Raw genomic sequence first — 44256 nt, forward strand, 5'->3', positions numbered from 1 at the left:
GTCGACACCGCGATCGACAAGGCCGGTGACCTCGTCGACAAGAAGACGCAGGGCAAGTACGCCTCGCAGGTGAACAAGGTGCAGGACGCCGCGAAGAAGGCCGTCCAGGACAACACCACCCCGTCCGGACAGGTGCCTCCCGGCCAGGAGTCCGGTCAGCCGCCCACGTCCGAGACACCGCCGGGGACGCCCCCGCAGCAACAACCCCCGACGGCGCCGCCGACCTCGTAGGACGGTTCGCCGCATGGCCAAGTTATCGGTTTCCGTCGACGTACCGCTGCCGCCGGAGAAGGCGTGGGAGAGCGCCTCGGATCTGTCCCGCTACCGCGAGTGGTTGTCCATCCACCGGGTGTGGCGGTCCAAGTTGCCGGACACCATCGAAAAGGGCACGATCCTGGACTCGATCGTCGAGGTCAAGGGGATGCCAAATCGGATGCGTTGGACGGTCGTGCATTACCGGCCGCCGGAGGCGATGACGCTCAACGGCGACGGCAAGGGCGGCGTGAAGGTCAAGCTGATCGGCAAGGTCAAGCCCAGCGGTGACGACCTGTCCACGGTGACGTTCGACGTGCACCTGGGCGGGCCGGCATTGTTCGGCCCGATCGGGATGGTTGTCGCCAGCTCGCTGAAGGGTGACATCCGCGAGTCGCTGGAGCGCTTCAAGTCGGTGTTCGCGCCCTCCTGAGGGTCAACGGCGAAGCCGCCGCCCGACGAGCTTCGCGAATTCCACGGTGGAGCGGCGCACGGATTCGACCTCCAGTGACAAAAGCAGGGTGTCCACCATGGCGAACGGCAGCGTGGTGACGACGGCGCCGCGGCCGTACTCGATGTGCCACGAGCCGGGATGGATGGTCAGACCCCTCGCGTGCCCCCTCTGCAGGCAGGTGTGGTCACCCGGTAGCAGCGGTGGGAGCGGTGCGGTGTCGTCGGACTCCAGGTCGTATGAGTCGATCCGGCCGGCGATCAGGAACTTGTGGACGTCGACGTGCTTGTACCGACCGGAGAAACCCTGGGTGCCGGTCGGAGACCCGAAGATGACGATGTACTCGCGTGGGCTGAAGTGCAGGAATCGGACCTTGCCGAGGATGCCGCCGGCCTTGCTGCCCACCCAGCGTCCCGGTGCAGTGTCGCTGAGGTCGGGGTACTGCTCGTTGAGCAGCGCGACAGCCCTGGTGGTGAGCTCGTTGCCGTCCAGCTGGAGGCCGGCGACCTGCTCGGCGACCTCGTGCAGCACCTTCGGGTCGATCTTGTAGCTCATCGAACGCACTCTAGGGGGCTTTGCCGTGCTGAGATCCATGTTCCGCGCTAGCGCAGTATCCGCAGCGGCAGCTCCGGCAACGTGCAGGTGGCCGACGGCCAAATGATCTCCGGGATGAATCCGGGGGCCAGGTCGAACTCCGGTATTCGGGAGAGCCATTCGCTGACAACGAGTTTCAGTTCCATCCGGGCCAGGTGTGAACCCAGGCATCGGTGCGGGCCACCGCCGAAGCCCCAGTGCTTGTGGAGCTTGCCGTCCAGGACGAAGTCGTCACCGGACTGCGCGTCGCTGCCGTCGCGGTTGATCGCACCCAGACACAGCCGAACCTCCGCACCGGCGGGTAGATCGACCCCGGCCACCGTCACCGGCCGCGTCGTGACCCGTCCGACGACCGGCGCCGACGGTTCGAGTCTGATCATCTCCTCGACGAAGGCGGCTATACCGGCCGGATTCTCCCGCAGTGAGACGCGAAGTTCCGGCCGTCGTGCCAGCTCCAGCATCGTCGCGCCGATGGTCGAGGTGACGGTGTCCAGACCGGCGAGGACGAACACCATCGACAGACCGACGGCCTCGGCGTCCGACAGCGGGTCGTCCCCGCGCAGCAGATCGGACAGCATGCCGTCGCGGGGCTGCTCCCTGAGCGCTGAAACGGCCTCGGTCAGGTAGACGTACAGCTCGGCGGCGGGGGTCAGGTCGACGCTGTCGGGATCGGTGGTGAGGCTGAACGCGATGATCGCGTCCTTCCATGCGATCAACCGGTCCCGGTCCTCGAGCGGCAGCCCGAACAGCGTCAGGAACACCTGCGACGGGTACGGCGTCGCGAGGTCCGCCATCACCTCGCAATGATCACGTTCGGAGATCGACGCGATGATGTCGGCGGCTTGAGCCTGGAGCGACGGCAGCGCCGCGTTCAGGGTCTGGGGACTGAAGTAGGAGTGCAGGATTCGGCGGTACCGGGTGTGTTCGGGCGGGTCGAACCCCAACGGAACCAACGGCACCGGGCTGATCATGTCGTCGTAGCCGATTCTGGACGAGAAGGCCTCGGGATCGCGAAGTGCGGCAAGCACATCCGCGCGGCGGGTGAGGTAATACCACCCCTCCCCGTACAACACCGGACCCAACCGGCGCAGTGCTGCCCAGCCCTCGCCGCGGTCGCGCTCCATCGGCAGGTCGGCATAGAGGACATGCGGAAGGTCGGCGGTCATCCCCGCACCAAACCGCGGGGCCGGACCATGCCGAGGTCGTGGTGGGTGACCCAGCCGGGTGCGGCGTCGCAGACATCGGGGATCGCGTTGATGGCGGCCATCGCCGTCCAGCTGTATCCGGGGTGTGACATCGTGCCGTCGGGTTGCCGGACGCCCTGCAGCGTCAGCTCCGTCGGTGGATCGCCGTCGATGACGATCTCGTACCGCGTCGTGCCCCAGTCCCATGCCGGCTCCAGCTGTTCTGGTCCCGCGGTCAGATAGATGGCGTGAAAGACGATCAGCGGATGACCACCGACCCACGCCGTCCACTCATGCCGCTGCGCGGCGACGGAGCCTCTCGGGATCACGCCCTCGTCGTGCGGGATGTCCTCGGTCGCCGCGGCCGCCTCCACCTCGTACGTCACGTCGTCGATGGTGACACCGAGGCCGTCGGCGATCATGTACATCGATTGAGCGAAGAACGGCTTCCCGAGACCGAGGACGGTCGGTTCGGTGAGGAACTTGTCCTTGTCCTTTCCGAAGCCCATCCAATCGATGTGATCCAGCGGCGCGTCCTTCAAGACGTCGACGACCTCGTACACATTGATGGCGTCGACCCGGCTCATCACCCGGGCGAGCGTGAGCGGCAGGACGTCGCCTGCATATCCCGGGTGAATGCCACCGCCGTGAAAGGACGAGCCACCTTCTTCGCATGCCGCGCGTATCGCCTGTCCGTGCACCTCGAAGTCCGGTGAGGGATAGAAGAATCCGCTCGTAGTGACGACGTTCTTGCCGGACCTCAGCAGCCGGCACAGGGTGTCGACGTCCATGATGATCGGCGTGTAGAACACGCAGTCGGCCTCGAGTGCGATGATCGACTCGATGTCGTCGGTTGCGGTGACGCCTATCGGCGCGATGCCGGCGATCTCGCCGGCGTCCTTGCCCACCTTGTCCTTGCTGTGCACCAGAACGCCGACGAGGTCGTACACGGGATTCTCCGCGAAGTGGCGGACTCCGACCTGGCCTACGTCGCCGGTCATCCATTGGATCACGCGATAGCTCTTCATGGGCACGCCGTTGTTCCCTTTCACTGTGACCATCCGGGAGGTCATCGTCGTGCCTGTTCGCCAGGGCTGAATATCACGGGGACCGAGCGGAACCCGCGTGTCACCGAGTTGCCGTGGAACGCCGCCTGCTGTCCTGGCGCGAGGGTGAGATCGGGCAATCGGGACAGCACCCGCTCGAGGCCGACCTGGAATTCGAGCCGCGCCAGATTGGATCCGAGGCAACGGTGCACGCCCGCGCCGAAACCGAGGTGCCGGTTCTCCCGGCGGTCCAGGATGCATCGGTCCGCGTCGGGGAACTCCCGCTCGTCGCGGTTGGCGGCGGCGTAGTTGACGATCACCGACTCGCCGCGCGCGAAGCTGCATCCGCTCAGTTCGACGTCTTGGGTGACGGTGCGGGGAATGCCATGGATCGACCCGGCGAATCTGATGAATTCTTCCACCGCCCTGGTGACAAGCTCGGGTTCTTCGATCAGCCGGTCCCGCTCGGCTGGGTTGGTCGCGAGGTAGTGGTAGGCGAAAGACATTGCGCTGGCAGTTGTCTCGAGTCCGGCCTGCACCAGGAGCATCGCGTTAGACACGACGTCGGGAAACGACAGTTTCTCGCCGTCGATCTCGGCGGACAGCAGCACGTGGATCATGTCGTCTTGCGGCGGTTGCTCGGTGCGGGCGGTCACCGCGTCGTGCAGATGCTGGTACAACCCACCCCATGCGGTCATCCGGGTGTCCTCGGTGGACCCGTTGAGCGCGGTGTCGGTGAGCTCGACGCACAGCGGGACATCCTCGATCGGCATCCCGAGCAGGTACTTGAAGAACACGATGCCGGGTTGCCGCCACGCGACCTGGGCAAGATCGCCGTTCCCGGACTCGATGAATTCGTCGATGAGACGGTCGGTTTCGGTCGTGATCTGGGGCCGCAGTGCCTTCATCCGGGCGGGGGAGAAGTACGGGTTGAGCACCTTGCGGAACTTCTGCTGCCGCGGCGGGTCGAGGGTGATCACCAGGTCACCGGCGAGTCGCTCGGCCCCCTCGGGGGTCGGGTTGCTGGAAAAGTGCTCCCAGTCCTGCAGGATCTTGACGCACTCCGCATAGCGCGTCGCCACCCACGCACCTCCCGGTGTCGCGCTCAGGAACGGCGCGTCGGTATGGGCGAAAGGCCCGGTCTGCCGCATCACAGAGTAGACGTCATACAGGAAGTCGTTGTCGTTGAAGTCCGCGTGGCGCAGGTCCCAGTTGCGAGCGTGGGTGTCGAGTGATTCGGTCATGGACTCACCGCACCCTGCTGTTCGGCGGCCTGTCGGGCCTCGCGTTCCTCGTGCAGTCGCACCAACTCCCGGAAGCCGATCCGGTTGTATTTCGGGACCGGCTGGATGCCCCATTCGTCCTGTGCGGTGTCCTTGCCCTCGGCGCCTTCCGGCGGGCCGAACGCCGGGTAGGGCACCTTGCACTCCAATTCGTCGTCGGAGTATCGGACCTTGAGCAGTTCACTGCAGATCTCGGTGAGGCTGAGCGTCGGGTAGCCGTAGTACACCGCCATGAACGGTAGCGTGAAGGCGCCCTCGATGACCAGCGCGACAAGACAGACCAGCACGGCGCGTTTGATCCATCTGTGCATCCGCGCGTAGTACGGCGTGGTGCCCGGAGGCAGGCTTTCGGACTTCTCTTCGGTGCCTTCAGATGCGGTGTTCACAATTGCTCCTGCTCGGTTCAGTCGGTGAAGATCTCACGGTTCACCGTGTGCAAGTACGGGATCGCGAGGAAGGGGGTGATGTAGAAGATGTCGTAGAGCCACCAACCGATGACCGGGAAGACGACGCCGGCGTAGCGCACGTCGGCGTAGAGCGTCATGTTGAAGACGTACAGGCACCAGATCAGCACGCCCATCCAGCAGGTGATGATCATCCACTGGTGGCCCCAGCGTTTCATCTGCAGGAATCCGATCGCCGCGGCACAGCGCATCGCGAAGACGGTCAGGATCATGCCGAACACCATGGACTTCTCACCCGGTCCGGCGGCGCCGCCCACCCAAAGTTCGTTGTAGTGCCAGAAGTAGCCGGCGTCGAACATCGCACCCCAACCGACCATCAGCACCCGGTTGATCAGGGTGTGGTTGGCGACCAGGTCGAGCGCCCACCCGAGGCTGTTGAGCATGCCGTCGATCAGCACGAGGTAGCCGATGAGCGTGACGATCATCGGCCGCACCGAGTATCCCGCCCGCAGTGCCTGTCGTTGCAGCCACACTCCCCGCATGAAGATGGGGAAGCCGATCAGCCCGGGCGCCCACATTCCCATCAGGCCTGCGCCGACGATCATCCACTTGTCGGCCCGGCGCTGGGCCAGTCGGGACTCCTCATGGTGTTCCTCGAGGCCGATCGAGCCCTCGAGCGGAACGGATGCGGTGACGGCAGCTTCCGGCTTCCGTTTCGACAGAGAGAAGTTCACAGATCCCACCAACCGCGCGCAAACGACATGTAGAGCTGGATACCGAACATCGTCAGCAGGTATCCGTAGATGACGACCTGCAGGATGATCAGGGCCTTTTTGCGGTTCTTTTCCTTCTGGTCCACCATGTCGGCAATTCCTCTCTAGCGGTTGAGATTCGGCATGTCAGAATCGGAGAGGCCGGCCGCGGCCACCTCTCGCAGACCTGCGGAGATGGCGCCGTCGCTGGTCAGCGTTGCGAGGACACACGCTTGCGCGGCGTCCAGTTCTGTTGCGCCCGCTGCGATCAGATGCGCTGCGGTGACGAGGACGCGGGTCGAGGGAGGCTCGAAGTGGAAGGCTTCGTCGGCGGTTCGGATCGCTGTGGCGCACCGGACCAGCCGTTGAGCTGTCGGCAGCCCGATGCCCGCCTCGGCGACGATCACCTCGGCTTCGCGGTCAGGGGGCAGATAACGCATCGGAAGCGTCACGAACCGCTGGCGGAACGACGGTTTCAGCTCCTTGAGCGAGCTACGGTAGGCGGGGTTGTAGGAGGCAACCAGCATGAAGCTCTCTGGTGCCTGCACCACTTCGCCGGCTCGATCGAGGTAGAGGGTGCGCCGGTGGTCGGTGAGAGAGTGCAGCACTGCCAGTGAGTCATGCCGGGCCTCGACGACTTCGTCGAGGTAGCAGATCGCGCCGGCCTTGACCGCACGCGTGAGCGGACCGTCGGTCCACGTGACGTCGCCGCCGGCGACCATGAACCGCCCCACCAGATCGGAGCTGGTCAGGTCGTCATGACAGCTGATGGTGACGACGGGTCGGCCCAGTAGCGTTCCCATGTGCTCGACCAGTCGGGTCTTCCCGCATCCGGTGGGACCGGTGAGCATCACGGGTAGCCGTTGCCGGTAGGCCTGCTCGAACAGTTGAACCTCGTTGCCGTTCGCGTAATAGATGTCGGTATCGGTCATGCGCTCACCAGCTCCCTGTGGACGTGGGCGAGAACCCGCGGAAGGTCTTCGACACGGCGGATCCGTTGGGATCGGCGCGGGCCGAACACCTCTGGAAGGGGGTCGACGCGGGCCGGGCCGATGCCGACGTAGTACATGCAGACGCCGGCGTCGTCGGCTTCCCCGACGGCGTGGGCGGCGTCCGCCCAGGCGTACCGCCCTTCGTAGCCTTCGTCGGAGATCAGACCGTCGCCGATGACGATCAGCAGACGGCGTTCGCTCGGCTGAGCGAGAAGTCGGCTCGTCAGGTGCCGCAGCGGTGCCCCGAGCCGGGTGTATCCGCCGGTGGCCAGACCGAGACTCCCGGGTGGGACGAACCGTCGATCCGGGAAGTCCTTGAGGCAGGTGACCTCGACACGGTGGCGGGTGTTCCCGGTGAAGGTGAAGATGCCGTGCCGTTCACGGGCCGACGTCATCGCGCGCGACAGCGCATCCGCGCAGGCCAATTCGAGTGTGAAGACCGAGCCGCCGTGCACCCCGAGCGAGGAGCTGCCGTCGAGAAGCAACGCCGTCGTGACGTCGCGGTCGGCGGGCAGCAGTTCGCGGAAGATGCGTGGCTCCAGCGCCTCTCCGGTGGTCACGTCGATGTAGTGGCTGACGTACCGATCGATGTCGATGTCGGATCCGTCTTCCAGCCGGTTCGTCATCGCGCGGTGGGTGTTCTTCTCGAACCATCTGCGGATGTCGACAGCGATGGCACCTGGGGACCCGGAGCGACCGTGGTGTGCCTTCTCGAGGACGGCGACGTGGTCGGGGATGAAGCTCTCGGTCCACGCATTCCATTCCGGGTAAGGGATACCAGGGCGGTGCTCCGGGGTGATGTCGAGGTCGTTGTCCTGCGGGCGGCTCGGCGGTGGCAGATTGGGATTGCGCACTCCGCCGTCACCGCCCGCCGGGACGGAATGCGGTTGCGGTGCCCGCTTCTCGTTCGTCGTCCACGGCAGGCGCCCGAAGGAGCGGCGCAGCTTGTCGGACAGTCCCTGCGGCATCGTGTACGCCCGGGGCAAGCTGCCCAGGAGCGGGTCGACGACGAACGCCTGGCGGGTGCGGGCCAGCGCCACCGCGCGGTCGAGCATTTCTTCGGCGTCCATGTCGGCCGGTGAGATTTCGAGTTCGGGCAGAAGGCGTCGCATCTCGGTGACAAGCCCGGGCCAGTTCCCGGCGATCCAGCCGAGCGCAACGCCGGCCTCGACAAGCGCGAGCGCGCCCAGTTCACGGCCCGACAGCTCGTTGAGGCGGTAGCCGAAGATTCGATCCTTGGACGGGGAACACTGCAGCGCCACGCCGCATGTCAGGGTCCGCCGCGTCCACTCACGGCGTGTTACAGGGTAGGGAACATGCACGACGTCGAGCATGGAACTCAAACCGAAGCCACGGCGCTGCCCGCTGACCAGACGCGCACCGGTGCGGCGCTGACCGCTCAGCGCGACGGCGGTCAGCGCACAACTGCGCTCGATCGCCATGGCGTGTGCGTCGGAGAGTTCAGACATCGCGTCCGACCTCAGAAGGTGCCGATATTGGAGAACATCCAATACCAGAACCAGATGATGAGTCCGGTTCCGCCCCAGGCGCCTACGTAGCGCAGAATTTCCCAGATCCAGCCGCCCACGTCAGTTCTCCTCGTAGCAGGTGTTGGTCATCGGACCTACGGTCCTCAATCGACTGAGTGTTGTCACTGAGGTGAGTCATCACCTTAATCGGAGAAGATCTCACGGTTGACCGAGTGCAGGTAGGGGATCGCCAGGAAGGGCGTGATGTAGAAGATGTCGTAGAGCCACCATCCGACCACGGGCAGCACGACGCCGGCGAATCGGACATCGGCGTACATCGTCATGTTGAACACGTACAGGCACCAGATGACGACACCCATCCAGCACGTGATGATCATCCATTGGTGGCCCCATCGCTTCATCTGGAGGAAGCCGATGCCCGCTGCGATCCGCATCGTGAAGACGGTGAGGATCATGCCGACTTCCATGGCCTTCTCGCCGGGGCCGGCGGCACCGCCCAACCAGAGTTCGTTGTAGTGCCAGAAATAGCCGGCGTCGAACATCGCACCCCAGCCGTTCAACAGGATTCGGGCGAGAATGGTGTGGTTCGCGACCAGGTCCAGTGCCCACCCTACGGTGTTGATCGCCGCGTCGATGATGACGAGATAGCCGATCAGGGTCACCAGCATCGGGCGCACGGACAAGCCCTGGCGCTGCGCCCTGCGGAGTAGCCAGACGCCCCTCAGGAACAGCGGTAGGCCGAAGACTCCCAGTGCGGCGGTTCCGATCAGGAGACTGCCGGAGATCAGCCACTTGTCGGCCTGGCGCTGCGCCCGCTGGGACGCCTCCATGTGCTCGTCGAGCCCACTCGGTGTCCGTGTCGGTGTGACTGAACCGCCGGAACCTCGGTGCCCTCCCAACGTGGGCAGCTTCATGCCAGCTGACTATAGTCAATGAAAGTGCGGAGTCAATCGGCTACCCGGCTCGAATGCTGCGTAGTGTCCGCGTCAGATAGTCCTCGAGCATCGCGGCTTGCCCGGGCCACTCGTGTGTGGTTGTCAGCAGGGCGTACAGCCCGAGCAAGAAGAACACCGCGGAGTTCATCGGGTCCACCTCCGGGTCAACTGTGCCCAGCGTTCGGGCGTGTTCGATCTCGCGGGTGACCGTGACGACCACGGGATGGTGGTCGACCGCCTCGGCTGGCGGCCTTGTCGGCGAGAAGTGCAGGGCAAGAAAATCTTTGAACAGCAGCGCGCCGAGGCGGCGCTCCAGTCCCAGCACCAGCCGGATCGACTCGTGCAGAACGGCCGCGAGCTCGCGATGCGCGCGGGCGAAGCGGCTGAGTTGCCTGGCGATGCGGTGTTCTTCCCGGCGTTCCATTTCGAGGAGCACGTGTTCCTTGGTCGGAAAGTGAAAGAAGAACGTGCCGTGCGCGACACCGGCCGCGGCCACGATCGCGCCGACGTCCGCCGCGGCGATCCCGGAGCGCTTGAATTCGGCAACGGCCGCTCCCAGTAACCGCTCGCGAGTCTGGAGACGCCTGTTCTCACGTGCGGAGGGCCTGTCTACCAGTGCCATTCGCGAACGATACCGCCTGGCGGAGTGCCGGGCAGTGGTATTGGTTGACTTAAGTCAGACAGGACCGTTAGATGGGCAGCACTCGTGGAGAGGAATCGCTCATGGCATTGGAACAGTTCGATCTGCGTGGTCAGGTCGCAATCGTGACCGGTGCCGGCAAAGGCGTCGGACAGGGCATCGCGCGCGTGCTCGCCGAGGCGGGGGCCACGGTGGTGGGCACCGCGCGGACCGAGTCCGACATCGTCGGCACCATCACCGACATCGAGGCGTCCGGGGGCAAGGGAGTGGCACTTGTCGCCGACGCGATGAGCCGGCCGGACGGCGAGCGTGTCGTCGGCACCGTCGCCGAACGGTTCGGCCGCATCGACATGCTGGTGAACAACGTCGGCGGCTCGACCTACGCCCGCTTCCTGGACATCACCGACGAGGACTTCCGGCACACCTTCGACTGGTGCGTGACGTCGGCGTTCATCATGAGCCAGCTCGTCGCGCCGCACATGCTCGAGGCAGGGCGGGGGTCGATCGTCAACGTCTCCTCGGGGTCAGCTCGTTTCGGTATCCGTGCGCTGACGGCGTACTGCGTGGCCAAGGGCGGGATGGAAGCGCTCACCCGCGCGATGGCGCAGGAACTCGCGCCCAAGATCCGGGTCAATGCCATCGCCCTCGGTTCCTTCGCCACCGAGGGCCTGCAGCGAAGCCTGGAACTGATGCCCGGTTCACGAGAGAAGATGGAGCAGAGCACGCCGTTGCACCGCCTCGGCGACGTCGAGGACCTCGGAAGGCTCTGCGTGTATCTGGCGACGCGGGACTGCTACGCGACGAACGCTATCTTCCATGTGGACGGTGGTATCGACTCGAACAATTCGCCGCTGCCGATCCCCGACTACTGAGCAGGAACGGACACCCAGATGCGCAGAGTAGTGCAGTTCTCCACCGGCAACGTGGGGCGCCATGCGTTGCGGGCGATCATCGGCAGACCCGACCTCGAACTCATCGGCGTGCACGCCGCCAGTGAGAACAAGATCGGCCGCGACGCCGCCGAACTCTGCGGTCTCGAGGACGCCACCGGCGTCATCGCCACCGACGACCTCGGCGCGTTGATCGCACTCGAGCCGGACTGTGTCGTCTACACCGCGTTGGGAGAGACACGGCCGATGGCGGCCATCGAGCAGATGTCGCAGCTGTTGGCCGCCGGCATCAACGTGGTCGGAACGTCGATGGTGTGGCTGGTGGCGCCGCGCCACGCCGACGACTGGCTACGGGCGCCGCTGGAGCAGGCCTGCGCAGCCGGCAACGCATCGCTCTACGTCAACGGCATCGACCCCGGCTTCTCGGGGGACACCGCCGTGCATGCCGCGCTGAGCCTGGTCACCCGTGCCGAGTCGGTCACCGTGCAGGAGATCTTCGACTACGGAAACTACGATGACTACGAATACACCGGTACCGCAATGGGATTCGGCAGTGGTCCGGACGACGAACTGGCACCCGCCTACCAGCCGGGGGTCATCACGTCGCTGTTCGGCGGGTTGGTGCACAGTCTGGCCCACCACCTGGACGTGGAACTCGACGAGGTGCGTCAGCGGTATGAACCCTGGTACACCGACGAGCGCATCGAATGCACGATGACAACGGTCGAACCCGGCCGGCTCGCCGCGGTGCGGTTCGCGGTCGAGGGGGTGCGCGCGGGCGTTCCCGTCATCACCGTCGAGCACATCAACCGGCTCACGTCCAGGGCTGCCCCGCACTGGGAGTTCCCGCCCGAGGGACACCTCGGCGTGCACAAGGTGATCGTGGAAGGCGAACCACGGGTGGAGGTGAGCACGCACCTGTCCCATCCGGTACTCGACGTCACCGATGCCGGCTGCGTGTCCACCGCGGCTCGGGCGGTCAACGCGATCGATTCGGTGTGCCGCGCTCCGGCAGGCCTGGTCTCGGTGGAGGACATCCCACCGACCGAGCTCATCCGGGGCTTGATGTGGTGAGGTGTCAGCTGGCGACAGACGTGTTGGCGGGCGTCTGCGGCTTGTTCTCGGTGTGCCACCCGGATCGTCCGGTCCAGACGACGGGGTGGCGGCACTGTGCGAGGCGATCGAGCCGGAGCAAGGCTGACGAAAGGTCGTCGACGAGTGGTAACTCACCGCGAGGGTCGCAGATGGCCAGAAGGCGGTGCACAGCGGAACTGGCGACGATCACCCAGTCCACATCGCTGCGGGTGCAGTGCACGTTGGTGTAGTACAGCGCGGTGAACCCCGCGGCTCCGAAGAACTCGACAGCCCGCAGGTCGAGCACCAGTTGTCTGGAACTTCGGGTGTGACGCTCGACGTAGCGGCCCAGGGCGCGACCGTTGACCGCGTCGACCTCGCCGAGGACGGTCACGGAGATCCTGGTCGACGACGGGTGCCGGACGGCGAAGGTGGCCGCACCAGATCGTTGCGTCTCGCCCGCTGATGCCGGGTCCGGACGAAAGATCAGATTGTCACCGTCTGCGGCCATCGCTCGAATCCCCGGGTTGTGTTGCAGCAATGCTGTTGGGTACGCCCGACGACGGCGTACGCGGGCTGAGAGCTCAACCGTGATCCAGGATAGTGCGGATTTCGTCGTCTGTCTGCAACTTGATGGAATATCGATTCTTGGTGCTTCAGCAGCACTTCTCGAAAAGTTCAGCTTGCCGACTGGGCGCAGTGGGGCTCCCGGTCCGCTCCCATGCGACGGAATCCGTTGTCAGGTGCGGGTCGACGCGCTGACCGCCTGGGCGACCGGGGTGTCGCCGGAGATCACCTCGAACGTCTGGCGGGCGGTTCCCGGGGTGTCGAGCACTGCGAGCAGGACCGCCGCCACGTCCTCGCGGGGGATGCTGTCGCGTCCGGTCTCGGTGGCGATCGTCACCCGTCCCGTTCCCGGGTCGTCGGTGAGCAGACCCGGACGCACGATCGTGGCGTCGAGTGCTTCCCGCCGACGGACGTCGTCGTCGGCAGCACCTTTGGCGCGCAGGTAGGTGACGAAGACAGGATCGCCGATGTCATCGGGTGCCTCCGCGTCGGCTCCCATCGCCGAGATCATCACGTAGCGGCGCACCCCGGCGTGCTCGGCGGCGTCGGCCAGCAGGATCGCCGCGTCTCGATCCACCGTTGCCTTGCGCTCCGCACCGCTGCCCGGGCCGGCGCCCGCGGCGAACACCACCGCGTCGGCACCGCGCAGGTGGGTCGCGACCTCATCGACGGATGCCTGCTCGAGGTCCACCACAACGGCTTGCGCGCCCGCGCTCTCCAGGTCCGACGAGTGCGCGGCATTGCGGACGAAGCCGGCCACCGAGTCGCCGCGTTGGGACAACAGCCGTTCCAGGAACATCGCGATCTTGCCGTGCCCTCCGGCGATCACCACATGCATTGTCGTACCTCCTAAGTCGCGAACACCTGTGAATCGTCGGCGAACGCTTTGAACTCGAGAGCATTCCCCGCGGGGTCGAGGAGAAACATCGTCCACTGCTCACCGGTTTCGCCCGCGAAGCGGACGTAGGGCTCGATGACGAAATCGACACCGGCGGTGCGCAGCCTTTCGCTGAGCTCCTGGAACGCCGAGATCGTCAGGATCAGCCCGAAATGGGGTACCGGAACGTCATGCCCGTCGACGGGGTTGTGCGTCGCAGCCATCCGGTCGGGCGCCAGATGGGTGACCAACTGGTGTCCGTACAGGTTCCAGTCCACCCAGGTCTTGTCACTGCGGCCCCGCTCGAGACCGAGCACTTCGCCGTAGAAACGGCGGGCGGCGGTCAGGTCGTCGACCGGCACTGCAAGATGAAACCGCGGGATCGCAGACTCCGGGGCACCCATGACGCCATGCTACGGACCGATCCGGTCAACCCACCCGGGCGCGCAACTCTCGTTTGAGTACCTTGCCGTAGCTGTTCTTCGGCAGCTCGTCGACGAACTCGTAGCGTTTGGGCCGCTTGAACCGCGCGATGCGGTCGAGCAGGTGCGCGTCCAGTTCGGCCGCGGAGACCTCGCCGACGACGAACGCGACGACGACCTCACCCCATTCGTCGTCGGAAGCGCCCACCACGCCGGCCTCCACGACCGCCGGGTGCTCGAGCAGTACCTCCTCGACTTCACGGGGATAGATGTTGCTGCCACCGCTGATCACCACGTCCTTGGACCGGTCACGCAGCGTCAGCAGTCCGGCGGTGTCGAACGACCCCATGTCCCCGGTACGCAGCCAACCGTCCTGCAGCGCGGCGGCCGTCGCCTCGGGGTTGTTCCAGTACCCCGACATCACCACGTCCCCGCGGCAGACGATCTCCCCGATCACGTCGACCCCGGCGGGCAGGCCGTCGGGCCCGAGGACAGCGACGTCAACCCCGGAGCGTGCGTAGCCGACCGAGCCGAGCACCGCATCCGAGGCCCATCCGTCACCGGCGACGTGGTCGTCCCGGCGCAGACCGGTGATCGTCATCGGCGCCTCGCCCTGTCCGTAGAGCTGGACGAAGATCGGACCGAACGCCGCCATCGCCTTCTTGAGGCTGTCGACGTACATCGGTCCGCCGCCGTACACGATCGTCTTCAGATTGCCGGGCCTGGCACGACCGGTCCGAACCAGCCGTGCCACCATCGTCGGTGCCAGAAAGGCGCTGCAGCCCGGGTGCTGCTCGCACAGGTCGAGGAACTCGTCCGGGTCGAACGCCCCCGACGCCGGCACCACCTGCCGGGCGCCGCGCAACACGTAGGGCGGCACGTACAGTCCCGACCCGTGCGACATCGGGGCGCCGTGGATCAGACTGCAGTTCTGGTCGGGCGCATCGAAGTCCGCCAGGTGTGACACCGACATCGCCATCAGGTTCCGGTGCGACAGCATCGCCCCCTTGGAGCGTCCTGTGGTGCCGCTGGTGTAGAACAGCCACGCCAGGCTCGTCGCGTCGGTGTGCAGCGGCGGCGTCGACATGTCTGCGGCGCAACGCGCTTCGTAGGTGCTGTCGCCGATGGTCTCGATCGGAACCGCGGTCGCCGAGGCCAATTGGGTGCCGACCTTCGGCGAGACGAAGACCCGGGCCGCCCCCGCGTCGTCGAGGATCTGCTGCATCTCGCGTGGGTGCAGCTTGTAGTTGACCGGCACGAACACACAATCAGCTGCCCAGATCGCGAACATCAGTTCGACGATCTCGGGTCGGTTCTCGCTGGCCACCGCGACCCGCGCCCCAGGGCCCAAGGTCCGCAGCGACGTAGCCAGCCGCAGCGCCCTTTCCCGTAGCGAGGACCAGGTGTGCACCTGGTGCTCACCGTGATACACCGCTCCGCGGTCGCCATGGCGGGCCGCCGCCTGGTCGAGAAGCGCGAACAGGTTCACTGCTGTCCCCACTTCGCGCGGGCGCTCACTGCCGCGCCACCCAGTCGGCGTTCAGGGCGAAATCCGAGAGGTACTTCGTCGAACTCCAGCCGCCGTCGACGACGATTGTCTGACCGTTGATGAAGCTGCCGCCCTCGGAACACAGGAACGCCACCGTGGACGCGATGTCCTCGACACGACCCAGCCGCTGATGCGGGGTCATCTCGGTGTTGATCTTGCGGAACCGTTCGTCCTCGAGCCGGGTGGCCACCATCGGCGTCAGCGTCACCCCGGGAGCCACTGCGTTGCACCGGATCCCCTGAGCACCGTACTGGCAGGCGATGTGCATGGTCAACGACGTCAACCCGCCTTTGGCGGCCGAGTACGCCCCGCCGCGCAGACCACCGACGACGGCGAACGTGGACGTCACGTTGATGATCGCCGACCCCGGCTGCATGTGGCCGATCACGTCGCGCGCCAACCGGAACGGTGCCCGCAGCATCAACCCCAGGAAATGGTCCAGTGACTCGTCATCGGTCTCGTGCAACGGCTTCGGGCTACCCACGCCGGCGTTGTTGACCAGGAAGTCGATCCGCCCCCACTTTTCCAGTGCGGCGGCGACGATACGGCCGGGTGCGTCGTCGGCGGTGAGGTCGACCGCCAGCGTGGTGATCCGGTCCGGGTCACCGACCGCCTCTTCGAGTTCGGCGAGCCGGTCGGCACTGCGTCCGGTGCCCAGCACTGCCACACCCTGCTCGGCGAGCGTTGTCGCACAGCCGAACCCGATGCCGCTGCTGGCTCCGGTGACGATCGCTACCTGCATGTCTGGCCCTCCGTCAGCATTGCCTTGATCTTGTGCTTGAGGACCTTGCCTGCATCGTTCTTCGGCAGCGCCTGCAACAGCACGACGTCCTCGGGCGCTTTGAACTTCGCGACACCGCGCTGCGCCAGATACTCCCGTAGCGTCACCACGTCGGGCCCCGACCGACCCGCGGCGACAATGGCCGCACACGCCCGCTCGCCGGTGCGCGGGTCGGGGATCCCGACGATCGCGATCTCGGCGATCTGTGGATGTGCAGCGAGGATGTCCTCGACCTCTTTCGGGGAGATGTTCTCGCCGTTGCGGATGATGATGTCCTTGGCCCGGCCCGTCACGACCAGGTATCCGTCGTCGGTGAAGCGTCCGAGGTCTCCGGTGCGGAAGTATCCGACTTCGTCGAAGGAGTCGCGGCTGTCCTCGGGGTGCAGGTAGCCGAGAAACATCTGGGGGCCGCGCACCCGGATCTCGCCGTCCACCAGCGTCACATCGGCGATGCCCGGCCGCCCGTCGGTGTCGGCAGCCCGGTGGATGTCGGCGAACGAGCCCACAGTGGTCACCGGCACCTCGGTCGAGCCGTAGACCCGGGTGACGACGGCGCGGTCGAAGTATTCGGTGGCGTTCCGGATCAGCGACGGCGGGACGGACGCGCCACCACAGATGAAGACCTTGAGGTCGGGCAGGCGCGTGCCGGCCTCTTCAGCTGCAGCGAGGAGTCCGGTGAGAAACGGAGTGGCCCCGGCCATGTGGGTGCACCCGTGTTCGAGCATCAGCGCGACGGCGGCGTCCGGATTCCAGCGCTGCATCAGCACGGCCTGGGTGCCCAGCAGTAGCGGGCACTCGAACGCGTAGATCGAGCCGCCGATGTGTGCGATCGGCGACGGCACCAGGAAAGTGTCACCCGCCTCGATGTGCCAGTGCCTGCCGAGCTGAGTGATCAGGGAGTTCAGTGAACTTTCGGAATGCAGAACGCCTTTCGGGCGGCCGGTGGTTCCCGAGGTGTAGAGGATCATCCGGGGCGCGTCACCGTCACGGTGCTCTGGAAGCGGACCGGGAGCGACCTCGGCGAGCAGATCGTCGAACGCGGTGTGCGTGTGTGAGGCGCCGCGCACCACCACCACCTCGGGCGGCGCAGGCAGCTCGGGGGCCACCCGGTCCAGCATGGCGGCATAGTCGTAGCCGGCGAATACCTGCGGAATGAACACCATCCTGCTGTCGGCGTCGGCGAGGATGAACGCCAGCTCGTGGTCCCGCAGCGACGGCAGGATCGGGTTCACCACCATGCCCGCCAGGCGTGCTCCGAGATAGATGACAACGGCCTCACGCCAGTTCGGCAGCACAAACGAGACCACACTTCCAGCAGGGATTCTCCGGACCAGTGCGTACGCCAACGCGGTGGCCTGGTCCAGCAGTCCCGCACAGTTGAGCGTGTTCTCGTCGTCGCGAACGAGGACCCTCGCCGGCGTCGCCCACGCCGCATCCCGGAGCGCGTCGGCCAGCGTGGGCGTCATCGTGCGTCCCGGCTCAAGCTTCATTGTGCGTCCCGGCTCCGGCTTCATTGTGCGTCCCGCACGCGCCGCATCGTCATCGCATGCCGGAACCTCGACGACGGATGGGTGTTGACCGTCACCTGCGCAACCTCACCGTCGGAGGTGGTGTAGCTGCGCCGCATCTGCAGTGCCGCAGTACCGGCCGCGATCTGCAGTCGCTCGGCCAGAACGGAGTCGAGGATGACGGCCGAGATCTCCTGGTGGACCTCGACGATGCTGACCCCGAAGAGGTCTTCGATGAGTGGGAAGATGGGTCCGCTGTGGCGCTGCAACAACCTGCCCACCGCGGCGAAACCGCGATTGATGTAGTACTCGGTCCGACAGATCGGCACCGCGTCGTCATCGGCGCGCCGATATCCGCTCACGGCAAGCCATTCGGTGCCGGGCGTCAGGCCGGTGCGCTCGGCCAGCGCATCGTCGACGGTGACCTTCGCGTTGCTGTCGATGGCGAACCGGGCGCCCTGGGCGAAGGAGAGCAGGTCGTCGATCGATACGACGTCCTGCTCGTAGGAGTTCGTGTTCGGTCGCGGGACCACCAGGGTGCCGGCCCGTGGCCGGGACGCGACGAGGTGGTCCTCCCGCAGTCGGCGCAACGCCTCACGAATCGTGTAGCGGCTGACCGAGAACCGTTCACACAGCTCGTGTTCGGTCGGTAGTTGGGAACCAACCGGGTACACCCCGTCGACGATCTCCTTGCGCAGGGCGCGCGCCACCTGCAGGTAGCGATGGTCGCCGGCGGTCGTTGTCATACCCGGTGCACCGCCAGCACGCTGCCGTCTCCGTCGGCCGAGATGTAGAGGGTGCCGTCAGGTCCGCAGGTGACACCGGCGAACGGGCCCTGCGGGCCGGAGAACGGCGGCATGCCTTTGAGCGGTTTGGGTTCCACGCCGGGGGGCGCCCCGACAGGTAGGTCGGTCGCGATGATGCTGCGTGTGTTGGTGTCCAGCTCGATCTCGACGAGTTGCTTGGCTGCTGCGTCGACGATGTAGAGCCTGCCGTCGCACACGTGGATGCCCTGCGGGCGTTGCAGACCGTCCACGACGGTCTCCACCCCGCCGGCGGTCAGGCGCACCACCCGGCCGGCGCCGGACTCGGCCACCACCACCGCGCCTCGGGCATCGAAGGTGACACCGACCGGCTCCAGGAGTCCGGACGCCAACGTCTCGACATCGCCCGAACGCAGCCGCAGCACCCGGCCCGTCCCGAGCTCGGCGAACACGATGGCCCCATCGCCACTCACGGCAACCCCGTAGAGCTGATCGAAGCCCGTTGCCAGATAGTCGGTCTCACCGGCAGCCGGCCGATACCTGGCCACCTGTCCACCGGAGGTGGTCACCACGAACTCACCGGAGCCCACTGCCGCCACACCGCGAAGGAACCCGGGATATCCCGGCGAGAACAACATCCCGACCGTCTGTAACGCACCCTCTGCGGTGACCCGGTAGAAGTACGTGCCGTCGGCGACGTAGAGCTCGCCGTCGTCGCACACGGTCAGATCGAGTGGCCAGTTCAAGCCCCCGGGCAGCGTCGTGCTGGTCTGACCGCCGGGAAGGATCTCGGTGATCTCGCCGGTGAAATTGGAGGCGAACAATCGGTCGCCGACGAAGGTCAGGTTGTCCAGGCCCGGGGACAGCTGGGCCAGTAGCATCTGCTTCCCGGTGCGCGGATCGATGCGCAGCACCTGTCCGCTGGCCACCTGCGTCGACACCAGGTATCCCGCGGAGTCGAACTTGACGGCGTCGGGAACACCGAGATCCCCGGCGACCCGCTGCGGCTCGCCCCCCTCGGGATCGATCCGCCAGATCTCGTTGGCGGTCATCAACGGGTAGTACAGCAGCCCGTCCGGGCCGACCTCCATGGCGTTGGGGGACGGAAGGTTCTCGACGAGGATCCGCGGCTCACCGCCGTCGAGTGGCAGCTCCATCAGCCGGCCACCATCGCGGCATTCGCCGACGAACAACCGGCCCCGGTGCACCGTGATGCCGTTTGCGCACGGGAGGTCATCGCGCAGCACCCGGGTGCGGCCCGCGGTGTCACGGGCGCTGACGCGGCCGTCCATCACCTCGGTCGCATACAGGGTGCCGTCGTCCCCGAAGGCGACATCGTCCGGCGCGACGATGTCGCCACCCCTCGCACTGACGGTCTCCGTCCCGCCGGTCGCCAGGTCCAGTGCACTGATCTGGCTGCCGGTCACCTGCGCCACGTAGATGCGGCCGTCGGGGCCGGTGCGCAAGCCGTTGGCGCCGAACAACCGACTGGGGGCGGTCACCCGTCGCACCTGCCAACCCTGGGCGGTGGTGGGGTCCAGCGCGGCGTACCGGGCATTCATGGGTTCGGACGTTAGCAAGCGTCATTAGTCCAGACAATAGCGGCCCGGTCGCGTCAAGATCGGCCTTGACGCTGGCATAACTCCTGCGGAATAGTGTTCTGCAATATGCAGAGCACCATTTTTTGTCCGGACAATTGACGTGAAGTCCGGGATGTCAATGAACCTCGACGGCCGGGTGGTCGTCGTTTCCGGCGCCGGTGGTGGCGGCATCGGAACGACGGTGACGCGACTGGCTGCCGAGGCGGGCGCAACGGTTGTTGCGGTGAGCCGGTCCGAGGAGAACCTCGACGAGCATGTCGCGCCGCTGGCGCGAGAAGGACTGTCCGTCGTGCCGGTCGCGGCAGACGCATCCACCGACGACGGCATTGCGACGGTCCTCGACCAGGTACGCCGCACCGACGGGCCCCTCTACGGGCTGGTGAACGTCGCCGGCGGCGCCGCGCCGGCCACCTGGATGCCGGCGACCCGGGTCGGCCGAGAGGACTGGCGGGCATTGTTCGCCGCCAATCTGGAGACGGCGTTCTTCATGAGCCAGGCGGTGAGTCGCGAACTGCTCGCCCTGGGCAACAAGGGGTCCATCGTCTCGGTGTCGTCGATCAGCGGGATGAACACCGCACCGTTCCACATCGCCTACGGGACGGCGAAGGCCGCGGTCGTCGCGATGACCCGCACGATGGCGGCCGAGTTGGCACCGGACGGCATCCGGGTCAACGCCGTCGCACCGGGCGTCACGGCGACGGCGGCATCGGCCACCTACGTCGACGACGATCCCGAGCGCGACCGGACCGCGATCGCGATGGGCCGTCGCGGCACCGCCGAGGAGCAGGCCGGGGCCATCCTTTTCCTGCTGTCGGATCTGTCCGGCTACATCACCGGCCAGACGTTGCTGGTCGACGGCGGGCTGAATCTCAAGTGGACCCATCTCGGCGCCGACAACACGTCCTTGTTCCTCAAAGACGAATCCTTCCGTGCAGCGATCAGGAGCCGTTGATGACTCACACCGAATCCGACCTCGACGCCGCGATCGAGAACGACGCCCCACCCGACGACTCCACCGGCATGATCGCCGAGGATCTGTCCGAGCCGACCACGATCCCCGTCGACGCGTACGTCTCGCCGGAGTACGCCCGCGCTGAGCGCGACAGGCTGTGGCGGAAGGTGTGGCAGCAGGCCGGCCGGGTCGAGGAGCTCTCCGAAGTCGGCAGCTACCTGACCTATGACATCCTCGACGACTCGATCATCGTGGTGCGGACGGGCACCGGGAACTCGTCCTCGGATTTCGCCGCCCATCACAACGTGTGCATGCACCGGGGACGCAAGCTGGTCGACACCCCTCCGGGGGCGAAGAACGCGATGGGACGGGCGCGGAAGTCCTTTGTGTGTGGATTCCACGGCTGGACCTACGGTTTGGACGGCGCGTGCACCCACATTCGCGAACAGGACGACTGGAAGGGAACGTTGACGTCGGAGAACACCCATCTGGCCCCGGTGCAGGTCGACACCTGGGGCGGCTGGCTGTTCGTCAACATGGATCCCGACTGCGAGCCACTGGCCGACTACCTGTTCCCGGCGGCGAAGATCCTCGATCCGTTCGGCCTGGAGAACATGCGCTTCAAGTGGCGCAAATGGCTGAACTTCGACTGCAACTGGAAAGTCGCGATGGAGGCCTTCAACGAGACCTACCACGTCTTCACGACGCACCCGGAGTTCAACAAGTTCGGCGAGTTCAAGGGCTGGGCCAAGGCGCAGGGCAGGCACAGCAACATCGGCTACGACGCGCCGAAGGGCATGGACGAGACCAAGTCCAAGATCCGTCTGGGCACCGGGGACGACCCGCGCGTCTCCACCGCGGAGATGCAGATGTACACCTGGGAGCAGACCAACGCGACCACCACCGAGACGCTGGTGAACGCGGCCAGGCGACTGGTCGACGAGTTACCCGAGGGCACCCCTGCCGACAAGGTGCTGCAGCACTGGTTGGCCTCGGCCCGTCGCGATGACGAAGCGCGCGGTGTGATCTGGCCGACGATCCCGCCCGACATCCTCGGGCAGAGCGGCACGGCGTGGCAGATCTTCCCGAACTTCCAAGTGGGCCAGGGGTTGACCAGCGCGCTGTGCTACAGCGCTCGGCCCGACCCGAGCTACGACCCGAACAAGTGCATCTTCGAGGTCGCGGTGTTCGAGCGGTACCCCGAAGGTGAAGAGCCGGAGACGGAATGGGTGTACACCCCGAAGGACAGCCCGAACTGGCTGTCGGTGCTGCCGCAGGACTTCTCGAACATGGCCGCGGTGCAGCAGGGCATGAAGTCGGCGGGCTTCCCCGGCACGCGGCCCAACCCGTACCGCGAACGCAGCACCGTCAACCTGCACCTGCAGCTGTCCAAGTACATGGGAACCGGCGAACCCCGCGAACTCTGAGCGATTTGGGCGTGCTCGTCGCCGCCCACCGACGATGAACACGCCGAAATCGCTAGAAGGAGAGACATGAAGCCCTGCGGTCCCACCGACACGCCGGACGATCTCGACATCAACGCACTGCGCGAGAAGTACGCGCAGGAGCGCGCCAAGCGGCTGCGGCCCGAAGGAGCCGCCCAGTACCTGGAGCTCGAGGGAGACTTCGCCGAGTTCTACGAGATCGATCCCTACACAACGGTGACCGAGCGTGACCCGGTCGTCGAGAACGTCGAGGTCGTGATCCTCGGCGGGGGATTCGCCGGACTGCTGGCCGGGGCGTACCTGACCAAGGCCGGTGTCGAGGGCGTCCGCGTGATCGAGATGGCCGGCGACTTCGGTGGCGTGTGGTACTGGAACCGATTCCCCGGGATCCAGTGCGACAACGATGCCTACTGCTACATCCCGTTGCTCGAAGAGCTCGATTTCATGCCCTCGAAGAAGTTCGCCGACGGCGCGGAGATCTTCCAGCACTGCCGCAACATCGGCAAGCACTTCGGCTTGTACGACGGCGCGTTGTTCTCCACCCAGGTGCGAGAACTGCGCTGGGACGACTCCGTCGAGCGGTGGCAGATCAGCACCGACCGCGGCGACGACATCAAGGCCCGATTCGTGGTCATGGCCCAGGGTTCGTACAACCGTCCTAAGCTGCCCGACATCCCGGGGATCAAGGACTACCGGGCTGCCGGCGGCCACGTCTTCCATTCCGCGCGTTGGGATTACGACTACACCGGCGGCGACGCCAGCGGTGGCCTGGATAAACTGGCGGACAAGCGTGTCGCACTGGTCGGCACCGGCGCGACGGGCGTGCAGCTGGTGCCGCATCTCGGACGAGACGCCGAGCAGCTCTACGTGTTCCAGCGCACCCCGTCCTCGGTGGACGAGCGCGAGAACACCCCGACCGACCCCGCCTGGGCCGCCACCCTGCAGCCAGGATGGCAGGACGAGCGCAAGCGCAACTTCCACAACTGGTCGCCGTTCGTCGGTGTGGTGTTCGGCGAGCCGGACCTGGTGTGCGACTTCTGGACCGAGCTCGGACGCAACCTGACGGCGCGGATCGCGGGCACCGAGGACCCGGCGTCGGTGACCATTGAACAGATCATGGCGTACCGGGAAGAGGAAGACTACAAGATCATGGAGAGGCTGCGCCGTCGCGTCGCCGCCGTGGTCGAGGACCCGGCGACGGCCGAGGCGCTCAAGCCGTACTACCGGTTCATGTGCAAGCGACCGTGTTCGAGCGAGGAGTATCTGTCGGCCTTCAACCGGCCCAACGTGACACTCGTCGACGTGTCGGCCTCCAAGGGAGTGGAGCGGTTGACGGCGAGTGGGATCGTCGCCGACGGTGTCGAGTACGACGTCGACTGTGTCATCTTCGCCAGCGGGTTCGAGATCTCCACCGAGATCAGCAGGCGGTACGCGATCGACACCATCGAGGGGCGCGACGGGCTGTCGCTCTTCGAATACTGGCACGACAGCTACAAGACCCTGCACGGGATCACCAGCCGCGGGTTTCCGAACCTGTTCTTCACCGGCTTCATCCAGGGCGGGGTCTCGGCCAACACCACCGCGATGTTCGAGCAGCAGGCCCGGCACATCGCCTACCTCCTCTCCGCGGCGCAGAGCCGCGGAGCGACGACAGTCGAGCCGAGTGAGGAGGGGCAGAACACCTGGGTCGCGACCATCAGGGAACTGGCGATCGACAACTCGGCTTTCGAACTGTCCTGCACACCTGGCTATTACAACAATGAGGGTCGCGGCGGCGCGGAAGGCAACGGCTCGTTCCTCGGCGACTTCTACGCGCCCGGGTTCTATGCGTTCGACGAACTCATCGCCGATTGGCGCGCCGCCGGCGACCTCGACGGCCTGACCCTGAAGAGTGGGAATGGGTGACCTGAGGTTCGACGGACGTGTCGCGGTCGTCACCGGCGGTGGGCGGGGGTTGGGTCGCGCCTATGCCCTGATGCTCGCCGAGTACGGCGCGAAGGTCGTGGTCAACGACCCCGGTACGACACTCGACGGTGAAGGCGGCGACGAAGGCCCCGCGCACGACGTGGTGCGTGAGATCGTCGCAGCCGGAGGCGATGCCGTGGCCAGCACGGATTCGGTTGCGACGCCCGCGGGCGGACAGGCGATCATCGCCACCGCGCTCGACCGGTTCGGCGGCCTCGACATCCTGGTGCACAACGCCGGGATCGTGCGCCGGGCGGCACTGAAAGACATGAGCTACGACGACTTCGACGCGGTGCTCGACGTGCACCTGCGCGGAGCGTTCCACGTGGTCCGACCCGCATTTCCCCGGATGTGCGAAGCAGGCTACGGACGGATCGTGCTGACTTCCTCGATAGGAGGTCTCTACGGAAACCACGAGGTGGCCAACTACGCCGTCGCCAAGGCGGGGGTGATCGGCCTGTCCAACGGCGCGGCGATGGAGGGTGCTGCGCACAACGTGGCCAGCAATGTGATCGTCCCGGCGGCGGTGACCCGGATGGCCGAAGGCATCGACACGTCGGCGTACCCCCCGATGGGTCCCGAGCTGGTGGCGCCGGTCGTCGGGTATCTGGCACACGAAACCTGTTCGGTGACGGGGGAGCTGTTCGTCGCGCTTGCCGGCCGGGTGGCGGCCGCCGCCGTCGTCGAGGCGCCCGGTGTCTACCGTCCCTCGTGGACGATCAGCGACGTCGCCGAGCACCTCTCCGCGATCCGGGACATGTCCGAGCCGGTGAGATTCCCGGTGGTGCCCGACGGTCACGGCGACCACATCAGGTACAGCTTCGCGAAGGCGGCTGCCCATGCCTGAGCCGATGCCGGGGCCACTGGCGGGAGTGCGCGTCGTCGACCTCACCGCGATGGTGATGGGCCCATACTGCACCCAGATCATGGCCGATATGGGCGCCGAGGTCGTCAAAGTCGAACCGCCGCAGGGTGATAACACGCGCTACATCTCGGTCGGACCAGTGTCGGGAATGAGCGGGGTGTTCGTCAACGTCAACCGCGGCAAGCGCAGCGTGGTGCTGGACCTGCAGGAAGAGTCGGGCAAGGCCGCGATGCAGGCGCTGATCGAAGGCGCCGACGTGTTCATCCACTCGATGCGGTCCAAGGCCGTTACCAAACTCGGCTTCGGCTACCAGGACGTCGCGGCGATGAACCCCGCCATCGTCTACACGAACTGCTACGGATACGGCAGAAGGGGACCCGAGCGCGACCGGCCGGCCTACGACGACACCATCCAGGCAGAATGCGGATTGCCCTATGTGCAGGAGCAACTCACCGGGCAGGCCGACTACGTCGGCACCATCATCGCCGACAAGGTCGCGGGGTTGACGGCCCTCTACGCGACGATGATGGCCCTGTTCCACCGCGAGCGGACCGGCGAGGGACAAGAAGTCGAGGTCGCCATGTTCGAGACGATGGCGTCTTTCATGCTGGTCGAACATGCCAACGGTGCCATGTTCGACCCCCCGCTCGGTACGGCGGTTTATCCGCGCACGGTCGCGCCGAACCGGCGCCCCTACCGCACCAAGGACGGCCACATCGCGGTGCTGATCTACAACGACAAGCACTGGAACGCGTTCATCGCCGCGGTGCAGCCACCCTGGGCTTCGGACCTGTACGCGACCCTGGAGATGCGCGCGCACCAGATCGACGCCGTCTACGGCCTGGTGGCCGAGACGCTGGCGCAGCGCACCACCGACGAGTGGCTGGAGTTGTTCCGCGAGCTGGAGATCCCGGCGGCACGGTTGAACTCGCCGGGTGAACTGTTCGACGATCCGCATCTCAACGCCGTGGGCCTGTTCGAGACGGTGGACACCCCGCAGGGACCGGTCCGATTCCCCGGTGTGCCGACGTGGTTCTCGCGCACCCCGGGCAAGGTGCGCGGCCCGGCGCCCGAGCTCGGAGCCGATACCGAGGCCGTGCTCGAGGAACTCGGTCTCGGAGCCGCCGGTGCGATCGGCCCGGGGTAGGGGTGCCAATGGATTTCGACATGGGAAAACGCGCCACCGACCTGCGTCGCGAACTGCGGGACCTGGTGAGCGAGGAAGTACCCGAACACTTTCTCGGCGCCTTCTCCGACGACCCTGCCGACCTGCAGACCGCCCAGCAGTTCTGCCGAACCCTGGCGGCACGCAACCTGCTGTGCCTGGCGTGGCCCGAGGAGTTCGGCGGTGGTGCAGCGTCGGTCTGGGAGCAGACCGTGGTGCGCGAGGAGATGTGGGCGCACCACGAACCGCGCGGCGCCCAGTACATGGGAGTCAACTGGGTCGGGCCGATCATCATGCGACACGGCACCGCCGAACAGCAGCGCACCCACCTGCCGCCGATCGCCGCCGGCGAGGTGATCTGGTGCCAGGGCTTCTCCGAACCGGAGGCGGGTTCGGATCTGGCCTCGCTGCGCACCTATGCACGGCGGGCCGAAGATGGATCAGCGGGCTGGCTGATCAGTGGCCAGAAGATCTGGACGTCCTACGCGACGATGGCGCAGTGGTGCTTCCTGCTGGCCCGCACCTCGCGGGGGGAGAAGAAGCAGCAGGGTTTGACGATCTTCCTGGTGCCGATGGACGATCCGGCCATCACGGTGCGGCCCATCGGCTGCATGATGGGGCCGCACCACCTCAACCAGGTGTTATTCGACGGGCTGCGGGTCACCGAGGCCTATGTGCTCGGCACGGTCGACAAGGGCTGGTCGATCGTGCAGGACGTGATGGCGTTCGAAAGGGTCGGCATCGCCAGGTACGCCCGGTGTGAACGGCTGCTCGCCGCCGCCCCGACCGTCCTCGGCGACCGGTGGGACGAGCTGCCCGCCGAACTGCGGGGCCGCTGGGTCCGGATGCTGACGCACTGCCGTCGAGCCCGGCTGCTGGCCTACCGTGTGGTCGCGCTGCAGGCCGGTGGTCAGATCACGCCCGGCGATGCGGCCGCCTACCGCATCGCGGTGACCAGGCTGGACCAGGACAGCGCCGAGGTCCTGATGGACATCGCCGCGGAGGTCCGGCACTCCGACGCCGGCGCGCAATGGTTCCTCGGCGAGGTGGAGGACCACTGGAGGTATTCCCAGGCGTCCACGGTCTCCTCCGGAAGCATTGAGATGCAACGCATCCTGTTGTCCCGGGCGATGTTGGCGGGAGGCACCCGATGATCCTTGACCTCACCGAAGACGCACTCGAGTACGGACGTCAGGCGCGGCATGCCTTCGAGTCCGCCGGCGGCGACCAACTGGTGATCCGGGCGCAGTCGGCCCCGGACGGGCGTGAGGCGGCGGTGGGGCCGGTGCTCGCCGGCCTAGGCGCGTGGGAGCTGGATCCGCGCACCGACACCGACGGTCTGGAAGCTGCCGCCGCACTGTGCCGCAGCGCGGGCTACTGGGCGCTGCCCTACCCGCTCGCCGAGCGCCTCGCCGCGCCGGTCGATCTGGATGTCGACGGGCTTATCGTCGTCGGCGCGACCCGACCCGCAGCCGCGGTGTCCGGAATCCGATCACATTGGGCGACAGTCACACTGGACGGGCGACGCAGCCGGGTCACGGCAACCGGACCGGTCGGCCCTGGATTCGTCGCCGAACTCGAACTGGCGCCGATCGACGACGCGGGCGCTCCCGACGTCGCGCTGGGGCTGGTGCTTCCGTGCTGGACGCTGCTCGGCATGCTCGACCGAGCGCTGGAGCTGACGGTCGCACACGTGACGCTGCGGGAACAGTTCGGTAAGCCGCTGGCGTCGTTCCAGGGCGTGCAGTTCCAGCTGACCGACGCCGAGGTCGAGCGCAGCGGGCTCGACATGTTGGCCAAGCATGCCCTGTGGAGTGTCGCCACGGCTGCGTCGGGGGCCGTCGACGACGCTCTGGCCCTGCGGATGTCGGCCATCGAAGCGGCGGACGTGGTGTTTCGGGTGTGTCACCAGTTGCACGGCGCGGTCGGCTTCTGTGACGAGACCACGCTGTCGTGGCTGTCGCGCTACAGCCAGCCACTGCGGCGGCTCCCGTTCGGCCTGTCCGCCACCCGAGACCACCTCACGCGTACCGCGGGGCGGCGCGGGCTCTCGGGGTTGTACTCATGAGCGACCTGGACGACTTCCGGGCCGAGGTGCGCGCCTGGTGCGCCGAGCACGTCCCGCGCGACTGGCGCGAGGCACAGTCCGGCGCCGCCGACGAAGCGTTCGTGAGGTTCCAGAAGGCGTGGTTCGCCGAACTGCACAGTGCGGGCTACGCGGTCCCGCACTGGCCCGTGGAATGGGGCGGCGGCCTCTCGGTGGAGAACCAGGTGATCCTCTACCAGGAGCTCGCCGCGCACGACGCGCCCCGGCTGGTGCTCGCGTTCGTCGGAATCCACCACGCCGCATCGACGCTGCTGGTTGCAGGGACCGAGGAGCAGCGGCGACGGCATCTGCCGGCAATCCTCGACGGCGAGATCTGGGTGCAGGGATTCTCCGAACCCGAGGCCGGGTCGGACCTCGCATCACTGCGCACCACCGCCCGCCGGGTCGGCGACGAGTTCGTGGTGAATGGGCAGAAGCTCTGGGCCAGCGGCGGCATGCACGCCGACTGGTGCCTGCTGCTGGCCCGCACCGATCCCGAAGCCTGTAAACGCCAAGGCATCTCGTATTTCCTGCTGGACATGACGACACCCGGTGTGGTGGTGCGCCCGATCCGCAACGCGATCGGTGACTCCCATTTCTGTGAGATCTTCCTCGACGACGTGAGGATCCCTGAGGCCAACCTGATCGGCGCCGAGAACGCCGGTTGGCAGGTGGCACAGGAAACGCTCGGCGCGGAGCGCGGAATGACGATGTTGGAGCTCGCCGAACGCCTTGCCAACGCCGGATTCGGGCGGCTGCTGCGGTCCGCGCCGGTCGACGATCCGGTCGTCGCCGATCGACTTGCGGCATTCGAAACCGAGATCACCGGACTGCGAGGGCTGTGCCGGCGACTCGTGGAGCACGGTCCCCGGGGTCCGGCGGACGCGTCGATCGTCAAGCTGTACTACAGCGAGCTCCTGCAACGGCTCACCGACTTCGCCACCGAGATCGGTGGGACCGCCGCACACACCGTATTGACGAAGCCGATGTCGAGTGGCTGGGAATCCGGCTCGTGGGTCCTGGATTTCATCGGCTCCTGGGAGTGGACCATCCCCGGCGGCGCCAGCGAGATCCAGCGCAGCATCATCGCCGAACGCGGACTCGGCCTGCCACGAGAGCCGAGCGTGGTGTGATGTCCGCCGACGAGTTCGCGGAATTCCACGACGAGCTGCGATCTGTCGCCGGTGAACTGCTGGCCAAGGATCGCGAGGTCGGCTGGGCGGTACTGGTCGATGCCGGCTGGACCGGTCTGGAGGTGCCCGACGCGCTCGGCGGCGCCGGCGCGACCTTTCGCGAGACCGCCGTGATCCTCGATCAGATCGGCAGAGCGGCGAGCGCCGGCAGCTACCTGGGTGGTGCGGCGCTCGTCATCGGACTGCTGAAAGACCTGCAGCACAGCCGGATACGGGATCAACTGATGATTTCGGTCGCCGACGGCAGCAACCGGCTGTGCGCGGTGGCGGGCGACTTCGTGATAGACGGTGGGCGGGTCAGCGGCTACGCGGAGTTCGTGGCCGACGCCGCCGGTGCGGACCGCCTGTTGCTGATCGCCGATTCCGGGGTCGCGGTCGTGGCGTCCGCCGCACTGACCCTGCGGGCCCAACCCGTCGTCGACGAGACACGCCGACTCGCCATCGTCACCGCCGACGCCGTCGAGATCGACGAGGTGCTGATGTTCGGCGACGAGCCTGCGGCGACCACGCAGGCCTTCCGCAACCGGGCCGCGGTGGCGCTTGCCTGCGACAGCCTGGGTCTGTCCGAGCAGATGCTGAGCGTCACGGTCGATTACGTGAAGATGCGCCATCAGTTCGGTCGCCCGATCGGGTCCTTCCAGGCCGTCAAGCATGCGTGCGCGGACATGCTCGTCGCCGTCGAGGTGTCGCGCCAGCTCGTGACCGACGCGGTCGCTGCCGTCGCCGAGGGCGCCGACGCAGTGGTGGCGGCCGCTATGGCGAAGTCCTACACGTGCTCGGCCGACGGCGACGGCGCCGGCAAGGCCATGCAGTTGCACGGCGGCATCGGCTACACGTGGGAGAGCGGGATCCACACCTACCTCAAACGCGCCGCACTGAACCGATCGCTGCTCGGTTCACCTGCAGCGCAACGAAAAATACTCACACAGCGATACCGATGAAGGAGCACTGATGGGCGTACCCGTGTACAAACGCATTCTCGACCTGTTCGAGGCCGAGGGGGTCAACACGCTGTTCGGCATCCCCGACCCGAACTTCGTGCACATGTTCACCGAGGCCGAAGCCAGGGGTTGGTCGGTCGTCGCGCCGCACCACGAGCTCAGCGCCGGCTTCATGGCCGAAGCGGCGTCCCGGATGACCGGCAGGCCCGGACTGTGCATCGGCACTCTCGGGCCCGGCGTGGCCAACATCGCCGGCGCCATGATGTGCGCGCTGGTGGAGAACTCGCCGGTGATCTTCCTCGGCGGTCAGCGGGCCCGCGTCACCGAACGGCGGGTACGCCGCGGACGTATCCAGTTCATCCAGCAGGAGGGGCTTTTCACACCTTCGGTGAAATACAGCAGCTCGATCGAGTACGCCGACCAGACCGACGAGATCATCCGCGAGGCCATCCGTCGCTCGATGTCCGGAACGCCCGGACCCAGCTACATCGAATACCCGTCGCACGTCATCCTCGAAGAGCTCGACGTGCCCGCCCCGCTGCCGCCGAACCGGTATCGCCTCGTCGACCACGGCGCCGGTGAGAAGGAGGTGGCCGAGGCGGTCAGGCTGATCCGCGCCGCCGAGAGCCCGATCCTGCTGGTCGGCCACGGCGTCCACACCTCGCGCACCCAGCAGCAGGTCAAGGAGCTGGCCGAGCTGATGGCGTGCCCGGTGATCCAGACCTCCGGCGGCACGTCGTACATCCCGGGACTGCAGGACCGGACCTTCCCGTACCTGTTCTCCCCGGCCGCCAACGAGGCGGTCGAGAAATCCGACCTGTGCGTTGCGCTGGGCACCGAGCTCGGAGAGCCCATGCACTACGGCCGGACCCAGCACTGGGCCGGCAACGACGCGAACCGCAAGTGGGTGCTGGTCGAGCAGGATCCGACCGCCATCGGCGTGAACCGGCCCATCGACGTACCGCTGGTCGGAGATCTGCGCGGGGTGGTGCCACAACTCGTCGAAGCGCTGCGGGACAGCCCGCGCCCACCGTCGGCCGACCTCGAGGCGCTGGTCGAAGCCGACGCCGCGGAGCTGGCGCGGGTGGCCGACGACGCACCGAGCGGACGGACCCCGGTGCACCCGGCGCGCTACGTGGTCGAGGCGACCAAGGCCTTCGATGCGCTCGACGACGGCATCATGGTGCGCGACGGCGGTGCGACCGTGATCTTCCAGTGGACCTACTCCCAGTCCAAGCCGCGCGACGTGATCTGGAACCAGAACTTCGGTCACCTGGGTACGGGCCTGCCGTATGCCGTCGGCGCGTCGGTGGCCGAGGGTGGCAAGCGTCCGGTCATGCTGTTGACCAGTGACTCGGCGTTCCTGTTCCACATCGCGGAGTTGGAGACCGCGGCGCGGCTGAAGCTGCCGCTGGTGTGTGTGGTCGGTGTCGACCACCAGTGGGGTCTGGAGGTGGGCGTCTACAAACGCACCTTCGAGCAGCCTTCCCCGCAGCCCGGTGTGCACTGGAGCAAGGATGTCCGGATGGACAAGATCGCCGAGGGCTTCGGCTGCCACGGTGAGTACGTCGAGAAGGAAGAGGAGATCGGCCCGGCGATCATCCGCGCCTACGCCAGCGGCAAAGTCGGTGTGGTGCATGTGTGCATCGACCCGACCGCGAACTCCGAGGAGATGCCCAAGTACGACCGGTTCCGTACCTGGTATGCAGAAGGCACCCAGTAGCCGTGCGATTTAGGGAAGGCTAGAACCATGCGCGAATACCTGAAGTTCTACATCGACGGCCAGTGGGTGGACCCGGTCGACAAGCGGTCTCTCGACGTCGACGACCCGACCACCGAGCAGGTCTCCGGACAGATCGCGATCGGCGGCCCCGCCGACGTCGACAAGGCCGTCGAAGCCGCCCGTAAAGCGTTCACCACCTGGTCGCAGTCGAGCCGTGAGGAACGCCTCGAGGTGCTCGGCGCCATCCTGTCGGAGTACCAGAAACGTGCCTCCGACCTTGCCGACGCGGTCAGCGAGGAGATGGGCGCCCCCGCATCCCTGGCCGCCGGTCCGCAGGTGAACATGGGCCTCGGGCACCTGGCCACCGCGATCGACGTGTTGAAGAACTTCCGGTTCGAAGAGCAGCACGGCAGCACCCTGGTGGTCAAGGAACCGATCGGGGTGTGCGGGCTGATCACCCCGTGGAACTGGCCGATCAACCAGATCGCGTGCAAGGTCTACCCGGCGCTGGCCACCGGCTGCACCATGGTGCTCAAGCCGTCGGAGGTGGCCCCCTACTCGGCGCAGATCTTCACCGAGATCCTCGATGCCGCAGGCGTTCCCGCGGGCGTCTTCAACCTGGTCTACGGCGACGGCCCCGGTGTCGGGGCGGCGCTGTCGAGCCACCCGGACATCGACATGGTGTCGTTCACCGGTTCGACTCGCGCCGGCATCGACGTGGCCAAAAACGCGGCCCCGACGGTCAAGCGGGTCACCCAGGAACTCGGCGGCAAGAGCCCCAACATCGTGCTCGACGACGACGACTTCGCCAAGAGCGTGGCCGCCGGGACGTCGGTGATGATGATGAACAGCGGCCAGAGCTGCAACGCGCCGTCGCGCATGCTGGTGCCGAACTCCCGGATGGACGAGGCCATCGCAATCGCCGCGGAGACCGCAGGAGCGGTGAAGGTCGGCGACCCAGGTGACAAGACCGCAATCGGTCCGGTGGCCTCGAAGGCGCAGTTCGACAAGATCCAGGGGCTGCTCCAGAAGGGCATCGACGAGGGGGCGACCGTCGTCGTCGGCGGTGTCGGCCGTCCCGACGGGCTGGACACCGGCTATTACGTGAAGCCGACGGTGTTCGCAAACGTCACCAACGACATGACGATCGCCTGCGAGGAGATCTTCGGCCCGGTGCTGTGCATCCTCGGCTACGACGACCTCGATCAAGCCCTCGAGATCGCCAACGACACCGAATACGGTTTGGCCGGCTACGTCTCGGGAGCGGACCTCGATCAGGCACGGCCGGTGGCCCGCCGGATCCGCGCCGGTTCGGTCGCGATCAACCACGGGTTCGACCTGAACGCGCCGTTCGGCGGGTACAAGCGCAGCGGCAACCGGCGCGGGTGGTGTCACTTCGCGTTCGACGAGTATCTGGAGACCAAGGCGGCGCTGGGCTACTCGCCCCAGTAGCCCCTCAGTAGCCGGCGAACGTACGGTTTATGACGGATTCGCGCCGAATTCCATCACAAACCGTCCGTTCGACCAGCGCGCATGCGGGTCAACCCGAGGTCTTGGTCAACGCCTCCGGCTTGTGCACCGCATCGTTCCCGCTCTTGTCGCTGCGTACCCGGTACTGCGGTTCGTCCTCGGACGCCCGAACGGTCCGCCCAGCGGCAGTGGTGTCCGACGTGATCGTCTCCTGCACCGTGCCCTCGGCGGTACTGCCATGGCTCTGCCAGGTGACCTTGTCGCCCTTGCGGAACTTATGCTGTTTCATGGAGGAACGGATACCCCGCGGCGACGCCGGATATCCGTGAGTAAACGCTGACACAGCGGGTAGACCCGGCGAAACGCTTCGCAGGGGTAAGGGTGGCGATGACGATGGACAGCAAGTTCCCGGACGTGGTGGTGACCGGGGTTGCGATGACAACAGCCCTGGGTACCGACCCGGAGACCACATGGCAGGCTCTGCTCGACGGCCGTAGCGGCATCCGCAGGCTCCAGGACTCGTTCGTCGACGAGTTCGACCTGCCGGTGCGCATCGGCGGTCATCTGCTGGAGACCTTCGACCATCAGCTGACCCCCGAAGAGGTCGAGCAGTGGTCCTATCTGCAGCACATGGCGGTCGTCCTCGGGCGGCGAGTGTGGGAGAACGCCGGCTCACCGGACGTCGACACCCGCCGGCTCGCGGTCTCGATCGGCACCGGTATGGGCGGTATCGAAGAGATCCTGTTCGCCTACGAACATCTGCGTGAGGGGCGGCTCGACCAGGTGTCCCCGACCGCGGTCCAGCAGTACGCGCCGAGCGGGCCCGCGGCGGCGGTCGCGCTGGAGCGTCACGCCCGCGCCGGTGCGCTGGCGCCCATCTCCGCCTGTGCTTCCGGGTCGGAAGGGGTCGCCCAGGCCTGGCGGCAGATCGTGCTCGGTGAGGCCGATATTGCCATCTGCGGCGGGGTCGAGTCCAGGATCGAGGCGGTCCCGATCGCCGGGTTCGCCAAGATGCGCATCGTGCTGTCGAAGAACAACGACGATCCCGAGGGCGCCTGTCGGCCGTTCGACCGGGACCGGGACGGGTTCGTGTTCGGCGAAGGCGGGGCGCTGCTGGTGATCGAGACCGAGGAGCACGCCAAAGCCCGCGGGGCGAAGATCCTGGGCCGGTTGATGGGGTCCGGCATCACCTCGGACGGATTCCACATGGTGGCTCCGGATCCGGACGGTAGACGGGCCAGCTTCGCGATGACCAGGGCGATACAGCTGGCGGGCCTGGCGCCGACCGACATCGACCATGTCAACGCCCATGCCACCGGCACCACGGTCGGAGACGTGGCCGAGTCGGTGGCGATCAACAATGCGCTCGGCAGTCACGCGCCGGCGGTGTACGCCCCCAAGAGCGCGCTCGGGCACTCGGTCGGGGCGGTGGGCGCGGTCGAAGCGATCCTGACACTGCTGGCTCTGCGCGACGGCATCGTGCCGGCCACCCGCAATCTGAAGAACCTCGACCCGGACATCCACCTCGACGTGGTCGCGGGCAGTCCGCGCCCGGGCAACTATCAGTACGCCGTCACCAACTCGTTCGGCTTCGGCGGCCACAACGTGGCCTTGGTTCTGGGCCGCGCCTGAGCGCAGCAGATCAGGCCTTGGAGATCAGGCCTTGGTGAGGGTGAACTGCCCGAGCTCGCTGATTCCGCGCTTGAAGAAGTCGCTGCAGCCGACCAGGTACTTCATGTACCGCTGGTAGACCTCCTCGGACGTGGCGGCGACCGCCTCGTCGTGGTGGGCTTCCAGTGCCTCGGCCCACGTGTCCAGCGTGCGGACGTAGTGCTCGTTGAGAAGCTGCTTCTGCTCCAGTGAGAACCCCGCGTCGGCGGAGAGCCCGATGATGTCGTCGTCACACGGCACCGAGCCGCCGGGGAAGATCTCCTTGGCGATGAACCGCATGAACTTCAGATCGGACATCACGATCGGGATGCCCAGCTCGGGCCAGCGCTTCAACGGGTGCCCCAGGATCGCCTGGATGACGAACCGGCCGCCGCTGGGCAGGAAGCTGTGGCACGCCTTGAAGAACGGCGCGTAGCGCTCCTGCGGGAAGGCCTCGATCGCCTCCAGGCTGATGATGCGATCGACGGGCTCGTCGAACTGCTCCCAGCCGCGCAGCAGCACCCGCCGGGTGCGGTCGGTGTCGATCCCGTCGAGAAGCTCCTGGACGAACTTGGCCTGGTTCTTGCTCAGGGTCAGGCCGATGACGTTGACGTCGTACTTCTCCACCGCCCGCTGCATCACCGAGCCCCAGCCACACCCGATGTCGAGCAGCGTCATGCCGGGCTGCAGATCCAGCTTGCCGAGGGCGAGATCGATCTTCGCCATCTGCGCCTCGCCGAGCGTCATGTCGTCGCGCTCGTAGTACGCGCAGCTGTAGGTGCGGGACGGATCCTGGAAAAGACCGAAGAACACGTCGGAGAGGTCGTAGTGCGCCTGGACCTCTTCGAAGTGGGGCTCCATCTTGTTGCCTGTCTCCCGCGGTTCCCCCGTGCTCTCGACCATAGGTCGACCCACCTCCATCCGAACCGTGCGGCCACTTGCTCCGTGCGCTGACAATCAGGCTACGTGTGGCCACAAGTTACTACACGGCCGTCAGTTACTTCTTCTCGCAGGTGAACTGGACGACGTCGGTGTAACCCTCACGAAACAGGTCGGCACATCCGTCCAGGTATTTGAGGAACCGCTCGTAGATCTCCTCGGACGTGATCGCGATGGCCTCGTCCTTGTTGGCCTCGAGGTTCCTGGCCCAGGTGTCCAGCGTCTTGACGTAGTGCGGCTGCAGGTGCTGCTCCCGGGTCACGGTGTAGCCGGCCTTGACGGCGTGGTCCTTGACCATCGACGCCAGCGGCAGACGGCCGCCGGGGTAGATGTAATCCATGATGAACTTGATGAACCGCACCCGCGACATCGTCAGCGGCAGGCCCTTGGCCTTGATCTCCTCATCCTCGGGGATGGTGATCGTGTGCAGCATCTGCACGCCGTCGTCGGGCATCCAGTCGTAGGTCTTCTTGAAGTAGTCGTCGTACTTGTTGAAGCCGAAGTGCTCGAACGCGCCGATCGAGACGATCCGGTCGACCTTGCCGTCGAAGTCCTCCCAGGGCTGCAGGCGCACTTCCATCGTGCGGTCACCCTTGTAGTTGGCGAGCCAGCGGTCCTCGATGTGCTGCTTCTGGTTCTCCGAGAGGGTCAGCCCGATGACATTGACGTCGTACTTCTCGACGGCGCGGTTGATCGTGGCGCCCCAGCCGCAGCCAATGTCGAGCAGCGTCATCCCGGGCTCGAGTCCCAGCTTGCCGAGCGAGAGGTCGATCTTGGCCATCTGCGCCTGTTCGAGCGTGTAGTCGTCCTTCTCGAAGTAGGCACAGCTGTAGACCTGGTTGGGGTCCTGCCACAGCTTGAAGAAGTCATTGGAGATGTCGTAGTGGAACTGGACTTCCTTCTTGTCCGACCCGCGGGTCTGCGACGCCGACTTCGACAACCACGCGGACTGTGCGGTGTTCGACTCTCCGCTTGAGCTGTTCGGCATCGACCCATCCTGTCTGCAGAATCCATTGTGACGCGCCCCACGGCACGCTTGCATTTCTACTACCCGTCCAGCCGCTGCTGAAACCGCGGGGTCCGGGCGGGTCCTCCGTCGAGCCTAACGGCTGCGGACTGCGGCGAGGTCGGCAGGACTCCACAACCTCTGACATGCCCGGAAGGAGCGGGTCGCGACCTGCCGAGTCCCGACATGTACGCCAAGATTGGGGATATGCTCCGCAGCCCGAAGATCTACGTCAAGGCATGTATCAACGGTGCCCGCACCCCGGATCAGCACCACCCCGCCCTGCCCGTCACCCCCGAGCAACTCGCGGCCGAGGCCGTCGCCGCACACGCGGCAGGAGCCAGAGCCGTGCACATGCACCCCAAGACCGCCGACGGTGTCGACTCGCTGCTGCCGGAACAGGTGGACGCCGCGGTGGCCGCGGTCCGCCACGCCGCGCCCGGTCTGCCGCTGGGTGTGACGACGGGGTTCTGGGCGCTGCCGGACGCGCGGCAGCGGCGCAAGGCCGTCGAGAGCTGGACGGTGCTGCCCGACTTCGCGTCGCTGAACTGGCATGAGCCCGGGTCGCCGGAACTGGCCGAGGTGCTGCTCGGCCGCGGGCTGGGCGTGGAGGTGGGCATCTTCCACGCCGAGGCTGCGCGGTCGTGGGCGGCGTCCGAGATCGCCGCGCACTGCCTGCGGGTGATGATCGAGCTCGGAGCCGACAGTGACGCCGCCACCGCCGACGAACTGCTCGCCATGGTCGCCGAGGCGAGGTCGTCCGCCCCGGTGCTGCTGCACGGGCTCGACGAAAGCTGTTGGCCGCTACTGGAACATGCGGGCACGCGGGGAGTGCAGACCCGGATCGGGATGGAGGACACACTGTGCCTTCCCGACGGCTCCACCGCCGCGGGCAACGCCGCGCTGGTGTCGGCTGCGGTCGACCTGCTCAGTCGTTAGGAGCGCCCAGGGCGAAGTCCGCGAAGTCGAACCCCGGCACCACCACGCAGCTGACCAGGCAGGGCTGGTCGTCGCGGGGACGCGCACGCTGCCAATACCCGGGTGGGACGACGAACTGCGGGCTCTCCCCGGCCACGATGTCCGCACCGAGAAGGTGGGTCTGTGCGGAGTCCTGTTCCTCGCCGACCTCCAGCAGCAGCGGTCCGCCGGAGTGATACAGCCACAGTTCGGCGCTGCGCACCGTGTGCCACGCCGATTGCTGACCCGCCATGAGCAGGAACAGGATCGCGGTGCCGGCGTTGCGAGGACCGGTGTAGTCCGTCGGCAACACCGACTGCGGGACGGTCAGGTCGCTGCGCCAAGTCTCCCGGTACCAACCGCCCTCGGGATGCGGGGAAAGCTCCAGCCGACGCGCCCATTCCGGAAGATCGCTCATTGCCTCACCCTAGTAGGGTGCGGGAATGGCTCGCGTGCGTCCCGGCTGGTTGGTGGCGTTGTGTGCGCTGGTCGTCGCGGTGAGCGCGTGGTTCCCCTGGCTGACGTCCGCGGCCGACGGCGGTGGACGGGCCAACGCGATCGGCGGGGTCACCGCGGGAGCCATGCCGGTGCCCCCACCCGGTTTCGGGGTCGGACAGTTTATCGTGCTACTGGCGTCGTCGCTGGTCGTCGCCGGGGCGATGTCGGCCCGCGGCATCTCGGCCCGGATGGCTTCGACAGCGGCGCTGGGGATTTCGGTGGTCCTGGTGGTGCTGGCGGTGTGGTTCTACCGACTCTACGTCTACCCGCCCGTCGCGGCGGGTTACGGGCTCTACGTCGGCGGTGCGGTCGCGCTGCTCGCGGCGCTGCTGTCGGTGTGGACGATGCTGGCGGCGTGGAATTCTGCGACGGCCGAGCGCGCGCTGCCATGACCGGATTCGTCGAACCGGTGACGCTCGCCGGTGATCGTTGGTGACGCTGGAACCTCTTACCCGCGAACACATTCCCGAGATCGAGGCGACCGCCGCGGATGGTGAACTGGGACGGCTGTGGTTCACGTTCGCGCCGAAGGCGGGCGGTGCCGCAGACTGGGTCGAGGCGCGGCTGTCGGTGCAGCATCCGGACACCGGGCTCACGTTCGTGGTGCGCAGCAGGCAGGACGGCGCCCTGCTCGGGTCCTCGAGCTATCTCCATGTCGACGGACCCAATCGGCGCCTCGAGATCGGCAACACGTGGTATTCGACGGCGTCCCGGCGAACCGGGGTCAACTCCGAGACCAAGCTGTTGATGCTGGGCCACGCCTTCGACGGGTTGGGTTGTGTCGCAGTCGAGTTCCGCACGCACTTCTTCAATACCACCAGCCGGGCCGGTATCGAGCGGTTGGGCGCGAAACTCGACGGAGTGCTGCGCAGTCACCAGATCCAGTCCGACGGCTCCCGCCGGGACACCGTCGTCTACTCCATTCTGGACATCGAATGGCCCGCGGTGCGAAACAACCTGCAGTTCCGGCTGAACCGGCACTTGTGAGCCGCCGACTCTGCGGGCAGATCGGGGTATCCACCCGATCCCCGATCTGCCCGCAGTCTCGATCGGTCGTCGGTTAGCTCGAATCGACGGTGGTCGGCTGAATCGACTTCTGTGCGCCCGAGTGGGAGACGTCGATCTTGCGAGGCTTGGCGCGCTCGGCAACCGGGATGGTCACGGTCAGCACGCCATTCTCATAGGTCGCCGAGATCGCCGAGGTGTCGATGCCGTCGCCGAGTGACAGCTGCCTGCGGTAGGTGCCGAAGAACCGTTCGTTGGCCAGCCACTGCACGGACTCCTCGGAGCGGGCGGTTCGATGGGCCGAAACGGTGAGGGTGCCGTTGTCCACGTTCACGTCCACCGATCCGGGGTCGATTCCGGGGAGGTCGGCAGCCAGGACGTAGTGGTCGTCGATCTTGCACAGGTCCATCGGCATGAACCGCGGGGTGCGATTTGATCCGGTCTGGTTGGCAAGCAGGCCCCGGGTAACTGCATCGAGGTCGCCGAAGGGATCGAAGCGAAGCACAGCAATCCACCTCCTATGTCACTCACGGCCCGCCACCCTGGCGGGCGACCCAATCACTGTGCACCGCCGAGATTAGCACTCTCGATACGAGAGTGCCAGCCCAATTTCCGGCCGATTCCGCCGAGCGCTGTGACCGGCCGGCACTGTCCCCCAACAGCTTCGCCGCCACTGCCGCCCTGCCCGCGGAACGACTACCGGGCCGGCAGTACCTGCCCGCCGCGCAGTGGTTCACCACATCGATCGCAGACCAGAACCGGCGCGAACCGGCCGCCGCACACCGCGTGGGTGAGGACCACTGCCGGGCCTTCGGGATCCGGATACCAGCGTTGCGCCCACTGCAGCGCGGTCACCAGAACGGGAAAGAACGCGCGGCCCTTGTCGGTCAGCCGGTACCGGTTGCCCGTGCTGCCGAGAATCCCCTCGCCGGTGAACACCGACAGCCGGGCGGCGACCGTGCTGGGTGGAGCGCCGAGCTGGGACTGAAAGTCGGTGAACCTGGATGCCCCGACAAACGCCGCGACCAGTAGCGCGAATGCCCAACGATCGCCGATCACGCTCATCGTCTGCGGGAAGAGCGCGACAGCGCCCGTTCGGCGCGCACCCGACCGGCGGCGGGTCGCGGTGGCCGGAATGGACTGCGCCCAGCCGCCGCTCGGTCCCCATTGCGCTACAAGGTCTTCATCGCTCGCGACGCCGCTGCACGCGCTGCAGGTGGTCTGCGGCGCGAAGTCGCGGCCGCACATTTCGTGACGCATGCCCGGCAGTTGCTCGGTGTGGTCGACGACCCAGCGGCGCTCCCATTCCCAGATCGAGACCAGCATCGGCCACAGCGACCGACTGCGCGGCGTCACCAGGTACTCCGAACGTGATGGCTTGGTCTGGTACTCGCGGCGGGTCAGGAGGTCGTCGGTGACCAGCGAGTGTAGCCTCGCGGTCAGCACTGAATGCGAGACCGGAAGCGCTGCAGCGAATTCGCCGTAACGCCGAGCGCCCAGCAGTGCACGCTGAATGAGCAACAGCGTCCATTCGTCGCCGAGCAGCCCGAGCATCCGGGCCACGGCGTTGGGTGGTGGCACCGACTAGAGGCCGATCGCGGCCGCCGCGCTGTCGGTCTCCCGCCACCGGCGGAGGTCGGCTCCCGGAGCCCATGTCGCGTGGGTGCCGCTTGAGATGCGCTCGGGCAGAGCAAGTTTGCACACCGGCCCGTCACCGACCCGCGCCGCGTCGAAAACCAGGCAGTACGACGCATCGGCGCCCATGTCGGTGGTGAGCGTCACCAGATATCCGTCGTCCTCGCCGGCGGTGACCCCGGAGCGTGGCCCCATCGCAGTCTCGCTGCCGAATACGCCGTCGCCGAAGGCATAGCGTTCCTCGACGCCGGTCTGAAGGTCGTGGCGTACCAAGCCGTCGAACAGGAACCAGCCGGGTTGCCGGTGGCCGCGTAGGTGTAGCGGTAGGCATGCCCGGCGTAGCCGGGGTTGATCATGCCGAACTCGCTGATGTTGTCCGACAGCTGCTCCCACGGACCTCGCCGGTGACGAGGTTGAAGCGCCATCGGTGCAGCCGTGACTGCATGCGGTCCATGGCGAGGAACCGGAATCGCCGCTGCCACTTGTCGCCCAGGCCGTCGTCGGCGGGTACGGGGTCACTCTGGAAGAACCCGTCGAGCACGATCTCGTCGCCGTCCTCGTAGGCGTTGGGGAAGTGCAGCACATAGGTGGGGTCGGCCTCGAACCACCTGATCTGCGAGGTGTCGCCGCGTCGCGGGATGACCGCGAACCGGGACGGCATGTCGGGGTGGAAGCCGGGCAGATGCACGTTGTGCGCGAGCAGATGCACGTTGTGCGCGAGCAGCGCCGGGTCCCAGAACATCGGGAAGTAGTTGAGTATCACGTAGTTGTCGGTGAACGCCATGTCATGCGGCAGCCGAGGGCCTGGCAGCGGGACGTCGACACGGTGCACCACGTGACCGGTGTCGTCGACGACGCCGTAGCGCAGGTGCGGGGCGTGCTTGCTGTAGCTGAAGTACAGCAGTTCTCCGGTGCGGTCGTCGACCTTCGGATGGGCGGACACACCCCGCTGCGAGGGGAAGCCTGCGTGCCAATCCTCTTTGCCGAGAGCCTCGCCGGTGCACGGGTCGGTGCGGTACAGGTCGCCGCACTGATAGTGGCTGGTCAGCGCGGTGCCGCGGTGCACGACAACGTCCGTCGACGACGAGTCCTTCATCAGGGTGCGGGCGCCCCAGCCGTAGTCGCGCCGGGCCAGTTCGATCGGCTCTCCGATGCCCGGCCAAAGCGGCCCGCCTGCGGCGTTCTCCTCGCCGAATGCATCGGTGCGCACGAACCTTTTGCGGTAGAACGCTTTTCCGTCCCGGAAGCCGACGATGTGCAGCATCCCGTCACCGTCGAACGGGTGGTAGTTCTTCAGCGCGGGGTGTAGCGGGTTCTCCGTGTTGCGCAGGTACACGCCGTCGAGGTCGTGCGGGATCTGGCCCTCGACGACAGTCAGATCGTCGGCATCCCACTCGGTGGTCTGGGGCCGCCACGGGCCGGTGCGATAGGGGTGGTCGTCCTGTTCGGGCAGGGTGGACAGGAACTTGCCGACGACATCTGGGTGGGTGTGAATGCTCACTGCGGACTCCCGATGACAAAGCTGACGGTGGTGGCGGTGCTGCCGCCGAAGTTGAGCGTGCCGAACGTTTTTGCGCCCTCGACCTGGTAGTCCCCGGCGGTGCCGCTGACCTGCCGGGCGGCGTCGAGCAGCATCCTCACCCCGGAGGCGCCGACGGGATGCCCGCCGCCGATCAGGCCGCCACTGGGATTGATGGGCAATCGGCCGCCGATCTCGATCTCGCCGTTCTCGACGGCTTTCCACGATTCACCGGGGCCGGTGAGCCCGATGTGGTCGATCGCGCCGTCGATCCGGCCCAGGGGCCGGACTCCGGGGTGCTCGGCCAACCAGTCGTCGCTGACCAGTACGACGCCGGCGGCACCGTCGGTGATCTGACTGCAGTCGAGGCGTCGCAGTCGACCCTCGACCACCGGGTTGTCCGCATCGTCGTCGGTGAGCGGTTCGGGAACGGCCCAGCTGCGGGTCTGGGCGTTGGGGTTGGCGCGGGCATTGGCGAAGTTGAGCGCGGCGATGGCGCGCAGGTGTTTTTCGTCCAGGCCGTACCGGAGGTCGTACTCGGCTGCGACGGCTTCGAACATGTGCGGCCACATGAACGTGGCGCCCTGACCTTCATGGCCGGTCCATGCGGCTGCGCCGAGAATCGTGGTCGCGGTGTTGCCGGGCACCGTCTTCTCGAGTTCGATCCCGGCGACGAGCGCGGTGCGGTAGGCGCCGGATCGGAGATCGGCGATCGCTGCGAGGGTCGCGACACTTCCCGACGCGCAGGCGGCTTCGTGCCGGGTCGCGGGGGTGTTCCAGAGCCCGTCGTTGAGGGTGGCGGGCATCGCGCCCAGGTGCCCCTGGTGGGCGAACAGCTCACCGAACGCATTGGCGACGTGGACGACGCCGATGTCGGTGGCATCGAGACCTGCCGCTTCGAGGGTGCGGTCGATCACCTCCGCCGTCAGATCGGAGAAGTCGAGCCCTTCACGGTCGAAATTGCGGGCGAAATCGCTCTCGTATCCGCCGAGGATCCACACGTGCTGTGCGGCCCATCTCCGGCACTTTACTACAACTACTAAGGAGTTCGTAAGTAAGCGACGTGCCTCACCTACATTGAGCGCGTAGCCGGTGGTGGTGCCTCACCTACTTTGAGCGCGTAGCCCGGAAGGCTTGCCCGATGTTGGAGGGCAAGATCGATATGGCCGCGAGACGGCAGGTAACC

General features: G+C 66.6%; 44 protein-coding genes and 2 pseudogenes. 19 read left to right on the top strand and 27 right to left on the bottom strand.

Translation table 11 applies throughout. From position 1 onward, the window contains the following. Window positions 1–231, top strand: a 231-nt coding sequence (locus WA944_RS03235) for an Rv0909 family putative TA system antitoxin (RefSeq protein WP_526646270.1), incomplete at its 5' end; no start/stop codon positions are given. A gap of 13 nt (window positions 232–244) precedes the next feature. Then, window positions 245–685 carry a type II toxin-antitoxin system Rv0910 family toxin gene (locus tag WA944_RS03240; protein WP_526646272.1) on the top strand — a complete coding sequence of 147 codons (441 nt, stop codon included), beginning with the start codon at window positions 245–247 and terminating at the stop codon, window positions 683–685. A 3-nt stretch (window positions 686–688) separates the two neighbouring features. Here WA944_RS03240 and WA944_RS03245 read toward each other — a convergent pair whose 3' ends face one another. The 11 genes from WA944_RS03245 to WA944_RS03295 form a co-directional block, all read right to left on the bottom strand. After that, a complete protein-coding gene (locus WA944_RS03245; RefSeq protein ID WP_526646274.1) occupies window positions 689–1258 on the bottom strand; it encodes an isomerase in 570 nt (189 codons plus the stop codon). 47 nt (window positions 1259–1305) lie between these two features. After that, on the bottom strand, window positions 1306–2463 hold the full coding sequence (locus tag WA944_RS03250; protein ID WP_526646276.1) for a cytochrome P450: 1158 nt from the start codon (window positions 2461–2463) through the stop codon (window positions 1306–1308). Beyond that, a complete protein-coding gene (locus WA944_RS03255; protein ID WP_526646278.1) occupies window positions 2460–3509 on the bottom strand; it encodes an NAD(P)H-dependent amine dehydrogenase family protein in 1050 nt (349 codons plus the stop codon). Before WA944_RS03255 ends, WA944_RS03250 begins: the two co-directional genes overlap by 4 nt. Window positions 3510–3550: 41 nt before the next feature. Beyond that, window positions 3551–4771, bottom strand: a complete 1221-nt coding sequence (locus WA944_RS03260; RefSeq protein ID WP_526646280.1) for a cytochrome P450 — start codon at window positions 4769–4771, stop codon at window positions 3551–3553. Further along, on the bottom strand, window positions 4768–5121 hold the full coding sequence (locus WA944_RS03265; protein WP_526646335.1) for a hypothetical protein: 354 nt from the start codon (window positions 5119–5121) through the stop codon (window positions 4768–4770). Before WA944_RS03265 ends, WA944_RS03260 begins: the two co-directional genes overlap by 4 nt. A 92-nt stretch (window positions 5122–5213) precedes the next feature. Continuing rightward, window positions 5214–5948 carry a hypothetical protein gene (locus tag WA944_RS03270; RefSeq protein ID WP_526646282.1) on the bottom strand — a complete coding sequence of 245 codons (735 nt, stop codon included), beginning with the start codon at window positions 5946–5948 and terminating at the stop codon, window positions 5214–5216. Continuing rightward, window positions 5945–6076 carry a hypothetical protein gene (locus WA944_RS03275; RefSeq protein ID WP_526646284.1) on the bottom strand — a complete coding sequence of 44 codons (132 nt, stop codon included), beginning with the start codon at window positions 6074–6076 and terminating at the stop codon, window positions 5945–5947. The genes WA944_RS03270 and WA944_RS03275 overlap by 4 nt, the downstream gene beginning before the upstream one ends. Window positions 6077–6091: 15 nt before the next feature. Beyond that, on the bottom strand, window positions 6092–6898 hold the full coding sequence (locus WA944_RS03280; RefSeq protein WP_526646286.1) for an AAA family ATPase: 807 nt from the start codon (window positions 6896–6898) through the stop codon (window positions 6092–6094). Further along, window positions 6895–8427, bottom strand: coding sequence for a nitric oxide reductase activation protein NorD (locus WA944_RS03285; RefSeq protein WP_526646288.1), 1533 nt, complete (start codon window positions 8425–8427; stop codon window positions 6895–6897). Before WA944_RS03285 ends, WA944_RS03280 begins: the two co-directional genes overlap by 4 nt. A 203-nt stretch (window positions 8428–8630) precedes the next feature. After that, on the bottom strand, window positions 8631–9362 hold the full coding sequence (locus WA944_RS03290; RefSeq protein ID WP_526646290.1) for a hypothetical protein: 732 nt from the start codon (window positions 9360–9362) through the stop codon (window positions 8631–8633). A gap of 40 nt (window positions 9363–9402) precedes the next feature. After that, a complete protein-coding gene (locus tag WA944_RS03295) occupies window positions 9403–10005 on the bottom strand; it encodes a TetR/AcrR family transcriptional regulator (RefSeq protein ID WP_526646292.1) in 603 nt (200 codons plus the stop codon). Window positions 10006–10106: 101 nt separating this feature from the next. Between WA944_RS03295 and WA944_RS03300 the strand changes: the two genes are divergently transcribed. Next, window positions 10107–10895 (top strand): SDR family NAD(P)-dependent oxidoreductase, encoded by a 789-nt coding sequence (locus WA944_RS03300; protein ID WP_526646294.1) that lies wholly within the window; start codon window positions 10107–10109, stop codon window positions 10893–10895. A gap of 18 nt (window positions 10896–10913) precedes the next feature. Beyond that, complete coding sequence (locus tag WA944_RS03305; protein ID WP_526646296.1) at window positions 10914–11987, top strand: NAD(P)H-dependent amine dehydrogenase family protein; 1074 nt, start codon at window positions 10914–10916, stop codon at window positions 11985–11987. Window positions 11988–11991: 4 nt separating this feature from the next. Here the strand turns inward: WA944_RS03305 and WA944_RS03310 are convergent, their stop codons facing one another. From WA944_RS03310 to WA944_RS03345, 8 genes are all read right to left on the bottom strand, one after another. Then, window positions 11992–12498 carry an STAS domain-containing protein gene (locus tag WA944_RS03310; protein ID WP_526646298.1) on the bottom strand — a complete coding sequence of 169 codons (507 nt, stop codon included), beginning with the start codon at window positions 12496–12498 and terminating at the stop codon, window positions 11992–11994. A gap of 228 nt (window positions 12499–12726) precedes the next feature. After that, on the bottom strand, window positions 12727–13392 hold the full coding sequence (locus WA944_RS03315) for an SDR family oxidoreductase (protein ID WP_526646300.1): 666 nt from the start codon (window positions 13390–13392) through the stop codon (window positions 12727–12729). A gap of 11 nt (window positions 13393–13403) precedes the next feature. Beyond that, complete coding sequence (locus tag WA944_RS03320) at window positions 13404–13835, bottom strand: VOC family protein (RefSeq protein WP_526646302.1); 432 nt, start codon at window positions 13833–13835, stop codon at window positions 13404–13406. A gap of 25 nt (window positions 13836–13860) precedes the next feature. Next, window positions 13861–15342, bottom strand: a complete 1482-nt coding sequence (locus WA944_RS03325) for an AMP-binding protein (RefSeq protein WP_526646304.1) — start codon at window positions 15340–15342, stop codon at window positions 13861–13863. A 25-nt stretch (window positions 15343–15367) separates the two neighbouring features. Then, window positions 15368–16144: an SDR family NAD(P)-dependent oxidoreductase gene (locus WA944_RS03330; protein ID WP_526646306.1), complete on the bottom strand. Its 777-nt coding sequence runs from the start codon at window positions 16142–16144 to the stop codon at window positions 15368–15370. Beyond that, window positions 16135–17649, bottom strand: a complete 1515-nt coding sequence (locus tag WA944_RS03335; protein WP_526646337.1) for an AMP-binding protein — start codon at window positions 17647–17649, stop codon at window positions 16135–16137. Before WA944_RS03335 ends, WA944_RS03330 begins: the two co-directional genes overlap by 10 nt. Window positions 17650–17693: 44 nt before the next feature. Next, complete coding sequence (locus WA944_RS03340) at window positions 17694–18437, bottom strand: GntR family transcriptional regulator (RefSeq protein WP_526646308.1); 744 nt, start codon at window positions 18435–18437, stop codon at window positions 17694–17696. Next, the gene (locus WA944_RS03345; protein WP_526646310.1) at window positions 18434–20017 is read right to left on the bottom strand and encodes an SMP-30/gluconolactonase/LRE family protein; all 1584 of its coding nucleotides are present in this window, start codon (window positions 20015–20017) and stop codon (window positions 18434–18436) included. Before WA944_RS03345 ends, WA944_RS03340 begins: the two co-directional genes overlap by 4 nt. Window positions 20018–20168: 151 nt before the next feature. Here WA944_RS03345 and WA944_RS03350 point away from each other — a divergent pair, with 151 nt between their 5' ends. The 11 genes from WA944_RS03350 to WA944_RS03400 all read left to right on the top strand — a co-directional run bounded on the left by WA944_RS03350 (window position 20169) and on the right by WA944_RS03400 (window position 33843). Then, on the top strand, window positions 20169–21008 hold the full coding sequence (locus tag WA944_RS03350; protein WP_526646312.1) for an SDR family NAD(P)-dependent oxidoreductase: 840 nt from the start codon (window positions 20169–20171) through the stop codon (window positions 21006–21008). Further along, window positions 21008–22435 (top strand): aromatic ring-hydroxylating oxygenase subunit alpha, encoded by a 1428-nt coding sequence (locus WA944_RS03355; protein WP_526646314.1) that lies wholly within the window; start codon window positions 21008–21010, stop codon window positions 22433–22435. Before WA944_RS03350 ends, WA944_RS03355 begins: the two co-directional genes overlap by 1 nt. A 66-nt stretch (window positions 22436–22501) precedes the next feature. Beyond that, the gene (locus WA944_RS03360; protein ID WP_526646316.1) at window positions 22502–24358 is read left to right on the top strand and encodes a flavin-containing monooxygenase; all 1857 of its coding nucleotides are present in this window, start codon (window positions 22502–22504) and stop codon (window positions 24356–24358) included. Further along, a complete protein-coding gene (locus WA944_RS03365; RefSeq protein ID WP_526646318.1) occupies window positions 24351–25265 on the top strand; it encodes an SDR family NAD(P)-dependent oxidoreductase in 915 nt (304 codons plus the stop codon). Before WA944_RS03360 ends, WA944_RS03365 begins: the two co-directional genes overlap by 8 nt. 4 nt (window positions 25266–25269) lie before the next feature. Next, complete coding sequence (locus WA944_RS03370) at window positions 25270–26430, top strand: CaiB/BaiF CoA transferase family protein (protein ID WP_526646339.1); 1161 nt, start codon at window positions 25270–25272, stop codon at window positions 26428–26430. An 8-nt stretch (window positions 26431–26438) separates the two neighbouring features. After that, a complete protein-coding gene (locus tag WA944_RS03375) occupies window positions 26439–27602 on the top strand; it encodes an acyl-CoA dehydrogenase family protein (RefSeq protein ID WP_526646320.1) in 1164 nt (387 codons plus the stop codon). Continuing rightward, window positions 27599–28516 (top strand): acyl-CoA dehydrogenase family protein, encoded by a 918-nt coding sequence (locus WA944_RS03380; protein ID WP_526646322.1) that lies wholly within the window; start codon window positions 27599–27601, stop codon window positions 28514–28516. Before WA944_RS03375 ends, WA944_RS03380 begins: the two co-directional genes overlap by 4 nt. Then, window positions 28513–29667 carry an acyl-CoA dehydrogenase family protein gene (locus tag WA944_RS03385; RefSeq protein ID WP_526646324.1) on the top strand — a complete coding sequence of 385 codons (1155 nt, stop codon included), beginning with the start codon at window positions 28513–28515 and terminating at the stop codon, window positions 29665–29667. The genes WA944_RS03380 and WA944_RS03385 overlap by 4 nt, the downstream gene beginning before the upstream one ends. Next, on the top strand, window positions 29667–30668 hold the full coding sequence (locus tag WA944_RS03390; RefSeq protein ID WP_526646326.1) for an acyl-CoA dehydrogenase family protein: 1002 nt from the start codon (window positions 29667–29669) through the stop codon (window positions 30666–30668). Before WA944_RS03385 ends, WA944_RS03390 begins: the two co-directional genes overlap by 1 nt. Window positions 30669–30678: 10 nt before the next feature. Continuing rightward, complete coding sequence (locus tag WA944_RS03395) at window positions 30679–32391, top strand: thiamine pyrophosphate-binding protein (RefSeq protein ID WP_526646328.1); 1713 nt, start codon at window positions 30679–30681, stop codon at window positions 32389–32391. A gap of 27 nt (window positions 32392–32418) precedes the next feature. Beyond that, a complete protein-coding gene (locus WA944_RS03400) occupies window positions 32419–33843 on the top strand; it encodes an aldehyde dehydrogenase family protein (protein WP_526646330.1) in 1425 nt (474 codons plus the stop codon). 88 nt (window positions 33844–33931) lie between these two features. On the opposite strand, the gene WA944_RS03405 is transcribed toward WA944_RS03400, so the two are convergent. After that, on the bottom strand, window positions 33932–34150 hold the full coding sequence (locus WA944_RS03405) for an HVA1 family protein (RefSeq protein ID WP_526374064.1): 219 nt from the start codon (window positions 34148–34150) through the stop codon (window positions 33932–33934). A 104-nt stretch (window positions 34151–34254) separates the two neighbouring features. Here WA944_RS03405 and WA944_RS03410 point away from each other — a divergent pair, with 104 nt between their 5' ends. After that, complete coding sequence (locus tag WA944_RS03410) at window positions 34255–35493, top strand: KasA/KasB family beta-ketoacyl-ACP synthase (RefSeq protein ID WP_526646332.1); 1239 nt, start codon at window positions 34255–34257, stop codon at window positions 35491–35493. Window positions 35494–35517: 24 nt separating this feature from the next. Here the strand turns inward: WA944_RS03410 and WA944_RS03415 are convergent, their stop codons facing one another. Together WA944_RS03415 and WA944_RS03420 are read right to left on the bottom strand one after the other, a co-directional pair. Further along, window positions 35518–36414, bottom strand: coding sequence for a cyclopropane mycolic acid synthase family methyltransferase (locus WA944_RS03415; RefSeq protein WP_526374066.1), 897 nt, complete (start codon window positions 36412–36414; stop codon window positions 35518–35520). A gap of 94 nt (window positions 36415–36508) precedes the next feature. Next, window positions 36509–37438, bottom strand: a complete 930-nt coding sequence (locus tag WA944_RS03420) for a cyclopropane mycolic acid synthase family methyltransferase (protein ID WP_526608328.1) — start codon at window positions 37436–37438, stop codon at window positions 36509–36511. A 225-nt stretch (window positions 37439–37663) separates the two neighbouring features. Here WA944_RS03420 and WA944_RS03425 point away from each other — a divergent pair, with 225 nt between their 5' ends. Next, window positions 37664–38395, top strand: coding sequence for a 3-keto-5-aminohexanoate cleavage protein (locus tag WA944_RS03425; protein ID WP_526373679.1), 732 nt, complete (start codon window positions 37664–37666; stop codon window positions 38393–38395). Here WA944_RS03425 and WA944_RS03430 read toward each other — a convergent pair. Further along, window positions 38385–38831, bottom strand: a complete 447-nt coding sequence (locus WA944_RS03430; RefSeq protein ID WP_370330059.1) for a cupin domain-containing protein — start codon at window positions 38829–38831, stop codon at window positions 38385–38387. The genes WA944_RS03425 and WA944_RS03430 overlap by 11 nt on opposite strands. 25 nt (window positions 38832–38856) lie before the next feature. Here WA944_RS03430 and WA944_RS03435 point away from each other — a divergent pair, with 25 nt between their 5' ends. Then, on the top strand, window positions 38857–39303 hold the full coding sequence (locus WA944_RS03435; RefSeq protein ID WP_526373681.1) for a hypothetical protein: 447 nt from the start codon (window positions 38857–38859) through the stop codon (window positions 39301–39303). Then, window positions 39300–39898: pseudogene (locus WA944_RS03440) on the top strand (GNAT family N-acetyltransferase). The gene WA944_RS03435 and the pseudogene WA944_RS03440 overlap by 4 nt, the downstream one beginning before the upstream one ends. Window positions 39899–39971: 73 nt before the next feature. Here the strand turns inward: WA944_RS03440 and WA944_RS03445 are convergent. The 4 genes and pseudogenes from WA944_RS03445 to WA944_RS03460 form a co-directional block, all read right to left on the bottom strand. Next, window positions 39972–40421, bottom strand: a complete 450-nt coding sequence (locus tag WA944_RS03445) for an Hsp20/alpha crystallin family protein (RefSeq protein WP_526373683.1) — start codon at window positions 40419–40421, stop codon at window positions 39972–39974. 191 nt (window positions 40422–40612) lie between these two features. After that, the gene (locus tag WA944_RS03450; RefSeq protein WP_526646341.1) at window positions 40613–41470 is read right to left on the bottom strand and encodes a winged helix-turn-helix transcriptional regulator; all 858 of its coding nucleotides are present in this window, start codon (window positions 41468–41470) and stop codon (window positions 40613–40615) included. A 30-nt stretch (window positions 41471–41500) separates the two neighbouring features. Further along, window positions 41501–43052 (bottom strand): annotated as a pseudogene (locus WA944_RS03455) (carotenoid oxygenase family protein). Further along, window positions 43049–44071 carry an acetyl-CoA acetyltransferase gene (locus WA944_RS03460; protein ID WP_526371203.1) on the bottom strand — a complete coding sequence of 341 codons (1023 nt, stop codon included), beginning with the start codon at window positions 44069–44071 and terminating at the stop codon, window positions 43049–43051. Before WA944_RS03460 ends, WA944_RS03455 begins: the two are co-directional and overlap by 4 nt. Window positions 44072–44256: the final 185 nt, after the last annotated feature.

The organism is Mycobacterium sp. (assembly GCF_049683355.1).
Taxonomy (GTDB): Bacteria; Actinomycetota; Actinomycetes; order Mycobacteriales; family Mycobacteriaceae; genus Mycobacterium.

Excerpts from the sequence above, each read along its gene's own strand:
- WA944_RS03240 (WP_526646272.1), top strand. The coding sequence starts at position 245 with ATGGCCAAGTTATCGGTTTCCGTCGACGTACCGCTGCCGCCGGAGAAG.
- WA944_RS03245 (WP_526646274.1), bottom strand. The coding sequence starts at position 1,258 with ATGAGCTACAAGATCGACCCGAAGGTGCTGCACGAGGTCGCCGAGCAG.
- WA944_RS03250 (WP_526646276.1), bottom strand. The coding sequence starts at position 2,463 with ATGACCGCCGACCTTCCGCATGTCCTCTATGCCGACCTGCCGATGGAG.
- WA944_RS03255 (WP_526646278.1), bottom strand. The coding sequence starts at position 3,509 with ATGAAGAGCTATCGCGTGATCCAATGGATGACCGGCGACGTAGGCCAG.
- WA944_RS03260 (WP_526646280.1), bottom strand. The coding sequence starts at position 4,771 with ATGACCGAATCACTCGACACCCACGCTCGCAACTGGGACCTGCGCCAC.
- WA944_RS03265 (WP_526646335.1), bottom strand. The coding sequence starts at position 5,121 with ATGCACAGATGGATCAAACGCGCCGTGCTGGTCTGTCTTGTCGCGCTG.
- WA944_RS03275 (WP_526646284.1), bottom strand. The coding sequence starts at position 6,076 with ATGGTGGACCAGAAGGAAAAGAACCGCAAAAAGGCCCTGATCATCCTG.
- WA944_RS03280 (WP_526646286.1), bottom strand. The coding sequence starts at position 6,898 with ATGACCGATACCGACATCTATTACGCGAACGGCAACGAGGTTCAACTG.
- WA944_RS03285 (WP_526646288.1), bottom strand. The coding sequence starts at position 8,427 with ATGTCTGAACTCTCCGACGCACACGCCATGGCGATCGAGCGCAGTTGT.
- WA944_RS03290 (WP_526646290.1), bottom strand. The coding sequence starts at position 9,362 with ATGAAGCTGCCCACGTTGGGAGGGCACCGAGGTTCCGGCGGTTCAGTC.
- WA944_RS03295 (WP_526646292.1), bottom strand. The coding sequence starts at position 10,005 with ATGGCACTGGTAGACAGGCCCTCCGCACGTGAGAACAGGCGTCTCCAG.
- WA944_RS03300 (WP_526646294.1), top strand. The coding sequence starts at position 10,107 with ATGGCATTGGAACAGTTCGATCTGCGTGGTCAGGTCGCAATCGTGACC.
- WA944_RS03305 (WP_526646296.1), top strand. The coding sequence starts at position 10,914 with ATGCGCAGAGTAGTGCAGTTCTCCACCGGCAACGTGGGGCGCCATGCG.
- WA944_RS03310 (WP_526646298.1), bottom strand. The coding sequence starts at position 12,498 with ATGGCCGCAGACGGTGACAATCTGATCTTTCGTCCGGACCCGGCATCA.
- WA944_RS03315 (WP_526646300.1), bottom strand. The coding sequence starts at position 13,392 with ATGCATGTGGTGATCGCCGGAGGGCACGGCAAGATCGCGATGTTCCTG.
- WA944_RS03320 (WP_526646302.1), bottom strand. The coding sequence starts at position 13,835 with ATGGGTGCCCCGGAGTCTGCGATCCCGCGGTTTCATCTTGCAGTGCCG.
- WA944_RS03330 (WP_526646306.1), bottom strand. The coding sequence starts at position 16,144 with ATGCAGGTAGCGATCGTCACCGGAGCCAGCAGCGGCATCGGGTTCGGC.
- WA944_RS03335 (WP_526646337.1), bottom strand. The coding sequence starts at position 17,649 with ATGACGCCCACGCTGGCCGACGCGCTCCGGGATGCGGCGTGGGCGACG.
- WA944_RS03340 (WP_526646308.1), bottom strand. The coding sequence starts at position 18,437 with ATGACAACGACCGCCGGCGACCATCGCTACCTGCAGGTGGCGCGCGCC.
- WA944_RS03345 (WP_526646310.1), bottom strand. The coding sequence starts at position 20,017 with ATGAATGCCCGGTACGCCGCGCTGGACCCCACCACCGCCCAGGGTTGG.
- WA944_RS03350 (WP_526646312.1), top strand. The coding sequence starts at position 20,169 with ATGTCAATGAACCTCGACGGCCGGGTGGTCGTCGTTTCCGGCGCCGGT.
- WA944_RS03355 (WP_526646314.1), top strand. The coding sequence starts at position 21,008 with ATGACTCACACCGAATCCGACCTCGACGCCGCGATCGAGAACGACGCC.
- WA944_RS03360 (WP_526646316.1), top strand. The coding sequence starts at position 22,502 with ATGAAGCCCTGCGGTCCCACCGACACGCCGGACGATCTCGACATCAAC.
- WA944_RS03365 (WP_526646318.1), top strand. The coding sequence starts at position 24,351 with ATGGGTGACCTGAGGTTCGACGGACGTGTCGCGGTCGTCACCGGCGGT.
- WA944_RS03370 (WP_526646339.1), top strand. The coding sequence starts at position 25,270 with ATGCCGGGGCCACTGGCGGGAGTGCGCGTCGTCGACCTCACCGCGATG.
- WA944_RS03375 (WP_526646320.1), top strand. The coding sequence starts at position 26,439 with ATGGATTTCGACATGGGAAAACGCGCCACCGACCTGCGTCGCGAACTG.
- WA944_RS03380 (WP_526646322.1), top strand. The coding sequence starts at position 27,599 with ATGATCCTTGACCTCACCGAAGACGCACTCGAGTACGGACGTCAGGCG.
- WA944_RS03385 (WP_526646324.1), top strand. The coding sequence starts at position 28,513 with ATGAGCGACCTGGACGACTTCCGGGCCGAGGTGCGCGCCTGGTGCGCC.
- WA944_RS03390 (WP_526646326.1), top strand. The coding sequence starts at position 29,667 with ATGTCCGCCGACGAGTTCGCGGAATTCCACGACGAGCTGCGATCTGTC.
- WA944_RS03395 (WP_526646328.1), top strand. The coding sequence starts at position 30,679 with ATGGGCGTACCCGTGTACAAACGCATTCTCGACCTGTTCGAGGCCGAG.
- WA944_RS03400 (WP_526646330.1), top strand. The coding sequence starts at position 32,419 with ATGCGCGAATACCTGAAGTTCTACATCGACGGCCAGTGGGTGGACCCG.
- WA944_RS03405 (WP_526374064.1), bottom strand. The coding sequence starts at position 34,150 with ATGAAACAGCATAAGTTCCGCAAGGGCGACAAGGTCACCTGGCAGAGC.
- WA944_RS03410 (WP_526646332.1), top strand. The coding sequence starts at position 34,255 with ATGGACAGCAAGTTCCCGGACGTGGTGGTGACCGGGGTTGCGATGACA.
- WA944_RS03415 (WP_526374066.1), bottom strand. The coding sequence starts at position 36,414 with ATGGTCGAGAGCACGGGGGAACCGCGGGAGACAGGCAACAAGATGGAG.
- WA944_RS03420 (WP_526608328.1), bottom strand. The coding sequence starts at position 37,438 with ATGCCGAACAGCTCAAGCGGAGAGTCGAACACCGCACAGTCCGCGTGG.
- WA944_RS03425 (WP_526373679.1), top strand. The coding sequence starts at position 37,664 with ATGCTCCGCAGCCCGAAGATCTACGTCAAGGCATGTATCAACGGTGCC.
- WA944_RS03430 (WP_370330059.1), bottom strand. The coding sequence starts at position 38,831 with ATGAGCGATCTTCCGGAATGGGCGCGTCGGCTGGAGCTTTCCCCGCAT.
- WA944_RS03435 (WP_526373681.1), top strand. The coding sequence starts at position 38,857 with ATGGCTCGCGTGCGTCCCGGCTGGTTGGTGGCGTTGTGTGCGCTGGTC.
- WA944_RS03450 (WP_526646341.1), bottom strand. The coding sequence starts at position 41,470 with ATGCTCGGGCTGCTCGGCGACGAATGGACGCTGTTGCTCATTCAGCGT.